Below are 57,671 nucleotides of genomic sequence, written 5' to 3' on the forward strand. Positions count from 1 at the left end.
GCTTTTAGCTGCTGTTTATCTTCGGGTGTCATTTTCGCCTCATCGTTTTTTTTACGGTTTTACTAGCTTTTTCATTTTAGCTATTTTTTCAGGGATTTGCAAAACTGAGATGCACCCTACTGGAGAATATTAAAACTTATCTTGACAATCAAGAGTATTTGGACGTAACTACAGGTAATCCTTAATTTTAGGCTAAGAAACCGGGTTTCTCGGATGATTTAGGTTGGGTGGCGAGATATCTCGGAAGAAACCCGGTTTCTGGGAATTATCTGAAGGCTACTTTCGCACCATCACAGAGCGAATCACAGCATTCGGCTGATACTTATTAGTCTGATAAAATCCCCCTTGACCAGCGCCATAAACTCCCGCAAATTGTTTCCCTTCAGCCTTGGGAACAAACATAATGTTTCTAGTTGGTTGCTTGGCAAATACAACCCCTTCTCTCATTTCATTATCTACGTTATAAGATAAAGTAGCCTTACCGTAAATTGCCTCTGCTTGTTTCAAAGTCATTCCCGGCCCGACGCCCTGAACTGTTTTATAATTAGCATTTTCAGTCATCAAAAGTTCAATGACATCGGTATCTTTTAGCTTTGTACCAGCAGCGTAGATAATCCGATATTGCACTTTTCCCGACTGGCTGACAGCCACAGCATCAAAGTCTACCATAAAAGGAGACTGAACTTTAAACTGCGCTGTGGAACCCAGAGCCTTTTTCAATCCTCCGAAAGTCATCCCCACCTTCGCCGCTCCAATTGTGCGATCGGAAATTGTTAAACTGGCAGAAGGTGTTTTTTGAGCAGCATTTGCCGCTCCTCCCAGCACATTTGTAGCCCTCAGCGCAACAGTGGAACCGGGAGTGGAAATTAAGGTGAGGTAACTGCCGATCGCCAGCAAAGCAGCTATCATTGATCCAGACAAAACTTTAACATTCAACATGACTAATTCTCCTAGATTTCAAATGCGACTATCTACCCGCATCTTTTTGACCATCCTGGGCCTCACCCTCCTAGTTTGGATTCTCAGAGGTGTTGGCCTCTTGACATTCATTCCCGGTGGTGTCATTTGGATACTGATTTTTCTGTCTTTTGTTGCGGGCATCCTCAGCACTGTACTCCGTAGGTAAGACAGCATCCGGCAAATAACAATTAACAATTCAAAATTAACAAATTATTTTAATTTTGATTGTTTTATAGCCTTTCCCACCGTCACATTCAACTGAGCGCCTATCAGCATTACCAAAGAAGAAATATCCAGCCACAGCAGCAGCACAATAAAACTTCCGATTGTGCCGTAAGTCCAAGTGTAATTGCCCAAATGCAAAACATAAAACCGAAATAAAGCTGAAAATAGCGCCCACAAAATAGCAGCAAAAACAGCTCCTGATACAATAGGAATATCTGGTTGACGGCGACTAGGCCCGTAGCGGTAAATAAATGCAAAAGCCAGTGATACAATTCCCAAAGAAATCGGCCACCTCCACAGCCGCCAAGCACCTAACAGTTGCGACTCTAAAGGGCAATTGCCGGCGAGGAGCAAGCAATTTTGGACATCTTTTAAATCGCAATTGGCGACGGACTCCAGCAGGCAACTCTGGCGGGCAATAGCTTGTACAATTAAGTCGCTGACAAATACTACTCCCGATGCCAGAATCAATAGTATAATTGTGCCGACACTCAGCGCCAGAGAAATAAGTTTTGCTTTCCAAAATGGTCGAGTTCGAGCGATCGGGGTTTCATGGATGCGATCGAGTGCAGCCATCGCCGCGCTCATTACTCCAGAAAATGCCCAAATCGCCCCAAGAAAGCTCACCGAAAACAGCCCTTTACTGCGAGTTAACAGAATTTCTTTGATTAAGCCACCAATCAACTTCCGCACGTCATCGGGTATAATTTCGCCCAAAAGACGGGCGATTTGATAAAGTGTTGACTGCAAAGGTTCAAAGAGGGCGATCGCAGATAAAATAGCCAACAGCCCCGGAAACAGCGCCAGCATAGAATTGTAGGCCATTTCCGCAGATAGCCCCGGCAAGCGCTGTTCTCCTGCCTTCGCGCCGACTTCCTTGAGCGTGCCCCAAGTCAAACACCGACAAAACAGCCAAAAACCCCAAAATTTCCGTTTGAGAGCTCGAAGCAAGCTTAAAAGCGCCTTAAACAAAGCTAAAATCAGGTACCGCAACCAGTAAAAAATGTTCATAGCGCACAGGAGAGGGGAAACTAGAAAAGGGAAAATGGATGCAGGACGATCGCGCAACTGTAAATAAGGAGCGTTACTTAATTAAGCCATTGCTAATTTAAAATCTAAAATCTAAAATCTAAAATCTAAAATCAATATGGCTCAAGATGTCAGACAGTGGTTAGATGAAATCAAGCGGCTGCAACAGCAGTTAACAGAAGTTTCGCGCGATCGAGATGAGGCCGGTGAAAGTGCGGCTCAGTGGCGCCAACTCTACAATACCGAAGCCGAGCAGCGGCGGAATGATGCTAAATTAACTCAACAAATCATCGCTTCTCTGGAAGCACAAATAGAGCAGTTACAAAATTTTTCCCCCATTGTGCCCGAAGGCGATGATGCTGGGGTTGCTCGCCAGCAGGAAATCGCACAACTGCAAACAGTAGGCGAACTTAAAGCTAAGTTAGCAGAAGTTCTCGAAGAGCGCGATCGGGCGATCGAACAAGTTAAACAACTCACTCAAGCCCTCAAACAAGAAGAAGCCCGTCACGCCGAAACTAGCAAAAATTTAACTAGCGCCCTCGGAGATGCTGTTGACTTGCTCACGAAAGCCCAAAATCCCGCTCCTGCAAAAACCGAGACAGTATATTCTTTGGAGATAGTACCTACTCGCACTGCAAATCCTGGCGAAACTGCTCTGGAAATCCGCCAAACTTCCGCCCCAAGCAAAAATCCCGCCCAGCTTCCACCTTCTAAAAATCAGTTACTCGATTTACCGCCCTTTGGGAATTAAAAGTTAAAAATTCAGGAAGTGTCGGCATGGCGATTACCATCGGCAGGTGGGATTTAGTCAGCGATTCCTTGTTTTTGTTTTTCCTGAAATTAAGCGGCATTAATTCATCGGCTTCTGGATTATTCCGCACCTACAGAGGGTTTACTAATCGATGTAACTGTACTAGAACCCAACAGATAATCTGCATTCAAAATTTTGAAAACTGCCAAAACATTGGCCTCGCGTCGTACCCATCTACAGTCTTTAGATAGAACTTAATTGAGCTAAATTTTACTACTATCGACAACGACTGATCCGCGAGGAAACTTCATGAAGGCAGAGATATCCATAGTCTGGAAAAAGATTCAGAGCATGATCGACAGCTTTATGATCATGCTGCCTAATATTGTGCTGGCGTTAATTGTCTTTGCAATTTTTTACTTTGTGGGTAGACAAATTAAGAGAGTGGTCAGGCGAGTTACCCGCCACCACCACCAAGCTCGAAATTTGGGGCTGGTGTTAGGACGGTTAGCCCAGAGTGCGATCGTTCTAGTTGGTCTATTTATTTCTCTTTCGATTGTAATTCCCACATTAAAAGCTGGCGATTTGGTGCAACTGCTGGGAATTAGCGGGGTGGCGATTGGTTTTGCCTTTCGCGATATCTTGCAAAACTTCTTAGCCGGTATCCTAATTCTGTTGACGGAACCGTTCCGAATCGATGACCAGATTGTGTTTAAAAACTTTGAGGGAACGGTAGAAAATATTGAGACCCGCGCTACAACAATCCTAACCTATGATGGTCGCCGGATTGTCATTCCAAATGCCGAATTGTTTACGAATTCGGTGACAGTGAATACCGCTTTCGATAAACGCCGCACGGAATACGATTTTAGTATTGGTTACGGCGACGATATTGATTGCGCCAAGCAGTTAATGCTGGAAGCATTGTACAGCGTAAAGGAGGTGTTGAAAGATCCTGCACCCGATGTGCTGGTGCTTGAGCTAGCAGAAAGTACCGTCAAGATCCGTGTTCGGTGGTGGATTGCTCCGCCGCGCCGAATTGACGATATGCGATCGCGCGACAAGGTAATTTGTGCTGTTAAAAAAAAGCTTGTGGAAAACGGCATCGATTTGCCTTATCCCACGCGACAAATTTTGTTTCACGACCAAACCGAAGAAACCGATGGCGATCGCTCCCAGCAGCGCGAAGGATGGCCCGCTGGTAAAAGTAAAGTTCCGAAACCTCGCCGTATTGGCGACTCTTTCGGAAAACAGGCCCTTGGGCGATCGCAACAAGACGGCAATGGACAATCTTAACCGCATCCCAAGTCATGAAAAATGTCAAGTTGAGCAAACTTTGGGATTCGCTGCACTTGGCTCGTGCAACCGGAATTGATATCACTTGCCGAGCGATTAAAGGAGTAACAAACCCGATGGATATCATGCCTAATTTTCAAGCAAAAACCACAGTCCGATTGCCGTAAACTAAAACACGATTTTGTAAATGATATCGCACCGCCCTTGCTAAAACAACCCTTTCTAAATCTTTACCTTTGCGAACCAAATCCGACACTTCATCGCGGTGACTGACGCGCACAACATCTTGTTCGATAATCGGACCCGCATCTAAATCGGGTGTAACATAGTGGGCTGTTGCACCGATAATTTTTACACCTCTTTCATAAGCCCTTTCGTAGGGATTTGCACCCACAAACGCGGGTAAAAATGAATGGTGAATATTAATCACATTGGGAAATTTTCTGATAAAGTCTTGACTCAAAATTTGCATATATTTAGCCAAAACTACTAAATCAATTTTATATTTTTTAAGAAGTTCTAACTGTTGTGCTTCTTGAATAGCTTTATTGTCTTTAGTAATGGGAATATACTCAAAGTCGATACCGTATTGTGCGGCAATGGGTTTTAAATTTTCATGGTTGCTGATAATGAGGGGAATTTCACCTCTGATTTCTTGCGCTCGCTGTCGCCAAATCAAATCTAATAAACAGTGATCTTGACGGCTTACCCAGATTGCGATGCGTCGAATTTTTTGGGAGAAATGCAATTGCCAATTGGCTTCTAAGTCCTTGGCAATTTCACTAAAAGCAGGTGTTATTTGTTCGGGGCTTAAGTCAAAACCGTCTAATTGCCATTCTAGCCTGCTTAGAAATAATCCGGCGGTAAAATCTGTATGGTGATCCGCGTGAATGATATTGCCGTTGTGGGAGGCGATAAAATTGGCAAGTAAGGCTACGAGTCCTTTGCGATCGGGACAGGCAATTAAAAGGGTTGCAGTAGGCTTGGTCATTGTATAATCGCTAAAGTTTTATTGATGCTCCGCACCATATAAGCTCTTTGAAGTTATTCTGTAGGGTGTACACTACGCAGCTTACTGTTACTCGAACTACCGCCGTTTGGTAATCAGGAATTTAAAATACTGCTTGCTCCGAAGATTTGTTGTGCGGTTAACTGCAAGTCGGGGAAGAGTGAAGAAATCAGTCGATCGCTCTTTTGAAACAACTGTTTTTGATACTCATCTTCTCGCAGCATACAAATCGTAATTGTCGGCTGTTTGGGTTTGCCAATATATTCTCTGCCGCCAATGCCCAGATAATCCACAATCCAATACTCAGGCACTCCCAGCAGTGCGTAATCTTCAACTTTGCGCGCGTAGTCGTTCTGCCAATTGGTGCTGACGACTTCAGCGATTAGTTTAATTGAGTTTCCCGATGTAATTACAGGTTCTTGTTGCCACAAAGGTTCATTAATTAGTTGAGTTCGATCTACTACAAGTACGTCGGGGCGAAACGCTGTTGCTGTTCCTAATAGTTTGATGAGACAGCGAGGGGGAATAAAGTAGGGTAGATCCACACGATCGATTTCTACATTGAGTTTTCGCCCGAGGAAGGCGGATACTTGTTCGTGCGGCCCCGTTGGTTCCATCTCGGTTAATTCACCATCGATTAGTTCGTAACGCTCGCTGTCGCCCAAGTTGGCAATAAATTCATCAACACTTAGAAGTTTGGCAGGTGATTGAACCATTCTGTTTGCTCCTGGTGATGAATTAAGAATTTTTTTAACTAACCGCAGAGGACGCAGAGGAAGAGAAGAGAGAGAAGATGACAAAGAGTTTTCCTTCTTCCCTGTTCCCTCTTCCTTCTTTTAAAATCCCATCGCTCCAGCTACTGCATCCAAAGTCGGAGCAATGCCGCTTTTAAACAGATTGTTGCTGTGATTAATTGCCGTATCCGGGTCTTTCAAACCGTTACCAGTCAACACGCAAACTACCGTCGCCCCAGTCGGAACTTGGTCTTTCACCTTCAGCAAACCGGCCACAGAAGCTGCACTCGCCGGTTCGCAGAAAATCCCTTCCTGTGATGCTAACAAACGGTAAGCGTCGAGAATTTCGGCGTCGGTGACTGCGGCAAAACTGCCGCGGCTGGCTTCGGAAGCTGCGATCGCCTGTTTCCAGCTAGCCGGATTCCCAATCCGAATTGCCGTCGCCAGGGTGTCCGGGTGCGCCACGGGTTCTCCCGTCACCAACGGTGCAGCCCCGGCGGCTTGAAATCCCATCATCTGCGGCAGGCGCGAACATTTTTTGGCTTGATGGTATTGACAAAAACCCATCCAGTATGCTGTGATATTTCCCGCATTTCCCACGGGAATGCACAGCCAGTCGGGGGCGTCGCCTAAAGCGTCCACCACTTCAAAAGCTCCGGTTTTCTGACCTTCCAAGCGGTAAGGATTCACCGAATTTACCAAGGTCACGGGGTAGTTAACAGCCATTTCGCGGACAATTTCTAAGGCTCGATCGAAATTTCCGCCAATCGAAATGACTTCCGCACCGTAAAGCAAAGCTTGCGCCAGCTTGCCCAAAGCCACGTAACCCTCGGGAATCAACACGAAAGCTCGCATCCCCCCGCGTCGGGCGTAGGCGGCGGCGGCGGCCGAAGTATTACCGGTACTGGCGCAAATTACTGCTTTGGCACCAGCTTCCTTTGCCTTGGAAATCGCCATTGTCATCCCCCGGTCTTTGAAACTACCAGTGGGGTTGAGTCCGTCGTATTTCACCAGGACGCGCACGTCTCGACCAATGAGAGAGGCGATCGCAGGTGCTGGAATCAGGGGAGTATTGCCTTCTTGGAGGGTCACTACCGGCGTGGTTTCCGTCACCGGCAGGTAGGGGCGATAAGCTTCGATCAAGCCGGGCCAGCCGTAGCGTTTCGGCTCGGCGGCGCGGGCAGCAGAGTTAGCAGCAGAGTCAGTAGCAGGTAGAATCAGGGTCACGGTGTCAATGGTTTTAGGCAATGGCCGAAGAATTTACACTAATTTTAGCTCGATCGGTTAATTTGATGTTTAATACGATCGGTTCAGGTTAAAGTAACTTAATGGTGTGAATGTGTAGATATGTCTACCCAATTACTAATGTCAAATAATTCATCGACTCTTTCCCGGCCTCAAGTTACCGCGAGCAATCCCGAAATGGCTAGTTCTTCTACGCTATCGACCAGTTTTGCCCGCAAAGTAAATTCAGTGAAGTGCCCCTACCAAGCCGATCAGCAAGTTAAGTTCCTGCACTTGCAAGCGGAAATCGAATCCTTGCTGCTGGAAGTGCAAAGCCTCAAACAGCGCTCGATCGCTGGCTTGCGGGAGATCGACCCCATTTCTGGCAGGAACAGCAATTAGCTGACAACAGTCGCTAATGCTAATTGTCCTGGCCCTGTGTTATAAAAACGAATGTTTTGCTACCCGCAGTGTTTTTTGCCAAAAGTGCTAGAAATTCCTAACTGCGGATAGCGATCGCTAGCTTTTGCTAAAACGCGCTTGCCTACAGCTCAACTCGTCTGCTGCTTGCTGGCAACGAGCTGACATTTTACGGCGCTTTTTTATTGCGCTAATTTGTTAAGCCATCCTCATGGCATACGGAGAATCGAAATCAGTTTATGACAGCATCGATCGAAAAACCACTAAATTTGACATCCGCAAGTGACACTTCCAACCTGCGCCTGAAAGATATTCTCAAAACCCTGCCGCGGGAAGTATTCGCCAAAAACCCCCGCAAAGCTTGGACAAAAGTAATCGTCAACGTTCTTTTAGTTGCTGTCGGTTACTGGGGCATAGCAGTCTCTCCTTGGTTTCTACTACCCCTAATGTGGATTTTCACAGGAACCGGATTAACCGGTTTTTTTGTGATCGGTCACGACTGCGGTCATCGGTCATTTGCTAACCGCCGCTGGGTAAACGATTTAGTCGGACATATCGCATTTCTGCCGTTAATTTATCCGTTTCACGCATGGCGGCACGGACACAATTATCACCACAAGCACACCAATAAAATTGGCGAAGATAATGCTTGGCAACCGATGACAGCAGAAGACTACGCTGCTGCTCCCAAGGCTTTACAAATAGCTTATAGTTTAATTTTCGGTCGGATGTGGTGGATCGGCTCGATCGCCCACTGGGCAAAAGTGCACTTTATGTGGTGGCGGTTCAAAGGACAACAGAAACAAGAACAAGTGCGGTTTTCAGTTTTTGTAGTTTTAATCGGTGCTGCGATCGGATTCCCGATTTTAATTGCAACCACAGGCATTTGGGGATTTGTCAAATTTTGGTTGATGCCCTGGCTGGTTTACCATTTCTGGATGAGCACTTTTACGATCGTCCACCACACAGCACCAGACATTTCATTTAAAGAACCCGAAGAATGGAACGAAGCCCAAGCGCAACTATCGGGAACTGTTCACTGCGATTATCCCCGCTGGGTAGAGTTTCTGTGCCACGACATTAACGTGCACGTTCCCCACCACCTTTCAACTGCTATTCCCTGGTACAATTTGCGCCTCGCCCACAGCAGCTTAAAGGAAAATTGGCAAGATCATCTGTACGAAACAGAATTTTCTTGGTCTTTAATGAAGCGGATTGCCGACAACTGTCACCTATACGATCCGGCTGGCGGCTATCAGACATTGCAGGAATTTAACGCTCAAACAAAGTAGTTTTGAAGCGTGATTAATCCCCAAAAAACCCGGTTTGTCAAACACAACCGGGTTTTTCGATATTACAATCCATAGCCTTTGTAAGGGGCGGAATGCGAGCCCTACTGTCAATATCACAATCCGTACCATTATTAAATCAGTCATTCCCCATCTAAAATCTAAAATCTAAAATCGAATGACTTTCAATCCCAATAACTGCCGCAACGAAAGCGAAGTAGAAAGCAAACTCATTGTCAGCTATCTGCTACCAAAGTTAGGTTATACGCCCGACACTTGGCACCAAGAAATCGCATTTGGGAATATTCGTCTAGACTTCCTCTCATTTGCCACCCAAGTTATCCCCATAGTTGTCGATGCAGACTCGCCGATGAGTGTAGTTATGGAGGCTAAACATCCGAAAGAAAATTTAGACCGCCACCTGCGAAAACTCCATCGCTATTTAACAAGTTTGAGCATCCGCTACGGACTCATAACTAACGGTAAAGAAATTAGAATTTACCAAAGAGTCTCCGAGGATATTCAGCTAGTCTTTAAGTGTGCTGGAAAAGACATTGAAAATAGAATTGATGAAATTATCGCTTTAATTGGCAGAGATAGTTTAAATTTTATAAAAAACCCCGATAATCTCGAACTGGAAGATAGTAAAATTAATTTGGTTAGTCCTGAGTTAATTAGCGAAGTCCCAGTACAGCCCAAAAATCCCGCCACCGCAGAACCTGAGCCAAGTCAAATCTCAGAACCGGAACAAATACCTGAAAATTATTCAGTTAAGCCTAAAGTTAAATCCGATGTAACCGTTCCCCCAAAAATCCAAAATAGTATGAAAATTATTGCAGTTTACCACAATAAAGGCGGCGTTGGCAAAACTACAACAGTAGTCAATTTAGCTGCTGCGCTGAGCAAGAAAGGTAAGAGAGTCTTGGTAATCGACTTAGACAGTCAGGCTAATACAACCTTTGCGACGGGTTTAGTAAAATTTGAAGATGAAGAACAAGACGATTTGAAAGATAATAATATTCTTCAAGTTTTGCAATCAGAAGACTTTTTCTCGATTGCACAAGTAGCTCGCAAGTCTAATTTTTGCCATCCCGAAATAGATGTGATTCCTTCCCACATTGATTTAATGCAATATGAAACGGAACTCAATCAACTAGATTTCAGCCGAATGATTTTAATTAATAAACTAGAAGAAGTACAGGATAAATATGATATTGTACTGATCGATACGCCGCCATCTTTGAATTTTTATGCTAGAGTTGCCCTAATTGCGGCGGATTATTTAATTATTCCTTCTGACTTAAAACCTTTTGCCAATCAAGGACTGATTAATGTCAAGGATTTTATTAAAAAAGTCAACGTATTCAAAAAACAAATCCGCAAGAAACCTCTAGAAGTTTTAGGCGTACTCTCTTGCAAAATCTCAACAAATAGTAAATTTGTACAGTACAGTTTGCCCAAGCGGAGGGAGGCAATTCCCAAACGCTACGGCTTTGAAATCATGGACAGCGTAATTTACGAGAGAGACGATTTAGCAAAGTGTGCAGAACAATTTCAAATCGTGGGAAATATGGAAATCGCCGATCCGATTTCAGTGCTAGACTTTAAGCCTGATTCCATCGCCTCCCAAGAATTTGAAATGCTAGCAATAGAAGTTTTGGAAAAAATAGGTAAAAACTAATGAAAAAATTATCTCCGTCACTGGTTGCAGTTAAAAAAATTACATCCGCAGTACCCCGTTCAAATTTTGCCGAGGCTGATTTGGAGAAATTAGCGAGATTGATTTTAGAGTCAGGAGGATTGATTAACCCAATAATTGTCCGCCGAAACGGTATGGACGCTTACGAAATAGTAGACGGAGACTTTGAATACTATGCGGCGGCGAGAGCAAAGGAAATAGAACCTCAAAAAGGCGAGACAATCGGAGCATTTATCCTGGAAGAAGAAAATGAAGAGCTTCTACTGGAACAACTTAAAATTCTCAGAAAAACCGCAAGCACTGAGAATAAAAGTGTAAGTGAGGTTCCCCAACAGTCCTCCAGCTTTGAACAGCGGCTGACAAATATTGAAACTCGATTGGAAAACAGAATTAATGAATTGAAAGCTGAGTATACGCAGGAAAAACAGGCGCTGATAGAGAGGGTTAAAGATGTTGAAAGTCGGATTCCCAAACCTGTTCCGCTGTTGGAAGCACTCAACACTCAAGATAAATTCAAATTGGCTACAAATTTGAAAAATGCTGGCATAAAAGCTCAAACAATAGAACAAATCATTAAAGAGCGAGATTTGGAGCAGTTTGCATCTTTTGAAAATGTGTTGGAACGCATGAAAGGTAAAGGGTTAGGCGAGAAAACAATGATTAAGCTTATTGACAAGTGGCAAAAATATTTATAAGCTTTCAGCCATCTCAATTGCATTTTTGGGGCGCTCAAAGCCCGCCCGACAAAATTTGAAAAACCCGATATGACTCGGCGGTTGAAACCCATCCTACACGAACTTCCGTCCCTCTCGCTGGAGACTAAAGAATAAAGGGATATTAAAGCTGGCTTTCGTATAAATCGCAATTGCGATCGCAACTCGCAACGCCAGCCCGATTGCCCAGACGCCAAAATAAGTAAAGATGAGTAAAGCAGTGGATCATTGGTGTCCCGTAGGCAGTTAAACTCTTCACAGTCGCTTTTTTTAGGAATTGCAGTAACTTTTGCCGTAGCTTGCGGGGCGCGACGCCATCGCCCGGGTTGTCACCGCACAGCCCCTCGCACAGGTACAGCAGCAACGCCATATCTCCTCCAGATAACTGAGTTCGATCGCAGACTTGGAAGACTCAGGCCAAGAAACCCTTTAACTTACCAAAGTCGGGGTAAGGTGTTTGTCTCGCACCTTACAATTTGAGTTCTTGGGTTAGTCCTGCATCCCTTAAAACGCCGGCTGTAAAGTGCAAACATACATAAATACCTACACATCAGATTTTCATGACAAAAGGGGACTTGTAACAAGATGGATCGATCGTCCGATCAAAACCAAATAGTTGAATATTTGCGGATTAAGCCAATTAGTCACACTCAGATTTACACTTCCCAAATTGCCATACCAGAGCCTCATCGGGGCGAAATTCCTCGCGAACGCCGCGAAGCTCTCAGGAGAAGTCTGATCGAGCAAGGCAGCAACTTAATTCCTTTAATTGTACGCCCTACCGAAGCTTACAGCAACGAAGAAGAATATGAAGTGGTCTGCGGCTCAGATTGGTGTATTGTTGCTAAAGAACTCGGCACCGAGCAAATGTGGGCGTGGGTATTTGAAATGACCGACGACGAGGTAGCTGTTGCTCAAGCAGAAATGGAACATTTAGCTCCGCAACCGACTCCTAAAACAGCACAAATTGAGACTCTACTGCAACAATTTGAGCTATCATTTCAAAAAAAGGTAGATAGTCTAACAAAACAAATAGAACAATCTGTTAAAAAAAATGAAGACTTGCTAAAAAAGCACGTAAAAGCTCTAACTGAGCAGAACTTTGAGCGTAACCAAATAGAACAGATTAAGCATTTGCTCGAACAAGTGGAAAAAGTATTTCAGGAAAAGGTAGATAAAATGGCTAAAAAAATTGAACAATCGAGCAGCAACCGTCCGCCAACATCGGCTGTTATTTCTGAGGTAAATCTTGAAGGTGCTTTGAGACAGTTGGATGAACTGGAAAAACTGCTGTCAATCAAATTAGAACGCACAGTCCAAACAATTAATCAGTTTGTTTTTGACGCCATTGAAGACGTAGAAAATGACCTGAAAAATCAAATTGAAACGCTCCGCCGCCAACTGGGAGCCGCAGGGACTCACTCAGAAAGACAGCCCGAGGCACAGCCGAAGAAGCAGCCAAAAACGCAGCCGAAGAAGCAGTCGAAAGCACAGCAGAAACCTCAGTTACCGCAGTTGCAGTTGGAGTTGCCGTTTTCGTCCCCGTCCCCAGAGGAAGACTACGAAAGTCTTTCGCTGAGGCGGTTGAAGGCGATCGGAAAAGACAGGAAAGTGCGGGGCTACGCGCGCATGAAACGGCCGGAAATTCTGGAGGCTCTCAGACAAACTGACGGTCAATAAAAGCGTAGTTGCTAATAGTTAAAAACTAATTATTCGGTGTTCGATCGCGTGTTTCGGCAAAAAGCGCGATCGGGCTTTCAGAATCGTCCTCGGCAGAGATATGAAAAGCTTGCTAAAATAGACACACAACCTCTTACTCCTCACCAAGCAGCCATGTCCGCAACTGCAGAATTAGCTACTACCCAAGAGATACTAGAACAAGAAATACCGGAAAACTTTATCTTTCCGCCCGGCGATTTATACAGTGACGAACCTCCCGTGGAAACAGAACTGCATCTCCGACAAATAATCCTACTCCTCAACTGTCTAGAATGGCTGTGGCGAGATAGAAACAATTTTTATGCTGCTGGAAACCTCACCATTTATTACAGTCCCAAGCAACTCAAATCGAAAGACTTCCGAGGGCCAGACTTTTTTGTGGTACTCGGAACAGAACGAAAAACTCGTAAAAGCTGGGTAGTTTGGGAAGAAGAGGGAAAGTACCCCAATATTATCGTTGAAATCCTGTCTCCCAAAACAGCGGATATAGACAAAAATTTTAAAAGACAACTCTATCAAGATACTTTTCGCACTCACGACTACTTTTGGTTTGACCCAGAAACTTTAGAATTAGCTGGGTTTCATTTAGTTGACGGGGAATATGAACCAATCGCACCGAATGAATCCGGGCATCTGCGGAGTCAGCAGCTCGATTTGAGTCTCGGAATTTGTGGCGGAAAATTGCGTTTCTTTACAGCAGAAGGAGAGCTGGTCCCTACTCCTGAAGAGGTTGCAGAAAGGGAGGCTCAACGAGCCGATCGCCTGGCCGCGAAACTGCGAGAATTAAATATTGATCCCGATACAATTTAGTCCAGCCCCTACTCACAAAAACACGCTTTACTGCCGCGTGTATCGGTGCTTCACCCCAATCGGAAAATACTCCGCATCGCCCATCGCAGTTAATGTCACCACAGGTAACTGATATTCTGGCGGAACGTAATTAGCAAATTCGCTGTTTAGCCGCCGCAATTGCGCGAGAATTGAAGATGCGATCGCCTGCTGCATCTCCTCGTCGCCATCCACCCCCGCTGCTAATTCCACAACCACCGATAAAAACCGATTTTGATCCGCATTTTCCTTGACTTGCAGCACAAATTTTCCAGTCACCCATTCCCGAATGGTGGGAACTTCTAAACCTACGGTGACATTTTCCGGGTAAATGTTGGCACCGAAGTAGGAAACGGTAAAGTGCGATCGCCCGAATACATAGACAAAGGGCAAGCAGCGAATTCCTCTGGGGAAATCAGAAACTTTCATACCTGCTTCTTGCTGCAAACGTGCCACAGGGTTAAACCCCCATTCAGCCAAAAAATTGAGCATTGCTTCGTAACAAATTAAACCGCCGTTATCGGAGATGTGATAGCGTATTAGCGGGATGCCGTTGTCGCCAGAAAATAACAGCGTGCCGTCATTATTCACTTCAAAAAAGCGACTTTTGGGATCGTACTGCACCAGCGTTGGCAACCGCGATTCCCCGAATAAATTGCGTGCTGCTTCCGGCTTCTTTGCTAAAAAGCGGCGGATGCAAATGCTCAGCGGTGTCTCGTTGCCCAAAACGCCGGCATCCGCAGTACCGTAAAGGCTCGCAGAGTTGTAATATAGATTGTCAGAATTAGTGCGATCGCTCACCAAACTCCGCCATTCTTCGCTAAACACTTCTCCCGCAAAAACCATCTTAATTCGGTATTTTTGCCACTCCACACCCCCCGCAATTCCGCTATCAATCACATCCTTGATAAATGGCGGATATCCCAACAAAACTACTTGCTCAAAATGCTCCCCAAGTTCCTGCACAACTCGGAATATTTCAGTCTTATTATTCCCAGGCGTCACAACTGTAACTGGATAGCCCTTACTCGCTAGATAGCGGCAGCAATTTGCCGTGTACATTCCGCCTACCCAAGTTCCCAACGCAAAGCAAATGACAGCTAAAGTTGAGCGATTGTCGGCGTAAAAACTGTCGCGAAATATTTGTTCAAAACGAGCAGCAATTTGCAACTCGTCACTGATAAAACGCGGCCAAAATGTCGGGTTTCCTGTCGAACCAGATGAAACAGCAATGAAATCGCAACTTTCTAATTTCCCCTCGTAACACAACTGAGGTAGCGGGTGACAGCGTAAATAATTCTCTTTGGTAATTAGCGGCAATTTTTGGAAGTCTTCAAAGGTTTGAATAGAAGCGGGATTGATGTTAAGTGCAGCTAGGAAAGTCTGGTAAGCTGGTACTGTGGCCGCGACTTTTTGAAAAAGCGCGATCGCCCCGGATTCGGCAACTCGATTCTGCTGGTGTTGCAATCGTTCCTCAAGCGGCGCCCTCAAAAACTCTTCAAACGCCCCAATTGCTCTCTGACGCTGTTCTGGCTGCATGATTTGCTCCTTAAAATGCGTATTTTGCACCCCGATCGCTCAAGATTCCATTAGTAGCGCGGCGCGACCCGATCGCACATTGGGCTGGACACTAAAAATTTGAACACACTTTGAGGTCGATCGAAAATATGTCGCAGTAGATAAACTTCCATAGCACAAAACCGCTGTTTTCACAATAACCACAGGGGATAGCCAAGCTGCCGATCGACTAATAAACACTGACACACTATGTCAAGATTAATTCAGCGATCGCCCAAAACTCCTAGTCTCAGTCAAGCGTGAAAATCCGACGCAGCAAGTTCCAATGAACAATCCCATCTACCCCGGCATAACTCTCAACAACCACTACCGCATCGTCCGCGAATTGGGACACGGAGGCTTCGGGCGCACCTACCTCGCTGAAGATGCCCACCGATTTAACGAACCCTGCGTTTTAAAAGAATTTGCGCCCCAAGTACATGGAAGTTACGCTTTACAAAAATCCGAGGAACTGTTCGAGCGGGAAGCGGGAGTGCTCTACAAGCTGCAACACAATCAAATCCCCCGCTTTCGCGAACTCTTCCGCGTCAGTATCAGCGATCGAGGCTACCTATTTCTAGTCCAAGACTACGTGCCCGGTCAAAGTTACCGCTTTCTGCTCGACGCCCGCAAGCGTCAGGGTTTGCGGTTTATAGAGGCAGAAATCAATCAACTGCTGCTGCAGATTTTGCCCGTGCTCGAATACATTCACTCTCTAGGAGTGCTTCACCGCGACATCTCCCCGGACAACCTGATTCTGCGGAGTTCTGACGGGATGCCGGTGCTAATCGACTTCGGCGGAGTAAAACAAGTCGCCGCCACCGTAGAGTCTCTTTTCGCTGAGGCTAACGGCACTCCCGGCCCCGCGACTCGCATCGGCAAGCTCGGCTACGCTCCCGTCGAGCAGATGCAGATGGGCATTGTCTCTCCCCACAGCGATTTGTACGCTCTGGCGGCCACGGTTTTAGTGTTGCTGACGGGGAAGGAACCGCATCAGTTGCTCGACAGCCAAACGCTGAATTGGAACTGGCGGGCGGAATGTTCTCTGTCTCCGAATTTGTCCCTGGTGCTGGATAAAATGCTTGCTCAGCAGCCGAGCCAGCGTTACTCCTCGGCTCGCGAGGTAATGCTTGCTCTTTCCGGCAATCCGCCTTTACAGCCACCTTTGCCGCCAGCCCCGGATTTTGGGCTCACGCAGCCGCCGGATCTCTCGCCTATACCCGTGCCCGCTCCCACGCCAAAACTGCCGGGAACTCCGGTGCGAATTGCTGCTATTGGCAATCAGCAAAAAATGCCTGCTTGGAAAATGGTTTTGTTCGTGGTGGCGGTGCTCTCAACTATGGGGGGAGTTGGCTGGTTTGCGGGCAATTCTTTGTTAAATCTGCAATCAAAAGTACAGAAAGTTCCCCAGCCTCCAAACCCGAAGCAGCAGCAAGAAGATGCTTTGCAAGATCGCTTTGTCAAGCTCAAAATTGACGATCGATTCTATAACGGTTACGTCAACCTTGTGGACGAGACTTTCTATGCCAAATACCCGGAATTGGGGGGACGATTGTTAAAAGAAGGCGAGGAAGATCGCCAGTGGCGCGAAAGGTGGCAGAAAATCGGCGACGAGTTGCTCGACAAGCTGGAAAATCTCAGCAGCGACGCTAGAGCGCGATTGGGCAGTTACGACACCACTGATATCGATCGCTGGAAAACTGAGGTTAACAAGCTGAATTTGAGCAGTCGGGCTTTGTACGATTTGGCTGATGCTAGGTTCTTTTATTGGTTTCCAGAACAGCCGCGCGATCGCAATATCATTGGTTTGCCGATCGGACAAATTTGGCAAGCAATTACCGCCGACGAACTCGAAGCCTTACAAGCTGGAGCAACTCTCGAAAGCGTTGAATTTGACCGCCTATCGAAGAGCAAACGCCTCACAGGCAATCTCAAACCCGGAGAAGGGAAAGCTTACATTGCCAGGTTCGCTCAAAATCAAACTTTGCGCGTGAATTTGCAAGCACCGCGCAAATCTACTCTACTGTCAATTTATACTCCGGGGCGGACAAAGGGCGCGCGAGCTTTGCTGGAAGATGCAGAGGGGCTTAGTTGGTCTGGATTGCTGGATGATGCTGGTTATTATGAATTCGTGGTAGTTTCTCAAGCATCTGAGCCGATCGCTTACGAGTTGAACCTGACGGCGGAATAACTGCTATTGACGCTCTCTATCCACCCAGGCAATAATAAGGTAATACCAATCAGATAAGTTGTCGGGTTCAAACAAAGAATATGCTGAGATTCGCGATCGTAGCTTTAGTGACTTTTGGATTAGTATTAGTGACTGCACTAGGTTTACATCCGGCCAATGCGACAGTCAGCACTCCCGAATTTTATGCTTGGAACTTTGCCTCTGTAGGCAGTAGCGAGCTGGTTTGTAAAAAGACCGTGGTAGTTCCGCAAGACCTGATAATTCCGTCATCATCCATGCACGCTGTCACTATCAATTCTGCAATTGTAGATGAAAAGTTTTGCGCGAATTCCACTAAGCCTGTGAATTAAGGCAGCGCATAATAGGATTTCGGGTTACAGAACCATAATTAAGTTCTCCGTTAGTCGATTTTAGATGTTAGATTTACTTCACAGATGAATCTGGGAGATTGAACCTTAATCTAAAATTTTGATCTCTCCACGACAGTTGTCTGAAAGCAAGTATCTTTTTTTGGATGAATCAGGACGCTGCATCCTGATTCATACCTTGAGAGAAAACTCTATTTTTCAGTACAAACACGGACTAATTATGAACAATTAACCGGACATCATATAGGTGATAGCCTGAGTAATTTCCGCCGGCGCACTGAAACTGTTGGCTATTTTTTTTATATAAAATATTGGGTATTTTGTAATAAAAGTTTATCAAACGAGTCGGGCGCAGCAGTTTCCTGCTCTTGAAAGAGATCGAAATCTTCCCAATTTGGGCAGTTCTTTGATTGTGACTTCAGAACCGAGGGGAAATATTCAGCCATTTGGCTAATCATTTATTGGCTAATTGGCCCAGTTACTAATTCCCTAGTTTGAGTATGCTAGAGTTAGTCAGGTTCAGATATATAGTGCCATCTGTTATCTAAGTATCATGCTCAAAATTTTGGTGATTGAAGACGACGAATTAATCCGGGAAACTCTTCTGCAACTCCTGGAATCTCACAGCTACCGGGTTATTGCGGCTGAAAACGGTCGAGCTGGGGTGCAGATGGCACTTTCGGAGATACCGGATTTAATTTTGTGCGACGTGCAGATGCCGGAACTCGACGGTTATGACGTGTTGCGGACTCTGCGGCAAAACTCGCTAGCTGCAACAATTCCTTTTATTTTCCTCACAGCTCAAAGTGACAAAACCGATTTTCGTCGGGGGATGGATTTGGGGGCAGACGATTACCTGACAAAACCGTTTACCAAGGGTGAATTGCTGGGAGCCATTGCTTCTCGCGTCTTGAAACGGCAAACTATTACTCAACCGCTAACAGTCGCGCTTCACCAAGCAGAAGCCAGACTCAAAGATTTAGTTAATGACTCGACCAAGGTTACGACTCTCTCTCCTGAAAAGTTTGCTCTCGAAGCTTTGCTGCGCCACGCTTTGGCACAAGGTGAGTTTCAGGTATACTATCAGCCACAGGTGAATATTGCTACCGGCAAAGTTATCGGCGCTGAAGCTTTAGTGCGCTGGCAAAATCCCGATCGAGGTATAATTTCTCCCTGCGAATTTATTCCCTTAGCAGAAGAAACCGGTTTAATTATTCAGATTGGCGAGTGGGTACTGCTTTCAGCTTGTGCTCAAGCCGCTAGTTGGCTGGCTGCAGGCTTTTCGCCCTTTACAATATCAGTAAACTTGTCGGCCCGGCAGTTGTCCGACCCGGAACTCAAGGCGCGAATCGTCCAAATACTGGAAACTACAGGCTTGGAGCCTGCTAATTTAGAATTAGAAATGACCGAAAGCGCTTTGGTGGAAAATGCGACTGTAGCAGGCGCTACTTTAAACGAACTTAAAGCTCTAGGAATTCGGATTGCTATTGACGACTTCGGCACCGGTTACGCTACTTTAGGATATCTTAAGCAATTTGCTTTTGACAGTTTAAAGATCGATCGAATTTTTGTCCGTAATGCCAGCGAAGATACTCAAAATGCTGCTATTACTACAGCAGTAATTTTACTGGGTCACAGTTTGAATATGACTGTAATTGCAGAGGGAGTGGAAACAGAAGCAGAACTAGATTTTTTGAAAGAACATGACTGCGATATCATGCAGGGCTATCTGTTCAGTCGCCCCGAACCCGCACCGATAATTGAAAGTATGTTGGTTGCCGCCCCGAGTTTGTTCGGGCCGCCCCCAGCAGCAGCACCTGGTCGCGTTGTCCCTTTTGTACCTGTGTCCGAACCAGAAAAATCTAAAAACCTTTCAATGTCGGGTCTAGGAATAGTGTAAGTTTCACTAAGATTTCTGTTTGATAGGGTAAAATTATTTCTTTTACCTTCTATTTTCTGCATAAAAGTTGACGCTTGCTCGTAAAAAGTTGTAGCTTTTGATGATAGGCGAATCCAAGAAGGAGATTGTTCCCCATATTGCTCTACTGCTTCCCCTTTTATGCGCTAGGCTCCCCTAATTGGACTATTTGAGAAAGTGTGGCGTGTTGAAATTGCGAGCCTTGATCAAGTTACAGGAGGTAAACTCAATTAAGTTCCTACTTTGGGACTGGCAGTTTCAAGAACTGTCCAACTGGAATTGGTGCAAGCCTGTCATGGAAAGAATATTAGTGGTGGACGACGAAGCAGACTGTCAAACAGTCTTAGCAATGTACCTGGAAAGTCAAGGATATCGGGTGGAATGCGCTAATTCAGGGATTGAGGCGCTCTCGATGTTTGAAAATGCCCCCCCAGATTTGGTAATTTCAGATGTCATGATGCCGGAAATGGACGGGTTTGAGTTTTGTCGCCGTTTGCGAACTACCCGTTTGGGACAGTTAGTCCCCTTTATATTTTTGTCGGGTCAAGGCGAGTTGGAGTCAAAAGTTGAAGGTCATTCGATCGGCGGTGACGATTATCTGGTAAAACCTTTTCAGTCTGAAGAAATTTTAGCTAAGGTAAAAGCGCAGTTAGAGCGCTCTCACCGCATTCACGCCGAAATTGTCCGACTGCTTCAAACTTCTAGCGGTAGGGCGGTGGAACCACAATTTGTTGCAGTATTGCCAGCACCTGCACCTTTGCCTTTAACACCAGCCGAGGAAAGAGTTTTTTGGGAGGTTATCCAGGGTTATACTAACAAACAAATTAGCGATCGGCTGTTTATTAGCCCCCGGACTGTGCAAGCTCATTTAGGCAGTATTTTCAGTAAATTACAGTTAGAAAATCGTGCCCAGCTTGTGAGATTTGCCCTAGAAAGAGGATACAAACCACCTCAAACTTAGCTCGTATCTCAACTTAGGGTGCGCCAGCCAGCCAGCGAGTCAGCCGATTTTAGATTTTAGATTTTAGATTTTAGATTTTAGATTTACTCCACAGATTCATTGGGGAGCTAAAACTTTAGTCTAAAATTTTGATCTTTCCACGACTTAAGTCGCGGGCTTGTATCCGTTTTTGGTCGGAATCAAAAACTCCCGTAGCTGCAAAAAAATGGAGGCTGACGCACTCAGCAAGCAGATTATTCCACATTCAAAACACAATAAGGAAAATTATTTATCACGCAAACCCCTGGCCCCAAATTCGTACCTCGCAAGTTGGCACGTTCCAAATCAGCCTGCCGCACGTTATTGGCCGCATCAATATTTGTCCCGGTCAATTGAGCCCCAGGAAGCCTAGTATTTGACAAAATAGCATTCTGCAAATTAGTATCGCGCACATCGGCGAAAGACATATCGGCTCCGCTTAAATTTGCACGATTCAAATTAACTCTAAAAAGCAGGGAACGCCTCAAATCGGCATTCGACAAATTAGCTTGCAGCAGATATGCTTCGCCCAGATTCGCATTAAAAAGCTTAGCACCGCGCAAATCCGCACTCGTCAGATTCGCTCGCCCCAAAAAAGCATTAGACAAATCCGCATTTCGCAGATTAGCCCCATTCAATTCAGCACCATACATCTCGGCATTAACTAAGTTAGCATTTGCCAAATTAGCATCACTTAAATCCGCTTCTAGCAAATTAGCTTCATAGAGATTGGCTCCGCTTAAATCTGCTCCTCTTAAATTAGCTCTGTACAAGCTAGCCTTGAACAAATCAGCATTTCTCAAGTCACAGCCCTCGCACTCTTTAGTTTCCAGCAATTGCCTAACATGATCTGGATTTTGAGCCTTAACGGGAGCTGCCAGCCCAAACAAAGCTAAACTTGCCGTTACAGTTGCCAAGAGTTTAAGTTTCACAAACAAACCTCACTGCTACTTCAAACAAATTATACTAGCAAACTATAGACTTTAAACCGATATCCTTCTCTCTTTTCTCTTGCTCTGCGTTCTCTGCGCCCTCTGCGGTAAATCTTCAAAAAAATGCTTCGCAGCCAAGGATATAGACCTGCTGACAGCAAGGCGGGCAAAGCCCGCCCTACTTAACTTAATTAAGCTTCATCTAAAGCAGCAACACCAGGCAATTCCTTACCTTCGAGCAGCTCCAAACTAGCACCGCCACCAGTAGAAATGTGGCTCATTTGTTCGCCTAAATTCAACTGTTCCACAGCCGCCACCGAGTCACCACCACCGATAATTGTGGTAGTACCAGTTTTAGTAAGTCCAGCCAAAGAATGAGCGATACCTTCAGTTCCCACAGCAAACTTCTCCATCTCAAACACGCCCATCGGCCCGTTCCAGATGACAGTTTTGCAATCGGCCAAAGCTTCTTGGAAAGTTTTTACTGAATCCGGGCCGATATCCAAACCCATCCAACCGTCGGGGATGCTTTCAACAGGGACAGTTTGAGTGTTAGCATCAGCAGCAAACTTGTCAGCAACTACCACATCAGTAGGTAACAGAAAAGTAACTCCCCGTTCCTTTGCCTTAGCTTCCAAAGACTTAGCCAGTTCCAGCTTGTCATCTTCCACCAAAGACTTGCCCACGTTCAAGCCGCGAGCTTTGTAGAAGGTGAAAACCATGCCACCGCCCAACAGCAGTTTGTCGCACTTTTCGAGCAGTTTTTCAATGACTCCAATCTTGCTGGAAACCTTAGAACCGCCGATTATAGCAGCTAAAGGACGCTGAGGATTGTCGATCGCACTGCCGAGATATTGCAGTTCCTTCTCCATCAAAAACCCAGCCACAGAAGGACTCAGATACTTAGTAACGCCCTCAGTAGAAGCGTGAGCCCGGTGAGCCGTACCAAAAGCATCATTGACATACAAATCGGCCACAGAAGCTAACTTCTTAGCAAATTCGGGGTCGTTTGCCTCCTCCTCTGGGTAGAAGCGGACATTTTCTAACAACAGCACATCGCCATCTTGCATCGCGGCGACTGTAGCAGCGACTTCATCACCGATGCAGTCGTCAGTCTTTTTGACCTCTTTGCCCAACAATTCCGACAGCCGCACAGCAACCGGAGTCAAGCGCAACTTCTCCGTCACACCCTTGGGACGGCCGAAGTGGCTGCACAAAATCACCTTAGCGCCCTTGGACGCTAAATCTTGAATTGTCGGCAGAGCCGCCCGGATGCGAGTATCATCGGTGATATTGCCGTTGTCGAGCGGCACGTTAAAGTCCGCCCGCACCAATACCCGTTTGCCCGATAAGTCCGATGCCGATAAATTTGCTACAGTTTTTTTTGTCACAGGATTAACCTCCTAATATGTGTGTTTTTGTCGAATTCCGTTGAAATGGCGGCACTGGTCACTTGCACTTGGGCCTCGGACGCATTCAACCGCGTCCGTACAAAAAACGGAAGATGAAACAAACGGCACTGATTGGCTCAACGTAAACATTTTATCGGAGTCCGCGTCCCGGAGATGCGCAGTATGTTCAAGACTGTCTTATTTCCTGTAGATCAAAGCCGAGAAGCCCGCGAAGCTGCCGAAAAGGTGGTCAATATCGTGAAAACCTACGCCTCTCGCTTAGTAATTCTCTCGGTAGTCGAGCCCCCAGCCGAGGAGGCCGACGCCCCCGCGCGAGAGGTGATGACTTCCCCCGAAGCAGTCGCCAAACTTCTTTCTGAGGCCCAATCGATGTTTTCCCAGCAGGGAATTGAAGCTGAAATCATCGAACGGGAAGGCAAACCTGCTTTCACGATTTGCGATGTGGCTGACGAAATTGGGGCCGATTTGATTGTGATGGGCTGTCGGGGGATGGGTTTAACCGATGATGGGGCGTCTGACAGCGTTACCAATCGGGTGATCAATCTGTCTCCTTGTGCAGTTTTGATTGTGCCTTAGTCAGTTGGCAGTTGTCAGTTGACTGTTGACTGTTGGTAGTTGGCAGTTGACAGTTGACTGTTGTCATTCAACAACTAACCAATAACAACTAACAACTGTCAACTAACAACTAACCACTAACTAATAACAACTAACAAGTAACAAGTAACAAAAGTCAACAGTCAACAGTCAACAGTCAACAGTCAACTAACTAATGAAAATTCACTGGTATCCCGGTCACATTGCCAAAGCTGAACGGGCATTAAAAGAACAGCTAAAGCGGGTAGATGTGGTGCTCGAAGTCCGAGATGCCCGCATTCCATTGGCTACTTATCACCCCCAAATGCCGAGCTGGGTGGGCGGCAAGCCGCGAGTCTTGGTCATCAACCGCATGGATATGATTACACCTCGATCGCGCGAGGCGTGGGAAACATGGTTTGAGGCTCAGGGGGAAACTGCGTATTTTACTAATGCCGAGCACGGTCAAGGAGTAGACGCTGTGGCGGATGCCGTGCAGGATGCTGGGGTGCAGCTAAATAAAAGAAGGTTCGATCGAGGTATGCTGCCCCGTCCAGTCCGTGCAGTGGTGATGGGATTTCCCAATGTGGGAAAATCTGCTTTAATTAATCGGCTGTTAGGGCGGAGAGTGGTGGACAGTGCCCGCAGAGCTGGAGTAACTAAATCGCTCCGATGGATTCGCATTTCTGACGAAATTGAATTATTAGACGCGCCTGGAGTGATCCCAACCCGAATTAACAATCAAGAAAATGCCATAAAATTAGCTATTTGCGAAGATATTGGCGAAGCAGCTTACGACAATCAGGTAGTAGCAGCAGCGATGGTAGATTTGCTGCAAGGGCTGGAGGCGACTGATGACACGTTGGTATCACTATCTGGTTTCAAATCCAGGTATAAATTAGATCCAGCATCTAGTAATGGTGAAGATTATTTGCACGAGGTCGCAAAAGACAAGTATAAAGGAGATGTCGAACGAACGGCGCGACAGATGTTAAACGATTTTAGAACTGGTGTTTTGGGTCAACTTTCTTTGGAGTTGCCGCCGGCTTGATCAGACTCGTAACCTACAACTAATCAGAAATGGTATTCAATAGAGAGTTGCTGACGGTGATAATTTGAACTTCGTCTCCTATGTGTAATATTTTTTCTGCTGCTTGAGGTGCGAGTCGCGTGTTAACTATCAGCCGACTAAAGTGATTTAAATGCCCTTTTTTTACCAAGTCAGGCATGATTTCCTTCTGCTTGGCTGTTAGTATATTTTTAAAATTTAGATCGCCTGCTTTCGCCCCATAGTTTCGCGTAGATAGGATACATGGCTGACCGGGATGAATAGCTTCAAATATTACTGTTCCTATTTTAAACCTCACAATTTCATCGGATTGTGAGAAAAGTTGGTCTTCCCAAAAAGCCGGGACATCTCCTATTTCAATATTAGCTCGCAAGCGATGGCGCATCTCGTTAACGCAAACTCTCGGAAACCAAGATGCAACTTCGGCAATTGTTTCGGTACTGATAATGCTTGGCCCTGGTGCAGCGAGATTGTCGGGAAAACCAGTCAGCAAGTTTTCAATTAACTTGACGGGGAAACCGAAGTAGTTGCTCAACCAAGATTCTATTCCAAAGCGTTCTCTATCTACATGAAAAAATATTTCTTGTTCGGTGCCTTGAATTTTTAGACCGGCAATTCTCTTTTTGATGTCAAAGGATAAGCGTAGAAAACGGACTCCGCTGTTGTGCTTAGTGTTAACAAATTCTCCGGCTGCATCGCAGATTGCAAAAGAGCGATCACCTTCTAGAGCTCCGCTGGCTAGAATAGTTGCTTGACTGACTGCTATGCCGTCAAGGGACTTGACCGGATAGATATGAATGCTGGCGACGTATGACATTTCGAGCCATTGATAAAAAATAGTCGTTTTAGATACATTCTAGCATCCCTGTCCGCAGAAGGATGACTGCCGTTGACTCTACTAAATAAAATATGAATGAAATAAAAATGGGCTACTTTTTTGAAGTTTACATTGTGCCGGAGCAGCTTGTAAAGAAAAATCAAAGAAGTCTGACTGAGCTTGTGGTATATATTATGCTAACAAATACAAACAATTGAACAGAGTTGCAAGCAATGACTAAAAGCGAAAGAACAGGTATGATTTCGCGACGGAATTTAATGCTGAGGGCTGGTGCAGGGATGCTGGCGGCCAGCATTGCACCAGCGTTTTTACAAGCCGAAGCAGCAAAGGCAGAGGCAATCTCTGACATTACTCCTACTGACATTACTCCTAACACTGCTCTTAAGAAATTGATGGAGGGTAATCAACGCTACATTGAGCAAAAACGGACATTTCCCGACCAAGCTCGATCGCGAGTTGTAGAAGTAGCACAGGGTCAACATCCGTTTGCAACCATCCTGGCTTGTTCTGATTCGCGCGTTGCTCCCGAAATTATTTTCGACCAAGGATTAGGGGACTTATTTGATATTCGAGTAGCTGGAAATTTTCTCGACGATGTGGTTCTCGGGAATATAGAATATGCCACCTTAGAATTAGGCGTGCCACTATTAGTAATTCTGGGTCACGAACGCTGCGGTGCTGTCAAAGCAGCTTTAGATGGTAAAGCTGTTCCGGGTCACATTAGCACTTTGGTGGCGGCGATTAAACCTGCAGTTGATTCGACCAAAGGTCAAAAAGGCGATGCCTGGGATAACGCAGTCAGAGCTAACGTGAAAATGAATGTCAATCAGTTACAATCCTCCTCGCCTATTTTAGCTGAAGCAGTCAAAGCGGGCAAGCTTAAAGTTGTTGGGGGTCGCTACGATTTGGATAGCGGCAAAGTAGAGATAATTGCTTAATTTTGCTGGTAATTTTCAGAATTTTTAGGGTAGTGCCAAGAGTGCCTACCCTTGGGGAGCGAGGGGAAACCATCGGGGATTGCCCCTAAAATTTATTGGGCAACGATAAAGTAGATATGCAAGTTTAAAGTAAACCCATTTCTTGTAGTCCTCGGCGCAGGCGTTCTGCTTCAAATGGGCGGCGCTGTTCGTGAAGGGCGATCGCTCTTTTGAATTCTGCTAAACTCTCTGGCATTTTGCCCATTTTCAGCAAGGCTACTGCCAAGTTTTGATGAGCTTCCGCGTGTTCTGGATCGATTTTTATCGCTTGTCGGTAATAGGCGATCGCATGTGCTAAATTTCCGGCTGCTTTCAGCGTCAGCCCTAAATTGTAGTGACCTGCTGCAAAATTGGGGTCAATTTTTAAAGCTGCTTTGTAAGCTTTTTCAGCAGATTTCAAATCTCCTTCCTCTTTGAGCAAATTGCCCAAATTATTGTAAGCACCCAACTTGAGCGGCGGGAACACATTGGTATTAATTGCGGCTTGATAGTGTTCTTTTGCTTTGGCAAACTGCTGCTGCTGGCGATAAGCAATTCCCAAATGATAGTTTAGTTCGTAAAGAATAGAATCATTAATGGTCTCTGCAGTCAAGCCTTTGGTTAATAAATTAATTCCCCGCCCGATTTGCCCGGTTTCGACATACAAAGCGCCTAATTTGCTACAAGCATAAGCATCGTTTGGATAATAAGCAATATAGCGTTCCATTGCTGCTTGAGCTTTTTGGAATTTACTTTTTGCGGCGATCGCATCTTTTTGATAACCAGAGTGCCAAATCGCCACATCGGGGAGAGAAGCTATTTTCCATTGTGGTTCCCTCTGCAAAATCTCAGCCACGCTGTCGTCTACCATGGCGTGGTAAGGGCGAGAAAAGCGGATATCGAGGCGATTGCGAAACAAGCGCGACACTAGGGAATAGGGAGATTGAGAGGCACCGATTTCTTGGCGGATGAGATTGATTAGCAGGAGCCGATCGCTCGCAATTGCCTGCTTTATTTGAGGTAGAATCTCGGGTACCAAAACCTCATCGGCATCTAATACCAAAATCCAGTCGCCCTGAGCGTGCTTCAGACACTCATTGCGCGCCGCTGCGAAGTCGTCGCACCATTCAAAGTCATAAACCCTCGCCCCGGATTCTCGGGCAATTTCACGGGTGCGATCGCCCGATCCCGTATCCACCACCACCATTTCGTCAACAACACCCTTAACGCTGTCCAAAGTCCGCGACAGTGTTGCCTCTTCATTCTTCACAATCATGCACAGAGTCAGATCCATCGGGCGCAAACTTTCCTCGTTTCACAAAATTATTGTAATTTTTTTACCAGTAAAACACAAACAGTCCCAGAAAAAATTCTCCTATTTCCCTTTTGGTTTGAGCATAACTGCCTTTGTTCCCTAGAAAAAGTGGGTTAACTCTTTTGAGATATTAAAAAGCCTCAACCTGGGACGATTGATGAGAAATCCTACTACTTTCGGTTCCTCCCTACGGTAGAGGTAAAGGCTCGATAGCGGTTGTTATTCTAAGAACATAAGACAAGGGACGAGAAAAGTTTAAGTATTCAGGAGAAAGAGAAATGGGAATTATTGCTTGGATCGTTTTAGGACTGATTGCCGGTGCGATCGCCAAAGCCATTTATCCGGGAACTCAAGGCGGTGGTTTTCTGGCAACAACAGGTTTAGGAATTTTGGGCGCCCTAGTGGGAGGTTATCTAGGTCAAGTCTTACTGGGGACGAGCGGGGGAGCATCCTTCGGAGCATTGACTCTACCCAGCATAGCTTTTGCAGTTGTAGGTGCGATCGTTCTACTTTTCATCTGGGGATTGTTAACTCAGCGTGCTGCATAACAAATATTGCCAATTCCCAGTCGATCGACTTTTAGGGTATTCATAAACCCGGTTTCTTGAAGAAACCGGGTTTTTCACTTGTTTGTAGGATGCGTCAGCCTACTTTTACCAAATCCGGGTTAAAAACCCCTATCAGACTCAGCGCTTGCAACGGTTCAAGAGCAAAACTTTCTTCCGCACAGAGGGGGACTGAAGAATAAAGGGGTAAAAATCCCGGACTTGGTATTAATTAATCAATCCGCAAATTGAACGGCAAGCGAACATAAACCCCCTGCGGGTCATTCATCGACTTGATCACAGCCAATTCATCTTGCATTTTCTTAAATTCGGCCGTTAGCGGGTCGAGTTTGGTGGCTGGTTTCAAAACGTGAACGCCGGAAATTTTTTCCAAAATTCGCTCCTCCAAAGTGCGGCGTTTTGGATATTCTTCCAACTTCCAATCGTCGCCGAGTTTAGCTTGCTTAGCCGCCTCTCTGACAGCATCTTCAAGACCGCCAATTTCATCGACTAAACCCAACTCTTTCGCCGCCGTACCAGACCACACCCTGCCTTGAGCAATTTCTTGTACCTTGTTTTTCGGCAGTTTGCGGGAGTTGGCGACTTTAGTAATAAATCGATCGTAAATGCGATCGACTATCCTCTGAATATTCGCCAATTCTTGAGGATTTTTCGGACGGGAAACCGTGTTAGTATCCGCAAAGCGAGCGGTTTTCACAACGTCCCAAGTCAGGCCGTTGTTAGCAGCCAACTTTTCGGCGTTAAACAGCATTCCAAAAACGCCAATAGAACCAGTAATCGTATTGGGTTCGGCAAAAATGCGGCTGGAACCCATCGAAATCCAATAGCCGCCGGAAGCTGCTAAATTGCCCATTGAAACAATAACTGGTTTCTTTTTCCCCGTCAGCATCACTTCGCGCCCAATGACTTCGGCCGCCGTCGCGCTGCCTCCGGGACTGTTGACGCGCAAAACCACTGCTTTTACGTCGTTATCTTCTCGAATTTTCCGCATTTCTTGAGCGATGCGATCGCCTCCTACTTCAGTCGGGCCCCCTTCGCCGTCTACAATTTCTCCCTCGGCGTAAAGTATAGCAATTTGGTTTTTCTTGTTAGCGTGAGTTGAGTTTTTATTCTCCGCAATTTTCGCATAGTTTTTCAAACTAATTTGCTTGAAAGATTTGTTTTCGCGATCGGTTCCTGTGAGTTTTTTGAGTTCGGTCGATATTTCGTCAAAGTATACAACTTTATCAACTAACTTGTTTTTGAGAGCTTCGTCAGCCATCAAAGTTCCGCCATTATCTGCAAGCGCTTGCAGTTGCGGAACAGTCACTTTGCGGCTCGGAGCGACAGTTTTCAGGTATTCTCCCCACATATCTCCGAGCAACTTTTGAGTTTGCTGGCGATTTTCGGGACTCATTTTTGTGAGCAAAAACGGCTCAACGGCTGACTTGTATTTGCCGACGCGAGTCACTTGCACTCCGACGCCGTATTTTTCCAAAGCACCGGTGAAAAACATTCCCTGACTGCTAAAACCGTTGATTTCCAAAGCGCCGTAAGGATTGACGGCAATTGTATTAGCAACGGAACCGAGGTAATAATCTCGCTCATTCCAGTCCATCTGGTAAGCAAAAATGGGTTTTTTGGCATCTCGGAAACGCTGCAAGGCAGATCGAACTTCTTTGAGATTGGCAAACCCGGTGCTGCTCGAATCCGAGCTGCCTTCGAGATAAAGGCCAACTATTTTCGGGTCTTTTTTCGCATATTCGATCGCGTCTAAAACAGTCCGCAACGTTACTGTATCGCCGGAATCTTCCGAAAGCACTTCTTCAATCGCCGCGCCAGTGCTACGGCTCGGTTTGCTGTCGGTGATATTTGAAGAAAGGTCTAATACCAATACAGACTTATCTTTAACTTGCGGGCCTGAATCTTTAGACGACGATGCCGCCACAGCAATTAGCAGTACCAGTCCCCCCAATCCGATGCTGCCCAGCAGCAACATTCCTAGGAAGGTTCCCAGTAAACTTGCACAGGTATATTTTAGGAAATCTTTCATTAGATAATTGGTAATTAGTTATTAGTCAATAGTCAGTAGTCATTAGTTAGAGTATATCCGGTGAGAGTAGAATGATACCGAGACGAGCGTCCCGCTCGCACTGCAATCGGAATGATATTTTTCCGATGCCAGCGGAAACGATATTATGGGTAATTCCTGCAACTAGGATTTAGCAATTATCCTCTGTCGTAGTTATTAGCTAATGACTTTTGACTGCTGACTAATGACTTTTGACTGCTGACTCACTTTTATCTTAACCTTTCCAAAACCCCAGAATGTTTTAACTCATCCAAATTACCGCAGCCCGTACAGAACATCACGGTGGCGATTTCTGCAATTAAAGCCTCAGCTAGAACGCCTGCGGCTGATTCCGATTCCGCTGCCGCTTGCAGAAACGGCCGCGCCAGTCCCGCAATATCCGCGCCAAGAGCGAGAGCCTTCGCTGCATCCAATCCATTCTGCAATCCTCCAGAGGCAATCAGGGGAACATCCGGCGCTGCGGCGCGGGTGCTGACAATGCACTCGGCTGTCGGTATTCCCCAGTCTGCAAAGGTTGCGCCTAACCTGCGCTGCTTGCCATCTTTAGCTCGCTCTCCTTCTATTTTCGCCCAAGAAGTGCCTCCGGCCCCGGCAATGTCGATCGCACCTACGCCAGCGGCGAGCAATTTCTTTGCCATCTTTCCTGAAATACCGTTGCCGACTTCTTTAGCAATAACTGGTACTGGTAATTTAGCGCACAATTTGGCAATTTTATCTAGCAGTCCTTTAAAGTTAGTATCGCCTTCGGTTTGAACGCACTCTTGCAGCGGATTGAGGTGCAAAATTAGGGCATCTGCTTCGAGAAGATCAACAATTTTTTGGCATTCTTCCAAACCGTAATTGTAGTTTAATTGAACTGCTCCGATATTGGCAAACAGCAGAATATCTGGAGCGCGGCGACGGACGGCAAATGTAGGAGCGAGTTGAGGATTTTCTACAACTATTCGCTGGGAACCGACTCCCATTGCTAGTTTGTATTCTTGAGCGACATCGGCGAGGCGATAATTGATTGTCTGGGCTAATTCAGTGCCACCGGTCATTGAGGAGATTAGCAGGGGAACGGCTAGTTTTTTGCCGAGAAATGTGGAGGTTAAATCGATTTGGGTGCGATCGAGTTCTGGCAAACAGCAGTGTTCAAAACGGTAGCGTTCGAGGCCGCTGGTAGTTTCGCGAAATTGTACGTCTTCTTCGAGGCAAATCCGCAGGTGGTCTGCTTTGCGGGTTTCGGTTTGCGAGGGGGAGGTTAGCGGCAAGTTCACAGTTGCTATTTGGGGAAAGAGTTGTGATTTGGGAATATAGCAATTTTATTTCATTTTTGAATTTTTTAATGAACCGCAGAGAGCGCAGAGGGCGCAGAGGAGAAGAAAAGAGAGATGTTCGCAAATCCTGCAAGGGTTGCTGTATTATCCAGGAACAGTCAGCGGCATTCCGTTATCGGAAGGTTTTAATTTTAGTAAAAAAGGAACTGCTTTTTGCACCCAGGCTTTGGCTGATGTGTAATTTGCCGCATCTTCGCCGAAACAAATGTCCAGCATCTCTGTGTGAATTATCCCCGGATTTAAAGGAACTGCTGCCATACCTGCGGGCAATTCTTGAGCGAGCGATCGCGTAAGTCCTTCTATCGCCCACTTAGAAGCGCAATAGGGCGCGACTTCCGGCGAAGTTGACCTTCCCCAACCCGAACTAAAGTTGACAATTATGCCGCTTTTTCGAGCAATCATTGCCGGGACCAAGTGACGAATTACATTAGCCGTACCTTTAATATTAACATCAATTACTTGGGAAAATTCTTCGTTGCTGACATTCCAAAGAGGCGCGAGATGATTAGCTACACCTGCATTATTAATTAGCAAATCTGGCGGCTCATTTTTTGCCAGCATTTCTGTTGCCCAAGCTTTTATTTGCTCGTCGTTGGTGACATCCAAACAAGTAAAATGGTGGGCCGCACTATATTTTTTGTTGAGTTTTTCCACCGCTTCGGAAGAACGGGCGCATCCCAAAACTGTATGTCCCAATTCAATAAACTTTTCGGTCATGGCAAGACCGAGACCGCGACTGACTCCGGTAATTACAATTAATTTTGTCATAAATTTGCTCCAAGTTAGACATTAAGTAATACAATACATATTGACAAGTGAATTGACAAATCGATCGCAGGAGAAAGCATGAAAGTAAAAGCAGCAGTTGCTCGCAGTGCCGGCCAACCTTTGAGCATTGAAACGGTGGATCTGGATGGGCCGCGGGCTGGAGAGGTGCTGGTGGAAATTAAAGCCACGGGTGTTTGTCACACTGACGCTTACACTCTTTCCGGTGCCGATCCTGAAGGCTTGTTTCCTGCTATTTTAGGCCACGAGGGAGCCGGGATTGTCGCAGAAGTTGGGGCGGGAGTCACGAGTGTCAAAGTGGGCGATCGCGTAATTCCTCTCTACATTCCCGAATGCCGCAACTGCGAATATTGTTTGAGCAAAAAAACCAATCTCTGTCAAGCAATTCGCGTGACTCAAGGCCAGGGAGTAATGCCCGACGGCACGAGCAGGTTTTCCATAGACGGGCAGAAACTTTACCATTACATGGGAACTTCTACGTTCGCTAATTATACAGTATTGCCGGAAATTGCAGTAGCAAAAATTCGCGAAGATGCTCCTTTTGATAAAGTTTGTTTGATCGGCTGCGGCGTAACAACTGGCATCGGCGCTGTCATTAATACTGCGAAAGTAGAGCCTGGTTCTAATGTGGTAGTTTTCGGTTTGGGCGGCGTGGGTTTGAATGTAATTCAAGCGGCTCGCATGGTGGGAGCTAACATGATTGTCGGCGTAGACTTGAATCCCGACAAGCGAGAGATGGCGGAAAAATTCGGCATGACTCACTTTGTCAATCCCCGCGAAGTGGAAGGTGATTTAGTGCCTTATTTAGTAGATTTAACCAAAGGTGGAGCTGATTACAGTTTTGAATGTATCGGCAACATTAATGTGATGCGCCAAGCTTTGGAATGCTGTCACAAAGGTTGGGGCGTGAGCGTAATTGTCGGGGTAGCGGGAGCCGGTCAAGAAATTAGTACCCGCCCCTTTCAGCTAGTAACTGGCAGGGTTTGGAAAGGGACGGCTTTTGGCGGGGCGAAAGGCAGAACTGATGTTCCTAAGATTGTTGATTGGTACATGGACGGTAAAATTGATATTGACAGTCTCGTAACTCAGGTAATGCCGATCGACAAAATCAATGAAGCTTTTGATTTAATGCACAAAGGCGAAGTAATTCGCACAGTGTTGACATTTTGAGTTTGAGAAAGAAGAAGTTCGGCAACGGATTTTGTAACGGATGTAACGGATAGAACAAAGCTTAACCCCCAATTCCCAATTCCCAATTATGCTATCTGACTCCCTAAAACTGCACAAAGAACAGAAAAGTTTCGGTGGCAAACTCGGCTTTTATAGCCATCAATCCTCTGCTTGCAACAGCGAGATGAAATTTGCGGTTTATCAGCCGCCGCAAGCTCTATCTCAACCCGTACCAGTTTTGTATTTCCTATCAGGTTTAACCTGCACGGAAGAAAACTTTATGGCAAAAGCGGGGGCGCAACAATTGGCGGCAAAATACGGGTTAATGCTGGTTGCGCCCGACACTAGCCCGCGCAATACTGGCATCCCCGGCGAAGATGACGATTGGGATTTAGGAAGTGGTGCGGGTTTTTATGTTGATGCGACAGCCGCACCTTGGAATTCTCACTATCGGATGTACAGTTATGTGGTTGATGAATTGCCCAATTTAATCGCCGAAAATTTTCCAGCGATACCCGAAAAACAGGGAATTTTTGGTCATTCGATGGGCGGACACGGGGCTTTAATTTGCGCTTTGAAAAAGGGAGCTCGCTATCTTTCAGTTTCCGCTTTTGCGCCTATTTCCGCGCCAATGCGCTGCCCTTGGGGACAAAAAGCTTTTGCAAACTACCTCGGCAGCGACCAACAGATTTGGAGGGCTTGGGATGCTAGCGAATTGGTGCTTGAGGCGCAATACAACCGCCCGATTCTGATTGACTGTGGCACTGTTGATTCGTATCTGGCTGACGGGCAGTTGTTGCCGGAAGTGTTCGCGGAGGCTTGTGCAAAAGCGGGACAGCCACTAACTTTAAGGATGCAAGAAGGTTACGATCACAGTTATTATTTTATTGCGAGTTTTATGGAGGATCACATTCGCCATCACGCGGATGTTTTGTGCGGGTAGTTCCTAGCAGGAAGCAGGCAAGATGCCTGCTCCACAACAACTGGTTCTTAGGCTCTGCCTGGGAACCGATATCCAGAGGCTCTGCCTCGCATGGCTGCCATGGAATGTGGAGGCAAAGCCTCCTGATCTGCGTTACCAGGCTCTGCCTGGTAACGAGTGAACTCGCTTCTACGCTCGCAGGTATTTTCGGTTAATTAAGATTAATCGGAAATACCCAGTCTTTGTACTTGCTGTCGCGATTTTCGATAATCGCGGTGAGTTTGTCCAAAATCTTTTCGGTGATGGGTCTATTTTGGGGCAATTGATAGTTTTCTACTCGGTTAATAGGCGTAATTTTGGCGGCGGTTCCGCAGAGGAAAATCTCGTCTGCAATCAACAGTTCTGATTTATCAACGGGTCTTTCTGTGATTTCAATTCCTAAGTCTCTGGCGATAGTTATAACGCTGTCTCTGGTAATTCCTTCGAGAATATCTTGCTCGAAACCTGGAGTAACTAATTTACCGTTTCTGGCGACAAATATGTTCATTCCTGAAGCTTCGCTGACTTTTCCCTGAGTATTCATCATAATTGCTTCGTCGAAGCCTGATTGTACTGCTTCTGTTTTAGCTAAAGCTGAGGTGATGTAAGCGCCGCTAATTTTACCTCTTAAGGGCAAACTCCGGTCTTCTTGGCGGTACCAAGAGCTAAATCTACAGTTGACTCCTTCTTTGGGTAAATAGTCTGAAAGTTCTAATCCGTAGACAAAAAAGTCGGTTTCTACGTTGTGCAGTCGCGGGGCAATTCCTAAACTTGATGTGTAGATAAAAGGGCGGATATAAAATGATTTTGTGGGTTGGTTTTTCTGGACAAAATCAATGATTATTTGTTGGATTTTGCTGGCTGGTAAATCGCAGTGAAGGAAACTGGCACTTTGACTCAATCTTTGACAGTGGCGGTCTAATCTAAATAGCAATATTCGATCGGCATTTTGGGGGTCGGGAATTCCCCGCAACCCGCCTAAGACTCCGGTTCCGTAGTGCAGTGCGTGGGTGGCTATGGAAATTTTGGCGTCGGTAAAGGGGAGAAATTGGTTTTGAAAGTAGGCAATTGGTAGAAAACTATCCATGATTCAAGCTGGCGATGAGTTTGGCAGTCCGCTAGGAAAGCTGAATTTGGTTATATTACCATAAGTTATACCATTTGAGATTTGAGATTGAGAATGGCTGATTTGATAAGGGTTTGAAGCTTGCTTACAGTTGAATTTTTTTTAGACTGGTATTATTCTTTTGTTGTTATAGCGATTGATAAAATAATATCAAAAGCCGTCTATTAGGTTGATAATTGTTTGGGGAAAGAGTGCGATCCTCTTCGAGGGCTTCGCTAACGACTACAAACAAAAATCCATCAAGGGGCAACTATGGCACGTAAATGTTTCATCATCGAAATGGGGATGGGGGTAGACCAGCACGGGCAGGAACCGACTGTAGCCTGTGCCAGGGCTGTACGGAATGCGATCGCCCATAATGCTCTCCTAGGCGTCTGGGAAGTGGCGGGTTTGACTGACCCGAATCAGATGATTGTTGAGGTAAAGGTGGCTGTTCCTTACCCGGAACAAGTGCGGGAACAGGAGGTGTTGGCGGTGCTGCCTTTTGGCAGCAAAACTCTGATTGTGGAGCAAGGAGGCATGATTGTGCCAGGAAGGGCGATCACCTCTCTGAATGATAAAAATGATGAAATGCTAATCGCTGTGGCGGCTGTGAGTGTTTTTGTGGAAACTGAGGGCTAATTAATTTTGTGTTGTTTGAATAAATCGCCCGATCGCACTTGCTTGTTTCCGCGATCGGGCGATCGAACGCCTGTCTGTTAAAAAATGATTAATTTAGACTAAGTTGTAGCGTGTGTCAGAGATATGGCATGAAATATCGTAGAAAATCTGAGGCTTTGAGGCACCCTATAACTTAGTCTGTTCAACGGTAAGGTTTATTTGCGCCTACCTAGTTAATTTTGAAGTTTTAATGGATAATTTTTAAGTGTTCAGACGACCAGGTATGTAAGCAATCCAGCAAAACCCTACGATTAATAACAGCCACGTCGCTGTAATATTGCTGCCCAACAAGCTGCGGAGAAAATCTTCCATTGTTATCAAAAATTATAGAGTTTAAAAGAATCTATTGCTGTTCCCTCTCGGCTCGGCAAAGGTAGAGTGCGATGGGCTTTTAGGCGCTCGCACTCTACCTCCTGTACCTCCTATTGGGGCTGGCTGGTATCTGCCAACATTTGGTTAACCATTTGCAAGTGCGCCTGAAGGTTCGGCAACTTCTGGGTGGCCCAAGCCTTCAATTCGGGATCTTGTCCCTTTTGAGATTGAGCTTGAAACAGAGCAATAGCCTGATTGTGGCTCTCGATCATAGCCTGCTTGTAAGCAGTGTCAAAACTTCTACCGGAGAGTCCCGAAAGTCGCTCCATCAAAGCTGTGTTCTGGCTGCTCATTTCGGTTGGCAGTTTTACGCCTTTTTGCGTTGCTACCTGCATCAATTCTTGATTAGCCTGGGTGTGTTCCTCAACCATTTCTTGCCCGTATTGTTTCACACTAGCACTAGAACCGCGCTGCACTGCCAATCTGCCGAGCTCCACTTCCAGCATACCAAGTTGACCTGCTTGCATGACAAAGTTTCTGTCTTGGCTGCTGAGAGAATTAGGCGAAGTTTCGCCACCTGTTGGAGTGTTGGGAGAACGGCTGGGAGTGTTGTTGATGGGGCTATTTGGAGAACGGCCGGGAGTGTTGTTGCTGGGGGTAGTTGGAGTATTGGGAGAACGGTCGGGAGTGTTGTTGGTGGGGGTATTTGGAGTGTTGGGAGAACCGCCAGGATTGTTGTTGTTAGGATCTGTAACAGAAGGTCCCGGAGAATTAGGATCGTTTAAGTCGCTATCAGCAAGCTCAAAAACTCGATCGCCCGACTGGTTGAAGCCGTGAGTCTGGCGGTTTAATTCTGCGAATCCCGGCACAGCTATCAAGGAACTAACGCCGGCAATTCCGGCAACTGTTACCAATTTTTTGAACAAACTTTTGCGATTGAGTGAAGTCATGAATTTCTAAGCCTCTAAGTTGTTTTCAAAAGTACGTGAAGCGAAGCTATCCTGTAGGGAATCGCCCGAAACTACCGATGGGAAGGTGTACTGCCTTTCCGAAACAAGTTGATCAAACCAAAGGCGCCCAAGGCACCCAGCCACCCAAAATTGTTGGGGCTATCGCGCCGAGCACTCAAAACTCCAGAATTAGTATCAGCCGGCGTCGATGTGGTATCGGTTGTACCGGTTGTACCCGTTGTGCCGGTGCCTGTTGTACCGGTTGTACCCGTTGTGCCGGTGCCTGTTGTACCGGTTGTACCGCTTGTACCCGTGCCAGTCGTACCAGTTGTACCAGTTGTACCCGTTGTACCCGTGCCAGTCGTACCGCTTGTACCGCTTGTACCGCTTGTGCCGGTGCCAGTGGTATCGGTTGTACCGCTTGTACCCGTGCCAGTCGTACCCGTTGTACCGCTTGTACCCGTGCCAGTCGTACCCGTTGTACCGCTTGTACCGGTTGTATCGGTGCCAGTCGTACCGCTTGTACCGGTTGTATCGGTGCCACTCGTACCCGTTGTACCGCTTGTACCGGTTGTATCGGTGCCACTCGTACCAGTTGTACCCGTTGTACCGGTTGTATCGGTGCCAGTCGTACCCGTTGTACCGGTTGTATCGGTGCCAGTCGTACCCGTTGTACCGCTTGTACCGCTTGTACCGATGCCACTCGTACCGCTTGTACCGCTTGTATCCGTGCCAGTCGTACCCGTTGTACCGCTTGTACCCGTGCCAGTTGTACCGGTGCTTGTACCGCTTGTACCTGTGCCAGAACCGCCACCAGCACCGCCGCCAGCACCGCCCGACTGGGCTGAAGCAGGCACTGCTAAGGAAACCGTTGCTAAACCTAAAGTACAAGCGCTTGCTAAAACAACTTTCAACAATTTAGAAGATTTCATGGTAATGCTTGCTTTTGCATAGAGTGCTGCGATCGCTTGTGATGCCAAAACCGCAGGGTCAAATTGACAGCGTAACGTGCAAATTTTCTAACCTTCGCTGCGGAATAATGAAGGTAAGGGAGCATATTTAGTCCCGTTTCCTGGATTGTTTCCCACGGAAAAATTAGACCGCCGCGTTAACAGTTTATAAGCTATTAGGTATCGTTCAAGTTCGCCATTCATCTTTAGGAATATTTGACAAAATGGCTTTTTATTTCAGGTGGTGGATGAAATTTGATTGAGCGGCCGACTAGCTCAATCAAAATTTGTGTACGGGGGATAAAAAGCGGGTTGATCTGAAAAATTTTGGGTTGAGTAACGAGACATATACGCATCAACCGGGTTTCTGAGAAAAGCGCGCGGTTGTTCCTATAAATTTTCTCCGGCGGCTGGTGCTTTGAGAGAGAAATTATTGATTTTCTCACCGTCAATTTTGGGTTGGGCCTACGCCATAGGAGTTAGTTTAAAATTTTTTTGAGCGCTATTTTTGCTTAACTTGCTGCTGGCAATTTGGGCGCTGACAGAATACCGCTCAAACTTTCCCCGAAACTAAATTATCTCAAAACGCCCGATCGACCGTTTTGATTCGCCAAAACACCTGCGACGGCGCAACAGCAGGGCTTTGGACTGGATTTTGACTAGCCTAAAATAGGAAGGCGAACTGAGGGCTATCCAAGTCGAACCCGCACGAGATTACATTAACCAGCGGCGGCGCACTCGTCAGAATTGCTTGAGAGTGCGATCGGCTAAACTCTGATATAGTAAAGCCCACACTATGCCAGATAGCGCTTATTCCCTAACACATTTCACAAGCAGACATCAAGTATGCTGTATCGAATTATTGCCAGAATGGCTATCTAATGTTCATCGCTTTTTCTACATTCGCAAGTGAAAAAGCCGAAATCAGATTAATGACTGTTTCAGAAAATAAATTCCCCAAATCCGGGCCAACCAGCAACGGCAAGTCACTTCCCTTCGCCATTCAGAAAAATTTTAATATTACATCTGTCTGGGGAATGATAAAAAAGCGGTTTAAAACTTGCTTTTAGAGAGAGGAAAGTAGTTGCTTCATGTATATAACATTAAAATTATGTTTAATAATTAGAGGTCATTATGCCAGAACAACAATTTGATACCTTACCTTCAGAAGCACAAGAACTCCCCCAAGGGGCGAAACAAATTTTTCAGGCGGCTTTTAAGAGCGCTAGCGAAGATGGAATGAGCGCCGATGGTGCTGCTAGCGTTGCTTGGAACAGCGTAAAATCTGAATACGTTCAAGGCGAAGGTGGCACGTGGCATCACAAGGGCGACGATACTAACCAAACTCGCAAATCTGTACAGTCTGGTGGCAATTAGTTATCAGCCATTAGTAATATCGTGTCCGCTAACATAACCCCTATCCCTTGTTTAGTGAGGGCTTCATTCCTCAAATTTTGATGAGAACGAAGACTCCTCACTATCAACCAATTGTAGTGACGTTATTCTAGCGGGCATGATATCATCAGTCATTAGCAATGTACTCATCACTTGTGGTTAATGCTTTACCTTGATACCTGTTGGAATCGCGGTGGTACAGAAGCTAATGCAGTTTGTTAATCGGCTGGTGCATATCCCATTGCAATTCGGCTAAAACGAGCAAGCTAAATACCATTACGGTTCCCGTAAATAGGAAAGACCAACCCTCGGTGTAAGGCACAATCAAAATACCCAACAGGTGAAATAAACTTGCTGCTAAAAGCGCGCGCGATCGCACTGCAAATCCAGTCCCCAAATACCCTATTCCGCTCATTCCCAACCACAGGGGACAGAGATTCGCCAACACTTTTCCCCAACGCAGAAAAATTGCTAAATCGGTCAGCAGCAATCCTAATAACATTAGTATTACCCAACCGTAAAGCACCCAAGCCAGGCGTTCTATTTTGACCCAAGAGTGTGTCATGCTTACCATGGCTGCTGTACCTACGAGGCTGAGCACTGACCACAAACCTGCTTGCAGCATCCAACTCACAGAAAAAAATTGTGCTGTGCCGAAGATGGGTATTAACAGCAAGCTCCAAAGCAAGCAAGTTCGATCGAGACAAGTATAAAATTGTGAATAAAATCTATCTTTGCCAAGGGGAAAGTGAACCTGCCAAAGCCCTTCTAAATCCTGAACCTCGATGTTAAGCTGTTTCCGGCGCAGAGGCGGAACTGAATAATTAAAAAAGGTCATACCTGAAAATATTAAAATTTACCATCATTTGCTTAGGTACTATCTCACCAGCAATCGCTATAATTGCAATCTGTCAATCGGATTAATATAGTTAATTTGATAATCTGTCGGCAGTAAGAGTTCTTCTATCCCACGAGATAAAATAGGAAGAGAGATTGCAGAATTTGATAAAATAGCTCTTGCGACAGATTGCTGGAATATTAGTTATTCGATACTTTTAAAATAGTCAACTTTGTTACAGAATTTATGCTCACTTCATCCCATCCTCTGAAACAGGTATTCCACTGCCCGGAAGAATCGGATTTTTACGCGCACTGCTTGGAAAGTTTAGTGTTAAATGCTAGTGACAATTCTCGAATTATCGTAGAGTTTGGTTCAGGAGAGGGAAGTCCAGTTATTAAGTCTTTGCTGAGAAGTGATTTTGATGGGACAATACAGGGATTTGAGCTAAATAATGTAGCTTGGAAAATTGCTCAGTCTCAAATTAAGGAATATCAACTGAGCGAAAAGTATACTGTCAACAATTGCTCTTTTTTTGATTCGCCTTTATACGAGTCGGCGGATTGTGTAATCTCAAATCCGCCTTACTTGCCGGCGGTGGATGATAAGATTTACCAGCCGCTGTTGCACGGTGGGAGTGATGGCTCGACAATTGCTAAGAAACTTTTATCTTTGGGCTGCGATGAAGTTTTGCTGATGGTTTCTAGCTATTCTAATCCTGTGGGTTTGATAGATTATGCCTTGGATCGAGGCTACTCGGTTGCGAATTTTGAAATTGCACCTTTAACTTTTGGCTATTATAGTTCGGAACCCAAAGTGAAAAGCGCGATCGCCACTCTCAGAGAACAGGGAATGGCTTTTTATTCGGAAAACATCTATCTGTTGGCTGGAGTTTTGTTTAAGAAGCACCAAAAGTCGCAAAGAGATTTGTCGATCGAGCTCATTCAGTTAATGACAGCATTTTAAAATAGAGCGCTGGTAGGCTGCCTCTGAGATGTTGCACCATTGTCAGCAACAGGCAAGATTGTCAGCAACAGGCAAGATGCCTGTTCCACAAGAAATAAACTCTTTGTGGAACAGGCATCTTGCCTGTTCCTCAAAAGCTTATTGAGAACGGTGCAAAATCTAGGGTGCATCAGTCTCTGACCCACCCTACGATATAGCTGTTAATTGTGTTCTGTGGCTTGGATCGATCGCACCACAGCAGCCCCAGCCCGATCGCCGATCGACTTCTCCTGATCGTACCCCAACACCAGCTCCCAAGCGTCCTGCGGGTATCTATCAACCAGCGGGATCGCCACTTCATCCAACATCCAGCGGCCGTGACGCTCGTCTTCTTTGATGTGCAGTTCCCAATAACCCATAGCAGCCTGCGACAGACCCAAACGCTGGGCGGCGGCTAGATAATTGCGGTAAGCGACGGGTCCCGCCACCTCAAAATAAGTGAGTCCGCCGTTGTAGCGCAGAAAATGGCGCTTGCGTTCCGTCAGCAGAAAGTTGTGATTAATGCTTGCGAGCACTTCCCAAGGCACTAAATCGAAGTACGATTCTGGTTCTGTACTCATATCGAATTCAGCCAGCATCTGAGCAAAAAAGGTCGAGTGCTTGCGGGGGAGGCGACCGCCGCCGTATTCTTCCATCAGCACTCGGGTAAGGGTACACTGAATTTCGTTGCCGGCACCGCCGAGGATGCGAGAAAGGCGGCTGGCTTCAACTAAACCGTCGAAAGAGGCGATCGCCAGCAGGTGTTTGTATCCCTCTTCAGTCATGTGTTCCCGCAAATAGCGATCGCTCTCGTTCAAAGGAGGATCGACATCGGCGGCCGCGCGATCGCGCAGGGCTTGCTTGACATCCGGCAATTTTTGCAGCGCTGCAACGTCGATTTGCGCCAGTTCCCACTGCTGCCAAGGTTCCTCTATGCGATCGCGCACGGAACGCAAATAGTGCGATCGTTCGTTATTGTAGCGGCGCAAATCGTCGTACCAAAACAAGTTGAGGCGGTTGATACGGTAAAGTACGCGCTGCAAGAAGCGGTGAGCGGCCTCATCGCCCGGTTGCTGTTGGTAAGCTGCTTGAATTGCATAGGCGATCGCGCTTTCAAAATCGCTGACAAGTAACGGTTTTGCCGCCACCGTCTTGTCTAAATCCTCGACTTCTAGCAAATTGACAAATTGCCGATCGGCTGCTTCGTAATTTGGGGGTGCGGGTTGCTTTTTGGGAAGACTCGGCGAGTCTATTTTGGGGAGTAAATCTGCCGTGTTTTGCATGGAATCAACTTAATTATGACTTTGATTATTGTGCTGCCTGCCCAAACAGCCAACCGTTGCAGATTGCTGAGGATTCTGGCTAATTACTTTCAACATAGCGAATCAGTCAGCCGTATACACCCTTCCATTGATAGAGATTTGACAGAAATCAATTTAGTCACAACTGCCCCGATTCATTCCGAAAGCAGGGTGACTGACGGAGACTTTATCAAACTCCCCAAAGTAATTGGAGCTAATATCTGGGCATCTTTTTGAGCCGGCACTGCTTGCCGCCACGCTTTGATACCTCCTGAAAGGACAACAACATTCAGACTAATATCCTTAATCTTATTAGTCTCATTTCCCGCATATTCTTGGGAATACCGAGCGAGTTTTTCCAACTGTTTGTATGCTTTAACCGATCGCCCTCCTCTGGCACAATAAAGTACAATTATCGGCTGAGGTCGATCTGATTTAACCCTTGCTTTGACAATGGATTGCACCTGCTTGACACCGAACCCTAACTCAATATCAGTTAGGGGAACCAGCGGACTTTCACCGATGCGATCTTCCGCGTATTCTTCGGGCGATCGCACATCGATCAAAATCACTGGTTTCAACTTACCCTGCTGCAATTGAGCAACAGTTACTTGTTTCGTATTTAAACTGGCGATAAAAGTTAGGATGTCCATGTGATGAAATAGGGCAACTGCACCCACAGAAGCAACACTCGTCAAGCCAAAACCCATAATTGCCAGCAAAAGGCGAGAATAGCGATTAATACCTGGTTTTGCATTTTTATCTAGCATTTTTCATCATCCTTGAAAATGGATAGAACATTTGTCCGACATATCCAGCAGGTATAGAATCCGAGATTCCATATTTATGAGGCATTTTTTTTGCTGGCATATAGATAGTGCCAAATAGCAAATCTAACAGTGGCAACTGAACAGCAAAGTTTTTGTTGTTTATTCCGGGAATTTTACTGTGATGCCAGTGATGAAATTGTGGGGTTGCTACGAACCATTTTAAGCTACCAAATTTTAATTTAATATTAGAATGAATTAAAAACGCGATCGCCGCCGAGTAAAGAGCATAAACCACTAAACTCTCCTTGGTAAATCCCAACCAGTAAAGAGGCATAATTTTGCAAATCTGAGTAAAGAGTTGCTCACAGGGATGCACCCGCACTGCTGCTAACCAATCCATGTGTTCAATGCTGTGATGGACTGCATGGAATTGCCAAAGCCAGGGTACTTCATGCAGTAGTCTGTGAGCAATATAATATGCCATATCTGAAACGATAACTGCTTCGGCCAACTGCAACCAGACAGGTTGAGATGCTACTTTGATTTGCAATTCCGGGTTGAGTAAATTAGTTATCAGCGACACAAATACAGTCACAACAATAGCGCCTGATCTGCCAATAAAGTGACCTGTAAAAAAATATGTGGCATCGGTTGCCCATCCGAGACGGAATATCTTTTGCTTGTGCAAGGAAAAGATTCTTTCGAGGGGAATGAAGATGCAAGCTAAGACGATAAAGCCTTTGACAATTTCAGGTAACATGAGATTCTGATTAATGTCGATATTTACTTAAGCACGTCGCTACTACCAGTAGCGCAGACAGGATTACCATTCTGAAGGATAGGAGCAGGCGGTTGGGTATTTCCAGGAGAATTTGCTCCACACAGAATGGATACAGTAGTCTTCCCTTTGTTAGCTGCTTGGGAAACAGGTACTAAAAATACAGCCCCGACATAGCTAGTAAGATTATTGCTGCGGGCTAGACCATAACTAAACGCAGCATTTTTGGTAGATATGGTTGAATAGTTATAGTTGGTTGTCTGAGTTTTAATGCCGAGGCCTAGGGCATTAACGGAATTGGAAAATGCGCCCTCCTCGGCGTATATTGCTTGTTGACCTTTGTTCATTGAGCTAACATATTGTTTACCTTCTGATTGCTTCGCCTTGCCACCACAACCGACAAAAGAAGGGAGGGCGATCGCACCAACTATTATGCTGCCCAGAGGAAAGTAAATAAAAGTGATCCTCAGTAAGATTCCTACCCATGATTTACGTTTTTTGTCAGGGAGAATATTTTTTTCTGAAGATTCCGCTTTTTTATCGAGTGCATCGAGTTGAGGGTTTGTCTTAAGCTGCATGGTTGTTCTCGATACTGCTTGTTTGTTGAGTGCATCGAGTTGAGGATTTTTTTTAAGCTGCATGGTAGTTGTCCAAATGTGTTAGCAGAGTAGTTTTCAAGTGATTGACCTACTCCCCAGCGTAAACACATGGGGATTCTAGAGTCAAACAGCGAGTGCACGGGTAGCTTGTCTAATATCGCCTAATCGAACAGTCGATGCCAAGAAAAACAAGCAAGTTATTTTTAGCGTCGTTTTCATCCAGTCCATTGAGTGCGGTGGGGCTTGCAAACCTCACCTACTGCGCCTTGCTTCTACTCTATTTCTATTAAATCACGTGCCTATTTGAGAAGTTGAGTGAGTTCTCATCGACTTCTCATCGACTTTTCATTACTCCGTTCCCGGCAGAAAACTATCTACTTCTTTTCTCCCTCATTTCCCCCAAGGGGCAGGGCGGTTTCATTTTTCGTAGGGCGGTGCCTCCGTGTCCGTGCTCTATCGCTGCAATGCCAATGGATCGCGTCGCTGGGGAGGGGTAGGCACGGGGGCACTACCCCTACAAAATCCTGGTTTTTCTGATAATGAAACTGCCCTAGGGGTGGGGGGGTTCTTCCTTCGTGTCCTTAGCATCTTCGCGGTTTAATAATTCCATATTATTTGCCATTTAGCCGATCGCCAAAATACTCCTGATACAACCGACATCTCGGAATGCAATGATTTCCATCCAATTTCACCAACCCCATACTATTTAACTTAAACCCCAATTCTGACCTCACTCTAACTGGCTGGGAAACACTCACAATCTCTCTCATCGCCTCCATTAATTCCGAATATTTCTCTAAATTCCATAAATGTCGCCGCAAATGATCGCTGTAAATTCCCGCTTCAGTTGCAGATTCTTTCACTAACCGATCTAAAGTCACATCTTGACGTGAAATATGATACATTCCTAGCCGCACTAAATAAGGATTTCCGCCCACTAACCCCATCAAGTCTCCAACTTCATTCCCACTCCAATTCAATCCGTGCCGCTTTGCCAAGTCTTGCACTTGCTGAGAATTAAACTCTGGCAATTCAATCGGTAAACCCACATTAAACGGCGATTTATTCACATCCAGCGGGATATAAACTTCCGTCGAATGCACCACAATCAAACGAAACTTTTTCCAAATATCGCGCCGTTTTGCTTCTTCATGCAAAGCTCGCAATAAGCCAAAAAAATCATCAGCAATTTCCGGCGATTCAAACAGGCGATCGCTCTCATCCAAGCCTAACGTCAGAGGTTTTGAGGATTCTGACAGCAAATACTGTTCAAAATAAGCCTTGCAGCACTGATTGCTGCCAATCAAATCCGCCAATTCCCAACACTTGGGCAACTGCTCCAGCATTCCTAACTCTTGACCGATGCTAGCACAAAACCACTGCAAAAATGTATCTGAATTAGCGAAGATTTTCCTATTGGCTAGCTGAAAACTCAGCGCTACCGTGCGAGAACCTTGCTGTTCTGCATGATGCAAAATCCTCGCCATCAAGGAAGTTTTGCCCATTTGTCTGGGTGCTTTTATGCGGATCAGTGCTCCCAGTTGGGCGATCGTCTCGTAACAGCGGGATTCTATCGGAGGGCGATCGATATAAAAACGAGAAGCTATTTCAACTTGTCCTCCCGGCAATTCAGGCGGCGCTGCTGGCAGAGGTTGAATTATTGACTGTTTGGTGCTAGTAATTACTTTCCATTCTACAGCTAATTCATGGTCGGCAGTTAACGATGTGCGACCTTCTTTGATAATCGTTAAAATTTGTGATAATAACTTAAATGAGTCGCCAACACCGCGCCACAGCCAGGGCTGTATTCCTGCTAAATAGCTCAGTAAATCAAAAGAAAGCGGTGTATTTAATTCAAGTAAAATCGGTAAGATGGCGGGTTTATGAGCCGTTGAATTGTGCAATTCTTTGGCTAGCTGCAGTTGTTCCAATATCATTTCGCTCGCGGCCGATTCTTGGGAAATCAGCAACACCAAATAATCGCAACGCTTTAAATATGAGGCTGAGTCGCTGCTGTTGTTAATAAAAAAGACTTCGTGGCCTCCCGCACTCAAAGCTTGGTGTAACTGCTGAGAAAGGGTAGTGTTTGAGGTCGATCGATGGTTGGCGTTAGCGAAGCGATCCGAAGGAAAGCCCTCGAAGACGATCGCCACTTTTGCCCTCACCAGCACTACCTCCTCTGGCTCTGAATTCGCGTCAAAATCGGCTATATCGCGCCATTCCTGGCCCAATCCGCGACAAATTTCGATGAAATTGGCATAATCCACAGGTTTGCCATTCAGAAAATGGCTGACAGTAGATTGCGCCATCCCTAAATCCTCAGCCAGGATTTTCTGACTGGGAAAGCCATTTCTCAGGAGACAGGATTTAACTGCGCGAATGCACTCTTCGCGCACCCTTAGCGATCGTGGCATTGCTTATCACAATCAAAACACTGAAACCATCATAAATGCCAACCGTCCCTAAAGTCGATGAAAAGTCGATGAAAAGTCGATGATTTTTCCAATAACTCAGTCGCCAACTCAAATAGCCACCTGATTAGATTAGAAATAACAAGGTTGAGCTACATCGCAACGAGGTAAAAGCATTGTGCATTCTATCCTAATTTGGTCGCTGGCCTCAGCCACTAATCAACCCGGTTTCGCCTTCACCCCGCCCCTATTCTGGCTGCTGCTCGGAGTTGTGCTTAGTGCGATCGAGCTATTAATCATCAAAACTCAGCCCCAAAAATACAGATTTTACCTGCTAATGATGGGAGCTTCTGCTTTAATTGAATCCTTTATTTTGTGGAGAGGATCTGTAGCATTTCAGTTTAGTTGGGCGAACATAATGTATGAAGATTTTGACTGGCAGATTTTCTACTGGATGGGGATAGCCCTCGCGCTGAGCATCTGGATTCGACCAATTTTTATTGTCCGCAAAAAGTTTGTGATTCCCGAAGCAACCGAAGCGACAACAATCTCCGAAATTTTTCCCGGAGAAACCGGAATGGTGATTTATGAAGGGGCTTCGTGGAAAGCTCGCAATGAAGATTCCCAAGGGGCGATCGCACCCAGACAAAAAGTTTACGTTTTGCGCCGCGAAGGAAACACGCTGGTTGTTGTACCTGACAGATTAATTCACCTCAACAGCTAAATCTGAGTTAGCTCTTTTATGACTCGGCGATTGAAATCGCTTCTTGCCAAACAAAGTCCCTCTCTAAGAGACTAAGAAATCCCTATCAACTATCAACTGTCAACTGTCAACTGTCAACTGTCAACTATTTACCAGGAGATTCATTATGTATCAGTATTTTTTGATGGTGTTGTTTGCAATCACCGGAGTATCCTTAGCCAGCAGCGTCAAAATCGTTCGTCAAGGAGATGAGGCTTTAGTTGAAATTTTTGGAAAGTACGATCGCAAGAAACTCGAACCTGGTTTGACATTTCTGATTCCTTTTGTCGAAACAGTCGCCTATAAACAAACTCTGCGCGAGCAAATTTTAAACTTGCCACCGCAACCATGCATGACGCGCGATCGCCTTGCCATCACCGTTGAGTTTATTGTTTACTGGCGAATAATTGACTTAGAAAAAGCTTCCTACAAAGTGCAGAATCTCAAGGAAGCGATGTTAAATATGCTGATTCTTTCGATTCGGACTCACATTGCGACATTATCTATGGAGGAACTTTACACGGCTCGCCATGAAATCAATAATGCTTTAGTAGAGGAGTTGGATACAGCGACAGATCCTTGGGGTGTGAAGTTTACGAGAGTGGAATTGCGCGATTTTGCGATCGGCAGTAAAGTTGTTCAGCCGACATCCATTGACCGGAAAGAAGTACAAAAGCTGCGAGCTTAGAGATTAGTATTTCCTCGTTTTCCTCGTTACCAGGCTCTTCCTGGTAACGCAGTTCCAGAGGCTCGGCCTCGCCGAATTTAATTCGCCTTGTATATACAATTTAAGGAGACAACACCATGACTAAAAATCAAGAATCAATAGTTCGCAATGCAGCTTGTCGCGGTTGCGGATGCTTATTACTTATAACCGGTATTGGAGTAATTAATGGGATAGCTCTGCCATTTTATCTAAATAATACCAATAGAAGCAAGCAGTCGGAAGCAAAACAGTATGTTAGCTCAATGAACAAAGCTCAGCAAGCAGATTTTGCCGAAAAAAGTGTTTTTTCCAGTTCTGTTAATGCTTTGGAACTTGGGATAAAAACGGAGACAACAAATTACAAGTATTCAGTTCGCGCCACAAAGCAAACTGCTTTTAATTATGGAGTCTCCAAGCAACCACAACTTAAGAGTTATGTCGGCGGTGTCTTTCTAGTTCCTGTTAAAGAATTTGAGCCAAATGCTGCTAAAGATGGAATAACAACAATATCCATATTCTGCAAAGCTGATTCTCCCGGTACAATTAAACCAGCGGAACCCACCTATGAAAATGGTAAAATTGCTTGTGGTCAAGGCACAACAAAAGTGCCAAAATAATCTAACTATACGCAATATAATAACAGTCGATTACCAATATTAAATCGGCCTTCAATTGAGATTTACCGGAGTAAAGTCTTTACTACAAACAGGGAGGATACAAAACTATGAGTCAACAAGATTCTAAATCAGCTAGCCTTTCACCTAATGGTTGCGGATGCTTATTGCTTTTAATGGGCATTGGAGCAATTGGTGCGATCGCTCTGCCAACATTTCTGGGTGATAGCGCGCATGATGAGTATATGACATCCTATATGACATTTCAAGCGCAACAGTATGTTAGCTCAGTGAACCGAGGTCAGCAAGCCTATTTTGCAGAAAAAAATGCTTTTTCCAGTTCTGTTAAGGCTTTGGGAATTGGCATTGAAACAGAGACAACACATTTCAAGTATTCAATTCGTGCCACTAAGAAAGCAGCATTTAATTATGCAGTAGCAAAGGGAAACAAGTCCAAAAGTTATGTCGGTGGTGTTTTTGTGGTTCCTGCTAAAAACTTTGAGCCAAATGCTGCTAAAGAGGAAATAACTACAACGTCAATATGGTGCGTAGCTGATTTTCCCGGTACAATTAAACCAGCGGAACCCACCTATGAAAATGGTAAAGTTGCTTGTGGTCAAGGCACAAAACAATGGTCCGAATAATCTAACTATACGCAATATAATGACAGTCGCTTACAATATCAAATCGGCCTTCAATTGAGATTTACCGGACTAAAGTCTTTACAACAAATAGAGAAAATACAAAACAATGAGTCAACAAAATTATAAATCAACTAGCATTTCACTTGATGGTTGGGGACGCTTATTAGTTGTAATCGGGCTTGGAGTAATTGTTTCGTTCCCTGTGCGATTATTTCTGACTAGGGTTAGGATCGTAAAGGAATCGGAAGCCTACGAGTCTGTTAGCTCAATAAACCAATGTCAACAAGCCTATTTTGCAGAAAAAAGTATTTTTAGAACTTCTGTTAAAGCGTTAGGAATTGGCCTGAGAACCGAGACAAAAACTTACCAATATTCACTACTAACCACAAAAACAGCAACATTTAATTATGCAGTTTCAAAACAAAAAGACCTTAAAAGCTATGTCGGTGGTGTGTTTGTAATTCCTGCTACACAAGTTGAATCAAATGCTTCTAAAAATAAAATAGCGACCATATCTATATTGTGCAAAGCTGATTCTCCTGGTACAATTAAACCACCAGCACCCACCAATCAAAATGGTAAAATTGCTTGTGCTACAGGCACCATAGAACTGAAAAACTAATCTAACTAGAGGCTAGATAATGACAGTCGATTACCACTATCAAATCGGCGGCAGTCTCCCGCAAAATGCACCTACTTATGTAGTGCGACAAGCTGACTCAGAACTTTATCAAGCACTCAAAGCCGGAGAGTTTTGTTACGTGCTCAATTCTCGACAAATGGGCAAATCCAGTTTGCTAGTGCGAACTGTACAAAAACTCTCGGCTGATGGGATTGCCTGTGCTACGATCGACCTTTCGGACATTGGCAACCAGCAAGTCTCTCTAGATAAGTGGTACGGCGGCGTCGCTTACAAACTCTTGTGCAGCTTCAACCTGTTTAACCCAGTCGAGTTTATGACTTGGTGGCGGGAGAGAGAGTTGATGCCGCCGGTGCAGCGCTTAGGAGAGTTAATTGAAGAGTTGCTGCTGGTAAAAATTTCTCAAAACCTGGTCATTTTTATTGATGAAATTGATAGCGTTCTGAGTTTTCAAGAACCGCTAGACGATTTTTTTGCATTAATTAGATGTTGCTACAATAAACGCGCTCACAATTCAGAATACCAGCGCATTACATTTGCTTTGCTGGGAGTAGCTACGCCGTCTGATTTAATTAGCGATGCAACTCGCACGCCCTTTAATATCGGTTTACCTATTGAATTGCACGGTTTTAACTTACAGGAAGCTCTGCCTTTAGCCAAGGGATTTGAGGGAAAAGTAGACAATCCTCAAGAGGTTTTAAAAGAGATTTTGGACTGGACTGGAGGGCAGCCATTTCTTACTCAAAAGCTTTGCAAGCTGATTCTGCACCATGTAAAAAGCTTAGATTCGGATTCTATTATATCAGACTCAACGGATGAAAGCAAAACTGAAAACTTTACTACAAATCAATTATTAATTAGCGAGATAGTGCAATCACATATTATTGATAATTGGGAATCGTCCGATGAACCAGTACACATCAAAACAATTCGCGATCGCCTTCTCAGAAGTCAGCACCGCGCCAGTAGGTTATTAGGGCTATATCAAAAAATATTGGCACTTTCAGAACCCCCATTGTTAAGGGGGGCAGGGGGGACCTGCGCCGATGATACTCCCGAACAAACTGAATTGCGGCCCAGCGGAAATCAGCAATTTTCAGAACTCCCGTTGTTAAGCGGGGGTGGGGGAATCTGGGCGGATGATACTCCCGAACAAACAGAATTGCGGCTGAGCGGATTAGTAGTAAAACGAGCCGGAAAATTAACCGTATCCAACCGCATTTACGCAGCTATATTCAGCCATGACTGGGTAGAAAAAGCACTCGGCGACTTGCGCCCCTATGCCGAATCCCTAACAGCATGGATAGCTACAAATTGTCAAGACGAATCTCGCTTGTTGCGCGGTCAAGCACTGGAAGATGCCCGACAGTGGGCGGCAAATAAAAGCTTGAGCACCCAAGATTATCAATTTTTAGGTGCGAGTCAAGAAGCGGAATTTTCCAAATTGCGCGATCGCGAAAAACAAACTCAAACTGAAATTGAACAACTGCGCCGCGAAAAAAAGTTACTAGAGGAACTAAGCGAAGCACAAAAGCAGAAAAAAGCGATTGCAGTTAAACTTTGGCGCGAGCAACAACTGAGAGTGCAAACAGTTACAGGAGCCGCAGTCCTATTAATATCCATCCTGATAGTAGCTTTTTGGGTAAAACCGTCAATAGAAGAAAGAAACAACAAAATTCTCACTCTCAGTTTGCTATCAGAAACGCTATTTGCCGCAGATAAAAAAGAAGAAGCTTTGCTAGAAAGCATCAGAGCTGTTACAGAAATGAAACGATCGCTCGGAGTCAGCTCAGATATTCAGATGCGAGTGGCGATCGCCCTCGAACAGGCAGTTTACAACTTTCGGGAACGCCGCCGCTTGCAGAGTCAAGCGAGTACCCTCGCTTTCGTAAGTTTCAGTCCCGACAGTCAAACACTTGTGACTGCTACCGATGATAATTATATCAAGCTTTGGCAAACTAATGGATCTTTGCAAGCAACATTGACCGGACATACTGATAAAATTAGAAGGGCAATTTTTAATTCTAGCGGTCAGATCATTGTCTCGGCCAGCGACGATCAAACTGTCAAAATTTGGCAAAGAAATGGCGAATTGCTTCATGATTTAAAAGGACACAGCGGTCAAATAACAAGCGTCTCTTTGAGTCCAGATGGTAAAATTATTGCTTCAGCAAGTACCAATGGAACAGTTAAACTATGGAAAATAAACGGGGAAGAATTGTCAAGTTTAAAAGTTGAGCGAGGTTGGATAACCAGCGCCAGTTTTAGCCCTGACGGTCAGATAATTGCTGGGGCTTCCACTGATGGCACTGTTAAACTTTGGAGTTTGAGAAAGCTTGCGGAAAAAATGCAAAAACAGCAGTCAATAGAAGCCAGCACCGATATCAAATTGCTCCGAACTTTACAGATGGAAAGTGATAAAATTATGAGTGTAACTTTCAGTCCAGACGGAGCAATGCTGGCCGCTGCAAGTGCTGGAGGAACTGCGAGAATTTGGAGCAAAGACGGCACACCGCTAAGTATTTTCAAGCATACAAGTGGAGTGACAAATATCAGCTTTAGTCCCGACAGTCAAATGTTGCTATCTGCAAGCACAGACAAAATGGTGAGGCTGTGGAACATTGACGGTACGTTGCTCCAAACTTTAAAAGGTAACAAGGATGCTGTTTGGAGTGCGAGTTTTAGTCCAGACGGCAAAGCGATCGCTACTGCTAGTGCTGACGGTACGGTGATGCTGTGGAATTTTAATCTAGACGATTTGTTGCTGCAGGGTTGCGATGGAGCCCGCAATTATTTTCAGACAAATCCGATCGCAAATCCAAACAATCGCCACCTCTGCGATGGGATTGGAACTCAGTCGGAACTCACGCAAAAAAAACCGGGTTAAGAGTCAAAATCTTGAGTTTGGCAGCAAAGTATCTAGGCAGAAACTGGCTTTTTGACCGCCCCTGCGTCTAGGGCTGATATCGTTAAAATTGGTAGCAGGTAATAGGTAATAGGTCAGCCCGATCGGTGTATTCAACTCTAGAACAAAAGTACCAGCGCCTGCAAAAAGACTTAAGAAATGGAGTCATCGCTCTTGGTGGCATTTTCTGCACGGGTACTCTCTGGTATTGCCTGGTGGAAAAATGGTCTTTGCTCGATGCCGCTTACATGACAGTCTTTACCCTAGCCACTGTCGGCTACGGGGAACTTCAGCCCCTCGGGAAACGCGGGCGAATGTTTACCATATGCCTGATTTTGATGGGTGTGATTGTGATTGGTTTCATCGTCAACCGCTTTACAGAAGCGCTGATTGAAGGATATTTTCAAGAAGGAGCAAGAATTAGGCAGCAGCGACGATTGGTAGATTCTTTGATCGGGCATTACATTCTCTGCGGTTTTGGGCGTACTGGCCGCCAAATTGCCTTGGAATTTCAGGCCGAAAACATCTCTTTTGTGGTGATAGATTCGGCAGTACATTCGGTTGAGTCAGCTTTGGCACTGGGGTACACGGCTGTCCAAGGAGACGCGACTTTGGACGAAATTTTGCTGAGTGTGGGGATCGATCGCGCAATTTGCATAGTAGCAGCTTTGCCTTCGGATGCCGAGAATTTATACACTGTCATGTCAGCGAAAACTCTGAATCCGAAGGTACGGGCGATCGCCCGCGCCACCACAGAAGAAGCGGTAAAGAAGTTGCAGCGGGGCGGCGCCGATGCAGTCGTATCCCCCTACATTACCGGGGGAAAACGCATGGCGGCGGCGGCTTTGCGGCCTCAAGTTATGGATTTTTTAGACGGTGTTTTGACGGGCACCGATAGTTCTTTTTACATGGAAGAATTTTTGGTCGATCCCAATAGTTGTGTCTACGTTGGGGAAACTTTGAGAAATGCCAAGTTGCGATCGCAATCGGGGGCCTTGGTTTTAGCAGTGCGGCGCGCTGGCGGGACTTTGATTGTCGGGCCTACCGGAGAAACTGTGATCGAAGGAGGAGATATGCTGATTTGTTTGGGTACTGCTGAACAACTGCGAACTCTCAATCAAATCCTCAGTCCCCTGAGTTTTCGCCTCCCCCGGCCCCCGAACTAATACCAGGTCATGTTTCTAGTCAGGAATGCAAGCCCTCTCTCGATCAATGCTTCCCAGAAAAAATATTGACTGTTGACTGTTAACTGTTGACTGTTGACTGTTGACGGGCGGGTCGAAAAACTCAATGGTTGAGTGTTAAATGTTGACTCGATTTTATTATTCCGATGCAACCGGAAACGATATGAATTTAAAAAATTCACAATCTCCACCACACAAGGAATTAGGGCAAATAAAAATGCTCTCGGCTACTTTGCCGAGAGCATTTTTGAGCAGTTAAACTGCGTTTTGAGCACAGTTTGATCTCACTCATAGACTAAAGCGTAGACAAAAATCGCTGAAACCCAAAGCCGATGGTGGGATTTGAACCCACGACCGTTCGATTACGAATCGAATACTCTACCCCTGAGCTACATCGGCACAGACAATTTTGAATTATAGCACAACCTAAGCGAAAAAAGCAAGGAGTTGTAGAATTTAATTCAAAACTCCACAACTCCTAGCTCACCAACAGTTAAACGGTCACTTCCGCGTCAGTTGAGCCGCCTCTGGCCCCGGAATAAACTAAACCCCGCTGCATATCCAGCGTCAGCATAGTTCCGTCCCGAATTACGCGCGTGGCATTCTTTACGCCCACCATCACCGGCACGCCCAAGCGCAAACCGATAATCGCGGCGTGAGAAGTCAAACTGTCCTCCTCCGTCACCACACCTGCGGCTTTCCGAATCATCTCGACAAAAGCGACGCTTGTGTGTTCGACTACCAAAATTTCTCCAGCGTGGAAATTGCCTACATCCGCAGCAGTGCGAGCAACCCTGGCCATGCCACTCACCGATCCCAAACCGACACCGGTGCCTTTGCCTAAAACTGCTGTCACTACTTCAACTTTGATCAAATCCGTCGATCCGGCAACCCCTTGCAGAGTACCGGCGGTCATCACCACTAAATCTCCGTCGGACACTAACTCTTTTTCCTGGGCGACAGTCATGGCAGAGTGAAATGTCTGGCCGGTGGAGGGCAAATCCAACACCAGCAAGGGTTTTACTCCCCATACTAATTGCAGTTGTCGGGCTACGTCTACGTGAGGAGTAACTGCCAAAATCGGAGTTTTGGGTCGGAACTTGGAGACATTTCGGGCTGTAGCGCCGGTTTTGGTCAGCGTCATGATCGCCGCCGCGTTCAATTGTTCGGAGATTTGGCTGACTGCTTGGCTGATGCCGTTGGGGATAGATCGACCAATATCTTCTACATTCCTAATATTCCGTTTAATTCCTTCCTTCTCCATCCGCACCGCAATTCTCGCCATCGTCGCCACCGCTTCGACGGGGAACTTGCCGACAGCAGTTTCATTCGAGAGCATCACGGCATCAGTTCCGTCGAGAATCGCGTTGGCCACGTCGGAAATTTCGGCGCGGGTGGGACGGGGATTGTTGACCATGCTGTCGAGCATCTGGGTAGCGGTAATTACCGGAATACCCAGGCGGTTGGAGGTAGCAATCAGGCGCTTTTGCAAAATCGGCACGTCTTCGGCGGGTAGTTCTACTCCCAAATCGCCGCGGGCGACCATCACCCCGTTGCAAAGGGTGAGAATTTCCTCCATTTGTTCGATCGCCTCGTGCTTTTCGATCTTGGCAATCACCGGTACTTGCTTGCCAGCACTGGCAATCAACTCTTTAATTTCGAGCACATCTTGGGGATTCCGCACAAAGCTCAGGGCTACCCAATCGACACCTTGGTCGAGGCCGAACATTAAATCTTTGCGGTCTTTATCAGTCAGCGCTTTAATTGACAGGTAAACTCCCGGAAAATTCACACCTTTGTTGTTGGAAAGCGGCCCGCCGACGACCACGCGGCAGTACAATTCCCGCGCCGCGCGGTCTACTTTTTCCACCAGCATTTCCACTTTGCCGTCGTCAAGCAGAATCACTGAACCCTCTGGAACTTCGTCTGCTAGGGGGTCGTAGGTGACGGAAGAAATGAGTTCGGTACCTGGAACCTGACGGCTGGTGAGAATGAAAGGATCGCCGTTTTTGACAACTATAGAGCCTGTCTCAAAGCGCCCTAAACGAATTTTCGGGCCTTGGAGGTCTTGGAGGATGGCAACCGGCTGGTTGAGTTCAAAGGATGTTTGCCGGATTAAGCGAATGCTGCGCTGGTGGTCTTCTTCTGTTCCGTGGGAAAAGTTGAGTCGCAAAGTTGTGGCACCGGCTTCTATGAGCTGGCGCAGCACTTGTGGGTCCGAAGTTGCTGGGCCAATGGTGGCGACGATTTTAGTCCGGCGTAGGGCTTTTGGCAATTGCATCAGC

52 protein-coding genes and 1 tRNA gene are annotated in these 57,671 nt (G+C 45.8%); 28 read left to right on the forward strand and 25 right to left on the reverse strand.

Annotation, left to right across the window (positions count from 1 at the left end):
* Window positions 1-276: 276 nt before the first annotated feature.
* The gene (locus tag QUB25_RS05535; RefSeq protein ID WP_333072875.1) at window positions 277-939 is read right to left on the reverse strand and encodes a hypothetical protein; all 663 of its coding nucleotides are present in this window, start codon (window positions 937-939) and stop codon (window positions 277-279) included.
* Between the two features lie 231 nt (window positions 940-1,170).
* Complete coding sequence (locus tag QUB25_RS05540) at window positions 1,171-2,196, reverse strand: YihY/virulence factor BrkB family protein (protein ID WP_333182311.1); 1,026 nt, start codon at window positions 2,194-2,196, stop codon at window positions 1,171-1,173.
* Window positions 2,197-2,332: 136 nt separating this feature from the next.
* On the opposite strand from QUB25_RS05540, the gene QUB25_RS05545 reads away from it, so the two are divergent.
* Together QUB25_RS05545 and QUB25_RS05550 are read left to right on the forward strand one after the other, a co-directional pair.
* Window positions 2,333-2,965 (forward strand): hypothetical protein, encoded by a 633-nt coding sequence (locus tag QUB25_RS05545; protein WP_333182312.1) that lies wholly within the window; start codon window positions 2,333-2,335, stop codon window positions 2,963-2,965.
* Between the two features lie 309 nt (window positions 2,966-3,274).
* Window positions 3,275-4,261 (forward strand): mechanosensitive ion channel family protein, encoded by a 987-nt coding sequence (locus QUB25_RS05550; protein ID WP_333093774.1) that lies wholly within the window; start codon window positions 3,275-3,277, stop codon window positions 4,259-4,261.
* Between the two features lie 136 nt (window positions 4,262-4,397).
* Here the strand turns inward: QUB25_RS05550 and purU are convergent, their stop codons facing one another.
* From purU to thrC, 3 genes are all read right to left on the reverse strand, one after another.
* On the reverse strand, window positions 4,398-5,252 hold the full coding sequence (gene purU / locus QUB25_RS05555; protein ID WP_333182313.1) for a formyltetrahydrofolate deformylase: 855 nt from the start codon (window positions 5,250-5,252) through the stop codon (window positions 4,398-4,400).
* 113 nt (window positions 5,253-5,365) lie between these two features.
* Window positions 5,366-5,986, reverse strand: a complete 621-nt coding sequence (locus tag QUB25_RS05560) for a Uma2 family endonuclease (protein WP_333182314.1) — start codon at window positions 5,984-5,986, stop codon at window positions 5,366-5,368.
* 120 nt (window positions 5,987-6,106) lie between these two features.
* On the reverse strand, window positions 6,107-7,231 hold the full coding sequence (gene thrC / locus QUB25_RS05565; RefSeq protein WP_333433757.1) for a threonine synthase: 1,125 nt from the start codon (window positions 7,229-7,231) through the stop codon (window positions 6,107-6,109).
* 120 nt (window positions 7,232-7,351) lie between these two features.
* Between thrC and QUB25_RS05570 the strand changes: the two genes are divergently transcribed.
* The 4 genes from QUB25_RS05570 (at window position 7,352) to QUB25_RS05585 (ending at window position 11,331) form a co-directional block, all read left to right on the forward strand.
* Window positions 7,352-7,630, forward strand: a complete 279-nt coding sequence (locus QUB25_RS05570; RefSeq protein WP_333037450.1) for a hypothetical protein — start codon at window positions 7,352-7,354, stop codon at window positions 7,628-7,630.
* Between the two features lie 257 nt (window positions 7,631-7,887).
* Window positions 7,888-8,940 (forward strand): fatty acid desaturase, encoded by a 1,053-nt coding sequence (locus tag QUB25_RS05575; protein WP_333064902.1) that lies wholly within the window; start codon window positions 7,888-7,890, stop codon window positions 8,938-8,940.
* Between the two features lie 175 nt (window positions 8,941-9,115).
* Entirely contained in the window at window positions 9,116-10,618 is a 1,503-nt protein-coding gene (locus QUB25_RS05580) for an AAA family ATPase (protein ID WP_333182315.1), read from the forward strand.
* Entirely contained in the window at window positions 10,618-11,331 is a 714-nt protein-coding gene (locus QUB25_RS05585) for a ParB N-terminal domain-containing protein (RefSeq protein WP_333182316.1), read from the forward strand. The genes QUB25_RS05580 and QUB25_RS05585 overlap by 1 nt, the downstream gene beginning before the upstream one ends.
* 142 nt (window positions 11,332-11,473) lie before the next feature.
* On the opposite strand, the gene QUB25_RS05590 is transcribed toward QUB25_RS05585, so the two are convergent.
* Entirely contained in the window at window positions 11,474-11,719 is a 246-nt protein-coding gene (locus QUB25_RS05590) for a hypothetical protein (RefSeq protein ID WP_333182317.1), read from the reverse strand.
* Between the two features lie 215 nt (window positions 11,720-11,934).
* Here QUB25_RS05590 and QUB25_RS05595 point away from each other — a divergent pair, with 215 nt between their 5' ends.
* Both QUB25_RS05595 and QUB25_RS05600 read left to right on the forward strand, forming a co-directional pair.
* Window positions 11,935-13,029 carry a Rho termination factor (modular protein) gene (locus QUB25_RS05595; RefSeq protein WP_333182318.1) on the forward strand — a complete coding sequence of 365 codons (1,095 nt, stop codon included), beginning with the start codon at window positions 11,935-11,937 and terminating at the stop codon, window positions 13,027-13,029.
* A 153-nt stretch (window positions 13,030-13,182) separates the two neighbouring features.
* Window positions 13,183-13,878, forward strand: coding sequence for a Uma2 family endonuclease (locus QUB25_RS05600; RefSeq protein WP_333182319.1), 696 nt, complete (start codon window positions 13,183-13,185; stop codon window positions 13,876-13,878).
* Between the two features lie 27 nt (window positions 13,879-13,905).
* Here QUB25_RS05600 and QUB25_RS05605 read toward each other — a convergent pair whose 3' ends face one another.
* Window positions 13,906-15,435, reverse strand: coding sequence for a phenylacetate--CoA ligase family protein (locus QUB25_RS05605; RefSeq protein WP_333182320.1), 1,530 nt, complete (start codon window positions 15,433-15,435; stop codon window positions 13,906-13,908).
* A 304-nt stretch (window positions 15,436-15,739) separates the two neighbouring features.
* Between QUB25_RS05605 and QUB25_RS05610 the strand changes: the two genes are divergently transcribed.
* From QUB25_RS05610 to QUB25_RS05625, 4 genes are all read left to right on the forward strand, one after another.
* On the forward strand, window positions 15,740-17,644 hold the full coding sequence (locus QUB25_RS05610) for a serine/threonine-protein kinase (RefSeq protein WP_333182321.1): 1,905 nt from the start codon (window positions 15,740-15,742) through the stop codon (window positions 17,642-17,644).
* An 80-nt stretch (window positions 17,645-17,724) separates the two neighbouring features.
* On the forward strand, window positions 17,725-17,994 hold the full coding sequence (locus QUB25_RS05615; protein ID WP_190662916.1) for a hypothetical protein: 270 nt from the start codon (window positions 17,725-17,727) through the stop codon (window positions 17,992-17,994).
* A gap of 571 nt (window positions 17,995-18,565) precedes the next feature.
* Window positions 18,566-19,912 (forward strand): EAL domain-containing response regulator, encoded by a 1,347-nt coding sequence (locus tag QUB25_RS05620; RefSeq protein ID WP_333182322.1) that lies wholly within the window; start codon window positions 18,566-18,568, stop codon window positions 19,910-19,912.
* A 313-nt stretch (window positions 19,913-20,225) separates the two neighbouring features.
* The gene (locus QUB25_RS05625) at window positions 20,226-20,891 is read left to right on the forward strand and encodes a response regulator (RefSeq protein ID WP_333182323.1); all 666 of its coding nucleotides are present in this window, start codon (window positions 20,226-20,228) and stop codon (window positions 20,889-20,891) included.
* Between the two features lie 233 nt (window positions 20,892-21,124).
* Here QUB25_RS05625 and QUB25_RS05630 read toward each other — a convergent pair whose 3' ends face one another.
* On the reverse strand, window positions 21,125-21,841 hold the full coding sequence (locus QUB25_RS05630) for a pentapeptide repeat-containing protein (protein ID WP_333060644.1): 717 nt from the start codon (window positions 21,839-21,841) through the stop codon (window positions 21,125-21,127).
* A gap of 191 nt (window positions 21,842-22,032) precedes the next feature.
* The gene (locus QUB25_RS05635) at window positions 22,033-23,232 is read right to left on the reverse strand and encodes a phosphoglycerate kinase (RefSeq protein ID WP_333182324.1); all 1,200 of its coding nucleotides are present in this window, start codon (window positions 23,230-23,232) and stop codon (window positions 22,033-22,035) included.
* A gap of 183 nt (window positions 23,233-23,415) precedes the next feature.
* On the opposite strand from QUB25_RS05635, the gene QUB25_RS05640 reads away from it, so the two are divergent.
* Complete coding sequence (locus QUB25_RS05640) at window positions 23,416-23,829, forward strand: universal stress protein (RefSeq protein ID WP_333045478.1); 414 nt, start codon at window positions 23,416-23,418, stop codon at window positions 23,827-23,829.
* Between the two features lie 193 nt (window positions 23,830-24,022).
* Window positions 24,023-24,877: a ribosome biogenesis GTPase YlqF gene (gene ylqF, locus QUB25_RS05645; RefSeq protein ID WP_333060647.1), complete on the forward strand. Its 855-nt coding sequence runs from the start codon at window positions 24,023-24,025 to the stop codon at window positions 24,875-24,877.
* A gap of 19 nt (window positions 24,878-24,896) precedes the next feature.
* On the opposite strand, the gene QUB25_RS05650 is transcribed toward ylqF, so the two are convergent.
* On the reverse strand, window positions 24,897-25,712 hold the full coding sequence (locus tag QUB25_RS05650; protein WP_333060649.1) for an MOSC N-terminal beta barrel domain-containing protein: 816 nt from the start codon (window positions 25,710-25,712) through the stop codon (window positions 24,897-24,899).
* Window positions 25,713-25,945: 233 nt separating this feature from the next.
* On the opposite strand from QUB25_RS05650, the gene QUB25_RS05655 reads away from it, so the two are divergent.
* Window positions 25,946-26,671: a carbonic anhydrase gene (locus QUB25_RS05655; protein WP_333037425.1), complete on the forward strand. Its 726-nt coding sequence runs from the start codon at window positions 25,946-25,948 to the stop codon at window positions 26,669-26,671.
* 124 nt (window positions 26,672-26,795) lie between these two features.
* Here the strand turns inward: QUB25_RS05655 and QUB25_RS05660 are convergent, their stop codons facing one another.
* On the reverse strand, window positions 26,796-27,983 hold the full coding sequence (locus QUB25_RS05660) for a tetratricopeptide repeat protein (RefSeq protein ID WP_333182325.1): 1,188 nt from the start codon (window positions 27,981-27,983) through the stop codon (window positions 26,796-26,798).
* Window positions 27,984-28,282: 299 nt separating this feature from the next.
* On the opposite strand from QUB25_RS05660, the gene QUB25_RS05665 reads away from it, so the two are divergent.
* A complete protein-coding gene (locus QUB25_RS05665; protein ID WP_333037423.1) occupies window positions 28,283-28,552 on the forward strand; it encodes a GlsB/YeaQ/YmgE family stress response membrane protein in 270 nt (89 codons plus the stop codon).
* A 229-nt stretch (window positions 28,553-28,781) separates the two neighbouring features.
* Here the strand turns inward: QUB25_RS05665 and sppA are convergent, their stop codons facing one another.
* The 3 genes from sppA to QUB25_RS05680 form a co-directional block, all read right to left on the reverse strand.
* A complete protein-coding gene (gene sppA / locus QUB25_RS05670; protein ID WP_333182326.1) occupies window positions 28,782-30,602 on the reverse strand; it encodes a signal peptide peptidase SppA in 1,821 nt (606 codons plus the stop codon).
* Between the two features lie 248 nt (window positions 30,603-30,850).
* Window positions 30,851-31,900: a type 2 isopentenyl-diphosphate Delta-isomerase gene (gene fni / locus QUB25_RS05675; RefSeq protein ID WP_333182327.1), complete on the reverse strand. Its 1,050-nt coding sequence runs from the start codon at window positions 31,898-31,900 to the stop codon at window positions 30,851-30,853.
* 144 nt (window positions 31,901-32,044) lie between these two features.
* Complete coding sequence (locus QUB25_RS05680; protein WP_333182328.1) at window positions 32,045-32,728, reverse strand: SDR family NAD(P)-dependent oxidoreductase; 684 nt, start codon at window positions 32,726-32,728, stop codon at window positions 32,045-32,047.
* 78 nt (window positions 32,729-32,806) lie between these two features.
* Here QUB25_RS05680 and QUB25_RS05685 point away from each other — a divergent pair, with 78 nt between their 5' ends.
* Together QUB25_RS05685 and fghA are read left to right on the forward strand one after the other, a co-directional pair.
* Complete coding sequence (locus QUB25_RS05685) at window positions 32,807-33,916, forward strand: S-(hydroxymethyl)glutathione dehydrogenase/class III alcohol dehydrogenase (RefSeq protein WP_333060657.1); 1,110 nt, start codon at window positions 32,807-32,809, stop codon at window positions 33,914-33,916.
* Between the two features lie 88 nt (window positions 33,917-34,004).
* Complete coding sequence (gene fghA, locus QUB25_RS05690) at window positions 34,005-34,859, forward strand: S-formylglutathione hydrolase (RefSeq protein WP_333182329.1); 855 nt, start codon at window positions 34,005-34,007, stop codon at window positions 34,857-34,859.
* A gap of 190 nt (window positions 34,860-35,049) precedes the next feature.
* On the opposite strand, the gene QUB25_RS05695 is transcribed toward fghA, so the two are convergent.
* Complete coding sequence (locus QUB25_RS05695) at window positions 35,050-35,964, reverse strand: branched-chain amino acid transaminase (RefSeq protein ID WP_333060659.1); 915 nt, start codon at window positions 35,962-35,964, stop codon at window positions 35,050-35,052.
* Between the two features lie 291 nt (window positions 35,965-36,255).
* Here QUB25_RS05695 and QUB25_RS05700 point away from each other — a divergent pair, with 291 nt between their 5' ends.
* Window positions 36,256-36,624 carry a Lin0512 family protein gene (locus tag QUB25_RS05700; protein ID WP_333182330.1) on the forward strand — a complete coding sequence of 123 codons (369 nt, stop codon included), beginning with the start codon at window positions 36,256-36,258 and terminating at the stop codon, window positions 36,622-36,624.
* 461 nt (window positions 36,625-37,085) lie between these two features.
* On the opposite strand, the gene QUB25_RS05705 is transcribed toward QUB25_RS05700, so the two are convergent.
* Together QUB25_RS05705 and QUB25_RS05710 are read right to left on the reverse strand one after the other, a co-directional pair.
* Window positions 37,086-37,925, reverse strand: coding sequence for a DUF4142 domain-containing protein (locus tag QUB25_RS05705; protein WP_333182331.1), 840 nt, complete (start codon window positions 37,923-37,925; stop codon window positions 37,086-37,088).
* A gap of 71 nt (window positions 37,926-37,996) precedes the next feature.
* Window positions 37,997-38,857, reverse strand: coding sequence for a hypothetical protein (locus QUB25_RS05710; protein WP_333182332.1), 861 nt, complete (start codon window positions 38,855-38,857; stop codon window positions 37,997-37,999).
* Window positions 38,858-40,009: 1,152 nt separating this feature from the next.
* Between QUB25_RS05710 and QUB25_RS05715 the strand changes: the two genes are divergently transcribed.
* Window positions 40,010-40,252 (forward strand): ChaB family protein, encoded by a 243-nt coding sequence (locus tag QUB25_RS05715; RefSeq protein ID WP_333037413.1) that lies wholly within the window; start codon window positions 40,010-40,012, stop codon window positions 40,250-40,252.
* Window positions 40,253-40,475: 223 nt separating this feature from the next.
* Here QUB25_RS05715 and QUB25_RS05720 read toward each other — a convergent pair whose 3' ends face one another.
* A complete protein-coding gene (locus QUB25_RS05720) occupies window positions 40,476-41,108 on the reverse strand; it encodes a hypothetical protein (protein WP_333182333.1) in 633 nt (210 codons plus the stop codon).
* 246 nt (window positions 41,109-41,354) lie between these two features.
* Between QUB25_RS05720 and QUB25_RS05725 the strand changes: the two genes are divergently transcribed.
* Window positions 41,355-42,074, forward strand: coding sequence for an SAM-dependent methyltransferase (locus QUB25_RS05725; protein WP_333182334.1), 720 nt, complete (start codon window positions 41,355-41,357; stop codon window positions 42,072-42,074).
* Between the two features lie 200 nt (window positions 42,075-42,274).
* On the opposite strand, the gene QUB25_RS05730 is transcribed toward QUB25_RS05725, so the two are convergent.
* The 5 genes from QUB25_RS05730 to QUB25_RS05750 all read right to left on the reverse strand — a co-directional run bounded on the left by QUB25_RS05730 (window position 42,275) and on the right by QUB25_RS05750 (window position 47,954).
* Window positions 42,275-43,375 (reverse strand): iron-containing redox enzyme family protein, encoded by a 1,101-nt coding sequence (locus tag QUB25_RS05730; protein ID WP_333182335.1) that lies wholly within the window; start codon window positions 43,373-43,375, stop codon window positions 42,275-42,277.
* A 173-nt stretch (window positions 43,376-43,548) separates the two neighbouring features.
* Window positions 43,549-44,163, reverse strand: a complete 615-nt coding sequence (locus QUB25_RS05735; protein ID WP_333182336.1) for a rhodanese-like domain-containing protein — start codon at window positions 44,161-44,163, stop codon at window positions 43,549-43,551.
* Entirely contained in the window at window positions 44,153-44,923 is a 771-nt protein-coding gene (locus QUB25_RS05740) for a sterol desaturase family protein (RefSeq protein ID WP_333182337.1), read from the reverse strand. The genes QUB25_RS05735 and QUB25_RS05740 overlap by 11 nt, the downstream gene beginning before the upstream one ends.
* Window positions 44,924-44,946: 23 nt before the next feature.
* Window positions 44,947-45,582, reverse strand: a complete 636-nt coding sequence (locus tag QUB25_RS05745; RefSeq protein WP_333182338.1) for a type IV pilin-like G/H family protein — start codon at window positions 45,580-45,582, stop codon at window positions 44,947-44,949.
* Window positions 45,583-46,151: 569 nt separating this feature from the next.
* Entirely contained in the window at window positions 46,152-47,954 is a 1,803-nt protein-coding gene (locus QUB25_RS05750; RefSeq protein ID WP_333182339.1) for an AAA-like domain-containing protein, read from the reverse strand.
* Window positions 47,955-48,129: 175 nt separating this feature from the next.
* Between QUB25_RS05750 and QUB25_RS05755 the strand changes: the two genes are divergently transcribed.
* The 7 genes from QUB25_RS05755 (at window position 48,130) to QUB25_RS05785 (ending at window position 55,368) form a co-directional block, all read left to right on the forward strand.
* Window positions 48,130-48,675 (forward strand): NfeD family protein, encoded by a 546-nt coding sequence (locus QUB25_RS05755; protein WP_333182340.1) that lies wholly within the window; start codon window positions 48,130-48,132, stop codon window positions 48,673-48,675.
* 145 nt (window positions 48,676-48,820) lie between these two features.
* On the forward strand, window positions 48,821-49,381 hold the full coding sequence (locus tag QUB25_RS05760; RefSeq protein ID WP_006633489.1) for a paraslipin: 561 nt from the start codon (window positions 48,821-48,823) through the stop codon (window positions 49,379-49,381).
* Window positions 49,382-49,497: 116 nt separating this feature from the next.
* Window positions 49,498-50,016, forward strand: coding sequence for a type IV pilin-like G/H family protein (locus QUB25_RS05765; RefSeq protein WP_333182341.1), 519 nt, complete (start codon window positions 49,498-49,500; stop codon window positions 50,014-50,016).
* A 107-nt stretch (window positions 50,017-50,123) separates the two neighbouring features.
* The gene (locus QUB25_RS05770; RefSeq protein ID WP_333182342.1) at window positions 50,124-50,657 is read left to right on the forward strand and encodes a type IV pilin-like G/H family protein; all 534 of its coding nucleotides are present in this window, start codon (window positions 50,124-50,126) and stop codon (window positions 50,655-50,657) included.
* A gap of 106 nt (window positions 50,658-50,763) precedes the next feature.
* Window positions 50,764-51,279 carry a type IV pilin-like G/H family protein gene (locus QUB25_RS05775; RefSeq protein WP_333182343.1) on the forward strand — a complete coding sequence of 172 codons (516 nt, stop codon included), beginning with the start codon at window positions 50,764-50,766 and terminating at the stop codon, window positions 51,277-51,279.
* Window positions 51,280-51,298: 19 nt separating this feature from the next.
* The gene (locus tag QUB25_RS05780) at window positions 51,299-54,184 is read left to right on the forward strand and encodes an AAA-like domain-containing protein (RefSeq protein ID WP_333060687.1); all 2,886 of its coding nucleotides are present in this window, start codon (window positions 51,299-51,301) and stop codon (window positions 54,182-54,184) included.
* A gap of 125 nt (window positions 54,185-54,309) precedes the next feature.
* The gene (locus tag QUB25_RS05785; RefSeq protein ID WP_333060689.1) at window positions 54,310-55,368 is read left to right on the forward strand and encodes a potassium channel protein; all 1,059 of its coding nucleotides are present in this window, start codon (window positions 54,310-54,312) and stop codon (window positions 55,366-55,368) included.
* A 345-nt stretch (window positions 55,369-55,713) separates the two neighbouring features.
* Here the strand turns inward: QUB25_RS05785 and QUB25_RS05790 are convergent.
* Window positions 55,714-55,785, reverse strand: a tRNA-Thr gene (locus tag QUB25_RS05790).
* 94 nt (window positions 55,786-55,879) lie between these two features.
* Window positions 55,880-57,667 (reverse strand): pyruvate kinase, encoded by a 1,788-nt coding sequence (pyk, locus tag QUB25_RS05795; protein ID WP_333182344.1) that lies wholly within the window; start codon window positions 57,665-57,667, stop codon window positions 55,880-55,882.
* Between the last annotated feature and the right edge of the window lie 4 nt (window positions 57,668-57,671).

This window comes from Microcoleus sp. B3-D7 (assembly GCF_036705305.1).
In the GTDB taxonomy this organism is placed as follows: domain Bacteria; phylum Cyanobacteriota; class Cyanobacteriia; order Cyanobacteriales; family Microcoleaceae; genus Microcoleus.

What these genes read in the sequence shown, in the direction of transcription:
- QUB25_RS05535 (WP_333072875.1), bottom strand. Translation starts at nt 939, where the DNA reads ATGTTGAATGTTAAAGTTTTGTCTGGATCAATGATAGCTGCTTTGCTG.
- QUB25_RS05540 (WP_333182311.1), bottom strand. Translation starts at nt 2,196, where the DNA reads ATGAACATTTTTTACTGGTTGCGGTACCTGATTTTAGCTTTGTTTAAG.
- QUB25_RS05545 (WP_333182312.1), top strand. Translation starts at nt 2,333, where the DNA reads ATGGCTCAAGATGTCAGACAGTGGTTAGATGAAATCAAGCGGCTGCAA.
- QUB25_RS05550 (WP_333093774.1), top strand. Translation starts at nt 3,275, where the DNA reads ATGAAGGCAGAGATATCCATAGTCTGGAAAAAGATTCAGAGCATGATC.
- purU (WP_333182313.1), bottom strand. Translation starts at nt 5,252, where the DNA reads ATGACCAAGCCTACTGCAACCCTTTTAATTGCCTGTCCCGATCGCAAA.
- QUB25_RS05560 (WP_333182314.1), bottom strand. Translation starts at nt 5,986, where the DNA reads ATGGTTCAATCACCTGCCAAACTTCTAAGTGTTGATGAATTTATTGCC.
- QUB25_RS05570 (WP_333037450.1), top strand. Translation starts at nt 7,352, where the DNA reads ATGTCTACCCAATTACTAATGTCAAATAATTCATCGACTCTTTCCCGG.
- QUB25_RS05575 (WP_333064902.1), top strand. Translation starts at nt 7,888, where the DNA reads ATGACAGCATCGATCGAAAAACCACTAAATTTGACATCCGCAAGTGAC.
- QUB25_RS05580 (WP_333182315.1), top strand. Translation starts at nt 9,116, where the DNA reads ATGACTTTCAATCCCAATAACTGCCGCAACGAAAGCGAAGTAGAAAGC.
- QUB25_RS05585 (WP_333182316.1), top strand. Translation starts at nt 10,618, where the DNA reads ATGAAAAAATTATCTCCGTCACTGGTTGCAGTTAAAAAAATTACATCC.
- QUB25_RS05590 (WP_333182317.1), bottom strand. Translation starts at nt 11,719, where the DNA reads ATGGCGTTGCTGCTGTACCTGTGCGAGGGGCTGTGCGGTGACAACCCG.
- QUB25_RS05595 (WP_333182318.1), top strand. Translation starts at nt 11,935, where the DNA reads ATGGATCGATCGTCCGATCAAAACCAAATAGTTGAATATTTGCGGATT.
- QUB25_RS05600 (WP_333182319.1), top strand. Translation starts at nt 13,183, where the DNA reads ATGTCCGCAACTGCAGAATTAGCTACTACCCAAGAGATACTAGAACAA.
- QUB25_RS05605 (WP_333182320.1), bottom strand. Translation starts at nt 15,435, where the DNA reads ATGCAGCCAGAACAGCGTCAGAGAGCAATTGGGGCGTTTGAAGAGTTT.
- QUB25_RS05610 (WP_333182321.1), top strand. Translation starts at nt 15,740, where the DNA reads ATGAACAATCCCATCTACCCCGGCATAACTCTCAACAACCACTACCGC.
- QUB25_RS05615 (WP_190662916.1), top strand. Translation starts at nt 17,725, where the DNA reads ATGCTGAGATTCGCGATCGTAGCTTTAGTGACTTTTGGATTAGTATTA.
- QUB25_RS05620 (WP_333182322.1), top strand. Translation starts at nt 18,566, where the DNA reads ATGCTCAAAATTTTGGTGATTGAAGACGACGAATTAATCCGGGAAACT.
- QUB25_RS05625 (WP_333182323.1), top strand. Translation starts at nt 20,226, where the DNA reads ATGGAAAGAATATTAGTGGTGGACGACGAAGCAGACTGTCAAACAGTC.
- QUB25_RS05640 (WP_333045478.1), top strand. Translation starts at nt 23,416, where the DNA reads ATGTTCAAGACTGTCTTATTTCCTGTAGATCAAAGCCGAGAAGCCCGC.
- ylqF (WP_333060647.1), top strand. Translation starts at nt 24,023, where the DNA reads ATGAAAATTCACTGGTATCCCGGTCACATTGCCAAAGCTGAACGGGCA.
- QUB25_RS05650 (WP_333060649.1), bottom strand. Translation starts at nt 25,712, where the DNA reads ATGTCATACGTCGCCAGCATTCATATCTATCCGGTCAAGTCCCTTGAC.
- QUB25_RS05655 (WP_333037425.1), top strand. Translation starts at nt 25,946, where the DNA reads ATGACTAAAAGCGAAAGAACAGGTATGATTTCGCGACGGAATTTAATG.
- QUB25_RS05660 (WP_333182325.1), bottom strand. Translation starts at nt 27,983, where the DNA reads ATGGATCTGACTCTGTGCATGATTGTGAAGAATGAAGAGGCAACACTG.
- QUB25_RS05665 (WP_333037423.1), top strand. Translation starts at nt 28,283, where the DNA reads ATGGGAATTATTGCTTGGATCGTTTTAGGACTGATTGCCGGTGCGATC.
- sppA (WP_333182326.1), bottom strand. Translation starts at nt 30,602, where the DNA reads ATGAAAGATTTCCTAAAATATACCTGTGCAAGTTTACTGGGAACCTTC.
- QUB25_RS05680 (WP_333182328.1), bottom strand. Translation starts at nt 32,728, where the DNA reads ATGACAAAATTAATTGTAATTACCGGAGTCAGTCGCGGTCTCGGTCTT.
- QUB25_RS05685 (WP_333060657.1), top strand. Translation starts at nt 32,807, where the DNA reads ATGAAAGTAAAAGCAGCAGTTGCTCGCAGTGCCGGCCAACCTTTGAGC.
- fghA (WP_333182329.1), top strand. Translation starts at nt 34,005, where the DNA reads ATGCTATCTGACTCCCTAAAACTGCACAAAGAACAGAAAAGTTTCGGT.
- QUB25_RS05695 (WP_333060659.1), bottom strand. Translation starts at nt 35,964, where the DNA reads ATGGATAGTTTTCTACCAATTGCCTACTTTCAAAACCAATTTCTCCCC.
- QUB25_RS05700 (WP_333182330.1), top strand. Translation starts at nt 36,256, where the DNA reads ATGGCACGTAAATGTTTCATCATCGAAATGGGGATGGGGGTAGACCAG.
- QUB25_RS05705 (WP_333182331.1), bottom strand. Translation starts at nt 37,925, where the DNA reads ATGACTTCACTCAATCGCAAAAGTTTGTTCAAAAAATTGGTAACAGTT.
- QUB25_RS05710 (WP_333182332.1), bottom strand. Translation starts at nt 38,857, where the DNA reads ATGAAATCTTCTAAATTGTTGAAAGTTGTTTTAGCAAGCGCTTGTACT.
- QUB25_RS05715 (WP_333037413.1), top strand. Translation starts at nt 40,010, where the DNA reads ATGCCAGAACAACAATTTGATACCTTACCTTCAGAAGCACAAGAACTC.
- QUB25_RS05720 (WP_333182333.1), bottom strand. Translation starts at nt 41,108, where the DNA reads ATGACCTTTTTTAATTATTCAGTTCCGCCTCTGCGCCGGAAACAGCTT.
- QUB25_RS05725 (WP_333182334.1), top strand. Translation starts at nt 41,355, where the DNA reads ATGCTCACTTCATCCCATCCTCTGAAACAGGTATTCCACTGCCCGGAA.
- QUB25_RS05730 (WP_333182335.1), bottom strand. Translation starts at nt 43,375, where the DNA reads ATGCAAAACACGGCAGATTTACTCCCCAAAATAGACTCGCCGAGTCTT.
- QUB25_RS05735 (WP_333182336.1), bottom strand. Translation starts at nt 44,163, where the DNA reads ATGCTAGATAAAAATGCAAAACCAGGTATTAATCGCTATTCTCGCCTT.
- QUB25_RS05740 (WP_333182337.1), bottom strand. Translation starts at nt 44,923, where the DNA reads ATGTTACCTGAAATTGTCAAAGGCTTTATCGTCTTAGCTTGCATCTTC.
- QUB25_RS05745 (WP_333182338.1), bottom strand. Translation starts at nt 45,582, where the DNA reads ATGCAGCTTAAAAAAAATCCTCAACTCGATGCACTCAACAAACAAGCA.
- QUB25_RS05750 (WP_333182339.1), bottom strand. Translation starts at nt 47,954, where the DNA reads ATGCCACGATCGCTAAGGGTGCGCGAAGAGTGCATTCGCGCAGTTAAA.
- QUB25_RS05760 (WP_006633489.1), top strand. Translation starts at nt 48,821, where the DNA reads ATGTATCAGTATTTTTTGATGGTGTTGTTTGCAATCACCGGAGTATCC.
- QUB25_RS05765 (WP_333182341.1), top strand. Translation starts at nt 49,498, where the DNA reads ATGACTAAAAATCAAGAATCAATAGTTCGCAATGCAGCTTGTCGCGGT.
- QUB25_RS05770 (WP_333182342.1), top strand. Translation starts at nt 50,124, where the DNA reads ATGAGTCAACAAGATTCTAAATCAGCTAGCCTTTCACCTAATGGTTGC.
- QUB25_RS05775 (WP_333182343.1), top strand. Translation starts at nt 50,764, where the DNA reads ATGAGTCAACAAAATTATAAATCAACTAGCATTTCACTTGATGGTTGG.
- QUB25_RS05780 (WP_333060687.1), top strand. Translation starts at nt 51,299, where the DNA reads ATGACAGTCGATTACCACTATCAAATCGGCGGCAGTCTCCCGCAAAAT.
- pyk (WP_333182344.1), bottom strand. Translation starts at nt 57,667, where the DNA reads ATGCAATTGCCAAAAGCCCTACGCCGGACTAAAATCGTCGCCACCATT.